This is a genomic window from Mangrovihabitans endophyticus (assembly GCF_014646155.1).
In the GTDB taxonomy this organism is placed as follows: Bacteria; Actinomycetota; Actinomycetes; order Mycobacteriales; family Micromonosporaceae; genus Actinoplanes; species Actinoplanes endophyticus.
Genome location: NZ_BMMX01000026.1, coordinates 1 through 56,774, shown reverse-complemented (window position 1 = coordinate 56,774; position 56,774 = coordinate 1). Strand labels below are relative to the sequence as shown.

Here is a 56,774-nt window from a genome sequence, read left to right as displayed (position 1 = left end):
GTCGTACAGTCCGACTTACTTCCGCTCTCGACCTTGCTCGTCGCACCCACCTCGACCAGCGCCAGGCCGACAAGCTTCCGGCCGGAGATCGAGATCAACGGGAAGACCACCTATGTCCTGACCGAACAGACCGCCGCGATCCAGCCAGAGCGCCTCGGCCGCATAGTCGGCCACCTCTCGCACAACGAGCTGACAGCGGTCGACGCCGCTCTCCGAACGGTTCTCGACCTTTAGGCGCCACGGGACGAGGCCGGAGGGGTCCGGGCCAGCGGCAGTACCGCATCGTTCGTCAGGATCGAAGAACCCGTACGGCTATTGCAACCACGGCCCGAACGGCATGACCTGCCCGGTCGGAGTGGCCACCACCGACTGACGGGCGTGCCGGGGCTTCGGTCCGTGATCGAAGGCCCGGCACGACGACGGCCGGGCAGCACACCCCGAATCTGTACAGACTTCACGCCAGATTTGGCCATACTGCGAGCATGACCACGAGCATGACCACGCTGCCGTTCACCGACGCGCGCAACCGGCTCTCGGAACTCATCGACGAGGTGTCCCGGACCCACGAGCGGGTCGAGATCACCCGGCACGGGCAGCCCGTCGCCGTCCTCGTCTCGGCCGACGACCTCGCAGCGCTGGAGGAGACCCTTGAGGTCTTGTCCAGCCCCGAGGCCATGCGGCAGTTGGCCGAGTCCCGGGCGGCGGCGAAAGCGGGTGACGTCCTCGACGCCGAAGAACTCGCGGCGTTGATGGCCAAGCGCCCGCGGTGAGCGGCCCCGACCGCTACCGGCTCCGCGTGGCCGGACCGGCAGCACGGGCTCCCGCGCGAAACCTGCCCGAAAAGATCGCCACCGCCGTCTACGAGTTCATCACCACGACGCTTCTCGACGATCCGCACCGCGTCGGGAAGAGGCTTATGCTGCCGCCCTTCGAAGGCACCTGGTCGACCCGGCGCGGGACCTACCGCGTCCTGTACGAGATCGACGAGGACGACCACACCGTTCTCGTCACGGCGGTCGAACACCGCGCGGACGCGTATCGTCCCCGCTGAGTACCTCCCGCCAACCCTGCGGCCACCTCTGCGGCCGAGCTGACGCGCGCGCCTGGCTTGCGCCACCCCAGCCGCATCCTCGCGCCCGGCTGCGGCAAGCGGACGGGCGGTCGGCACCTGTCAACACCACGCCATGATCCGTTACTCTCTGTCATTCCTCTAGGCGACAAATATAGAAAAGTAATGACATTTAACCTCACACTGAGTCGAGGGGGTGGAGGCATATCGGAGGTGAGGCGACATGCCGGGATACGTCAACGATGAAGAGCGCGCGACGTGGCTCGTGGGCGAAGCGATGCTCCGTACCGCCTGCTCGATGATGAAGCAGGCGGAGGAGGCCCAGGAAGCCTTCAAGCACGGCCAAGACCTGACCAAGGACTGGTGCGCGCGACGGGGAATCGGCAGCACCGACGCCGAGATCCGCTGGTCCGGAACCGCCCAGGCGCAGAACGCCCTGGCACAGAACAGCTTTCACGTGGGTCTGGCCACCATGTACTTCGGGGCCGCGGCTGCTCATTTCGTGCGAGCGCAGTATCTCCGCAACCGCAACAGCCGATGACGCGACAGGCGGCGGGCGGGGCGCGGGCAGGCCCGGGTCGCCGGGTCGCCGGGTCGCCGGAGACGGATGTGTCCCCGCCGTCGGCAAGGCACCATGAAGGGGTGCAGACAGCGACCGAGACCGAACGCAAGTATGACGTCCCCGATGGATTCGACCTGCCCGCACTGGACGACGCCGGCACGCCGCGCGTTCACGATCTTGACGCCATCTATTACGACACCGACGATCTGCGGCTCGCGCGCCATCGTCGCACCCTGCGGCGCCGATCCGGGGGCACCGATGCGGGCTGGCATCTGAAGACGCCCGGCGACGGCACCGGCCGCACCGAGCATCAGATGCCGCCGGACGGCGACTCGGTGCCGGGCGAGCTTCGGGCCGTGGTGCGCGCCCTGGTGCGCACCAGCGAGCTGCGCCCGGTCGCCCGTCTGCAGACGCACCGGGTGGAGACCCCGCTGCACGACGCGCGGGGCCGCACCCTGGCGCTGATCGCCCAGGACGAGGTGACCGCCACCGTGGACGACCGCGTGTGGCGGTGGCGGGAACTGGAGGTGGAACTGGTCGACGGCGACGTGGCGCTGCTGGAGCGGGTGGAGAGTCTGCTGCTGCGCGCCGGCGCCCGGCCCGCTTCCGGGCCGTCGAAGCTCGCCCGCGCCCTCGGCGACAAGCTGACGCCGGCACCCTCGGCGCGGATCAAGGACCCCGCCCTGCGGTACGCCCGGGAGCAGCGGGACGCGATCGTGGCGCACGATCCGGGCGTTCGCGCCGGTGACCCCGAGGCGGTGCACAAGATGCGCGTCGCGACTCGTCGGCTGCGGAGCGTGCTGAAGACGTACCGGAAAAGCTTTCGTGCGGAGCCGTCGGCGCACGTGCGGGCCGAGTTGAAGTGGCTGGCGGAGAAGCTGGGAACGGTGCGCGACGCGCAGGTGATGCAGCGCAAGCTGCTGTCCGTGGTCGAGCGGGAGACCGACGAGGTGGCCGCGATCGCGGAGCGGATCCGCGAGCATCTGGGCGAGGCGGAGCGGTGCGGGCGGCGGGAGCTGGGTACCGCGCTGGACGGCGAGCGCTACCTGACATTGCTGGATGCGATCGACGATCTGGTGGCCGGACCGGACCGCCCGCACGGCGACCCGCGACGGCGGGCGGACAAGGCGTTGCGCACCGCCGACCGGGAACTCGACGAGGCGCGCCTGACGCTGGACGACGCGGCGCTGCACGGCGCCCGCAAATCGTACAAACGGGCCCGGTACGCGATCGAGGTGATGGTGCCCGACCAGGGACGGCGCGCGAAACAGCTCGCCGATGCCGTGTCGCGGTTGCAGGACGTGCTGGGCGCGCACCAGGACGCGGTGGTCGCCCGGGAACTGCTGCGCGAGCTGGCCTCGCAGGCCGCGGACGGTTTCCCGTACGGCGTCGCCTACGCCCGTCAGGAGCAGGCCGGCCAGGACGCGCTGGGCCAGCTCCCGGTGACGTTGGAGGACGTTCGCCGGCGCAAGTTGCGCGACTGGTTGACCTGAGGTTCACACAAATCCGTTGTCGGCTTGCCCCTGCGATGGCTAACGTGGCGGTACACGTGAAGGGAGGTGGTCCGAAGTTGTATAGCAATGGGACTCGTGAGGTGGCTGTCCGCTAGCCGCTGTCCTTGACAGCTTCGTGGCTGCGCTCGCGCAGCTTTGCAAGTCGTCGAGACCGTGTGGCAGCGGTGCGGCGAATTCCAGATAGCCACCCGGCCCCCGGGGATCCGGCCTAGTCCGACCGGACCTTGCACGTCGGCGAACGTTGTTCGCGGGCGTGCATGGAAGTCCCCGGGGGCCGTTTCATGCCCACCCACGGGAGGCGTTCATGCGTGAGCTCACCGTTCTGGGCACGGCCAGTCAGGTGCCGACCCGGGCACGCAATCACAACGGCTACCTGCTGCGCTGGGACGACGAGGTGATCCTCTTCGACCCGGGTGAAGGCACCCAACGGCAGATGCTGCTGGCCGGCCACGCGGTGAGCCCGCTCACCCGGATCTGCGTCACGCACTTCCACGGCGATCACAGCCTCGGCCTGGCCGGGGTGATCCAGCGGCTGGCCCTGGACCGGACGCCGCACCCGGTGGCCGCGCACTTCCCGGAGGGCGGCCGGGCCTACTTCGACCGGCTCCGGTACGCCACCAGCTTCAGGGACAACGCCGACGTACGCCCCGAGCCGGTGGGCGCCGGCTTCGCCGTACCGACGCGGGCCGGCCTGCTCACCGCCCTGCCACTGCGGCATTCGATCGAGACGTACGGGTACCGCCTCACCGAACCGGACGGTCACCGCATGCTTCCCGGGCGGCTGGCCGCGTACGGCATCGGCGGACCCGCCGTGGGTGAGTTGCAGCGGTCCGGCCGGTGGGGCGGGGTGACCATCGAGCAGGTCAGCGCCCCCCGGCCGGGGCAGAAGTTCGCCTTCGTGATGGACACCGGGCTGTGCGACACCGTGTACGCGCTGGCCGACGGGGTGGACATGCTGGTGATCGAGTCGACGTTCCTGGCTACCGAGGCGGCCCTGGCGGAACAGGTCGGCCATCTCACCGCGGGACAGGCCGGTGCGGTGGCGCACGAGTGCGGCGTACGTACCCTGGTGCTGACCCATTTCTCGCAGCGCTACCCGGACGCGTCCCGGTTCGCCGCGGAGGCCGCCGAGACGTTCGCCGGCACCATCGTGCTGGCCGAGGATCTGATGCGGGTGGCGGTGCCGGCCCGCCGGGAAGGTGTCACGTCATGACCGTGGTCCGCGCCGCCCAAAGCCGGGACTGCGAGGCGATCGGGGCGTTGCACTACTGGTCGCGGGCGACGGCGTACGCCGGTTTCCTGCCGCCGGAGGCGCTCATGTTCGGTTCGCCGCAGGCGTTGGGTACGTGGTGGGAGGCGCGGTTCGACGCCGAGCGCGACACCCACCGGCTCGCCGTGGCCTGCCAGGGCGCGGACGTGGTCGGCTTCACCTACGTAGGACCGGCCGGTGCCGAGTCCGACCCGGAACGCGACGCCGAGCTGTACGCGATCCACGTCGCACCGGAACACGTCGGCTCCGGCATCGGCCGCCTGCTGATGGACGATGCGCTGGGCGCGTTGCGCATCATCGCGTCGTCGGCGGTGCTGTGGGTGCTGGCCGCCAACGCGGCGGCGCGGCGCTTCTACGAGCGGTGCGGCTGGGCCGCGGACGGCACCCGGCGCGACGGGCAGATCGGGAACGTGCTCACCCCGCAGGTGCGGTACCGGCGGGCGCTGATCTGACCCCGGATGCGCCCTCCGGCGCTGCCTGGCCGACGGGAACGCGTGACCGCATCAAGCGGGGGAACCGTGGTCACGCGTTCCCGTCGGCCTCGCCCGCCCGAACCCGGGGAGTGCGCCTGGCCGGAGGCGCTTACCGGCGGAGGCGTGCCGGTCGTTCGGATTCGTGGGCGGGCCGAGTGCGGGATGCCGATGTGCTGGCGGGGCACAGCGGCGTCACCGCGGTCAGACGACGTCCGAGCCGAAGGTTCGGGCCTGCCGGGGGACGGTCAGCTCCCGGACGCCGTCGAAGTCATCGGTCGAAAGACCCCCGGTTGGCGCTGGCGTGCCGACGACCGCCCGGGGCGATCGGCCGGTGGCCGCGATCGTTGTCGGCTTCGCGGAGTCCGGGCGTCGACCGGATGCTGTTCAGGTCGTGCCGCAACGTCCACGCTTCCCGCCACGGGCGGCGAGCAGCGGCCGCGGCCCGTTCGGCGAGCCTGCGCGGCGCGCACGGCCAACGCCACCCGCACCAGACACATTTCTGGTCGTCCGGTCCCGGTCCACAGTGGCGGCCGAGCATCTGCTGCGCGTCCCGCCACAGCAGGCGATCGACGACATCCGCCGGTGGGGCGTCACCGTTCGTACGGTCGAGCCCGGTCCGGTCAACGGCGACCATCCCTGTCTGCCCTCCTCTGTCCGGTGCGGCGATTTCCGTCTCATCACATACAACCCGATCCACCACGATCCGGATCGGACTTTCTGTGCGACCCATCCCCACGTTCCGTAGCACTGCGACGGGACGACCACGCCGCCGGTGTTCGCCCTGGGCGGACGGCCCGGTGACATCGCCACCGAACCGCCCGGCGTTGCGATAGGCATGGATACCGAGCACACCGACGACGCGGGTGTCTCATCGGAGGCACTCGACGCCTACGCCTGATGTTGGGGCCGGCCATCGGCACCGACCTGCCGATCACCGTGCTGCGTCGGAACGCCTTCGTCGATGTGGTGACGGTTCCGGCCGAACTCTCCTGAGCCCGAGCCGGAACCCGTCGAGCGACGCGGCTCAGGCGAGATGCGTCAGCAGGTCCTGCCGGGTGAGCACGCCCGCCGGCTTGCCGTCGACCAGCACCATCGCGGCGTCCGCGTGCTCCAGCAGCGCCACCGCCTCGGAGACCGGCTGACCGCCGCCGACCATGGGCAGTGCCTCGGCCATGTGCCGCTCGATGGTGTCGTGCAGGTGGGCGCGTCCGGTGAAGAGGGCGTCCAGCAGCGCCTTCTCTGCGATCGAGCCGGCCACCTCGCCGGTGACCACGGGTGGTTCGGCCTTGAGAACGGGAAGCTGGCTGATGCCGTACTCGCGCATGTAGTCGATGGCGTCCCGGACCGTCTCGGTCGGATGGACGTGCACCAGGGGCGGCATGCGGCCGTCCTTCGCGCCCAGCGCGTGGGCGACCGTGGGCTCGCCGTCGACCGAGGAGAGGAAGCCGTACCGGGCCATCCAGCCGTCGTTGAAGATCTTGGACAGATAGCCCCGGCCGCCGTCCGGGAGCAGCACCACCACCACGTCGTCCGGCCCGGCGCGCCGGGCCACGTCGAGGGCGGCCACCACCGCCATCCCGCACGAGCCGCCGACCAGCAGACCCTCCTCGCGGGCCAGGCGGCGGGTCATCTGGAACGAGTCGCTGTCGGACACCTCCACGACCTCGTCGCAGATGGTCCGGTCATAGGTCTGCGGCCAGAAGTCCTCGCCGACACCCTCCACCAGGTAGGGCCGTCCGCTGCCGCCGGAGTAGACCGATCCTTCCGGGTCGGCGCCGATGATCCGTACCGATCCCTGCTCCTTGAGATAGCGCCCGGCGCCGCTGATCGTGCCTCCGGTGCCGACACCCGCGACGAAGTGGGTGATCCGCCCGTCGGTCTGCTTCCAGATCTCCGGGCCGGTCTCCTCGTAGTGCGAGCGCGGGTTGGCCGGGTTGCTGTACTGGTCCGGCTTCCACGCGCCGGGAATCTCCCGGGTGAGCCGGTCGGAGACGCTGTAGTAGGAGCGCGGATCCTCCGGCGCGACGGCGGTCGGACACACCACCACCTCGGCGCCGTACGCACGAAGCACGTTCTGTTTGTCCTCGCTCACCTTGTCGGGGCAGACGAAGACGCACCGATAGTCGCGCAGTTGCGCGACAAGGGCCAGGCCCACGCCGGTGTTGCCGCTGGTCGGCTCGACGATGGTGCCGCCGGGCTTGAGCAGTCCCGCCTCCTCGGCGTCCTGCACCATTCGCAGCGCGATGCGGTCCTTGACGGATCCGCCGGGATTGAAGTATTCGACCTTGGCCAGCACGGTGGCGGATATGCCACGGGTGACCTGGTTGAGCCGGACGAGGGGGGTGTCCCCGATGAGGTCGACGACGTTGTCGTAGTAGCGCACGCCTTAGCCTACGACGACGCGCCCGCGTTCCTTTTCCCACGCCAGGAAGCGTTCGGTCTCGCCGAGCACGGCACCGGCCAGCCAGGTCACCATGAGTGCGTCGTCGGCCAACCCGAAGATCAGGAAGAACGCCTCGGGAATGGCGTCCACCGGGGACACCACATACGCCGTCGCCCCGGCCATCAGCGCGAGCCGCATGCCGCCGTCGTAGTCGCCCTTGGCCGTCGCCTTGATCATCCGGGGCAGCGCGCCGAGCCGTTTGCCGATCGACGGTCCGCCGCGCGCGCCGGACATCAGCGCCTTGGCAAGCGCGGAGAACGCCGCCGTCCGTTTCAGCGTCCTGGCCATCGCGCTTCTCCCCTCTCCGAGTGTCCGCCACCGTCCGGGCGTGCGGATGTCGTATTCCAGCATGACGTGCCCTCGCCATGACCGCTCGGCACGCGGAGAAGAAACCACCGGTGTCCCGGCTGTCCGCACGATGAATCGCTGCCGCAATCGCTGTCCGGCGGATGAACAGTCGTCGTCGGATGCGGAGAAATGTCGCCATGAAGAGTTAGCCTCGAAATCTCACGGTTTTCCGATCTTCCCGACCGGGACGGCCCCCGATCGGACGACAGCGAGGGAGACATGCGACACCTGAGCAGGACGATGACGGGCGACATCCGGATGGCATCCGGGCACGGTGGAGCCCTCGGGCTCACCCACGACGATTGGCGGCGGCTCAGGATGGCCGGGCGCGTCGCGGGCGCGGTGACCGGGACGGCCGCGGGAGTGGGCGGGCTTTCCGTCGCGCTGCTGATGCGTCAGGCGGCCGATGCGCGACGGATCATCCCGATGGCCGAGGCGCCCCCGCCACGCGGCGACGGCGTCTACGGCGCCAAGTTCGGTGGCAAGCCGCTCAGCATGGTCATCCTCGGCGACTCGTCCGCGGCCGGGTACGGCGTGCACCGGCCCCGGGAGACTCCCGGGGCACTGCTCGCCACCGGCGTCTCCCGGCGCCTGCGCCGACCGGTGCGCCTGCACCGCCTGGCGGTGGTCGGCTCGATGTCCTCTGGCCTGCCCTATCAAGTCGACGCCGCCTTGGAGTACGCGCCCGACGTGGCCGTCATCCTGGTCGGCGCCAACGACGTCACCCACGTCTCGGCGCGGGCAGCGGCGGTGCGCCACCTCGGCGACGCGGTGCGGAGCCTGCGCGCGGCCGGGTGCACGGTGGTGGTCGGCACCTGTCCGGACATCGGCGCGATCAAGCCGATCAAGCCGCCGCTGCGCTGGCTGGCCCGCTCCTGGAGCCGCCAGTTGGCGGCGGCGCAGACCGTGGCGGTGATCGAAGCGGGCGGCCGGACCGTCTCCATCGGCAACCTGCTGGGTCCGTTGTTCGAGGCCGACCCGGTCCGGATGTTCAGCTCGGACCGCTTCCACCCCTCCGCCGAGGGATACGCCCGCGCCGCCGCGGTGATGATGCCGACGCTGATGGCGGCACTCGGCACCGACGAGCGCGCGCCGGCTCCGGGCCCCGAGGGCCTGCGCAGCCTGCCGCGGGCGGCGCACGAGGCGGTGCGCACCGCCGGCACCGAGGTGACCGGCGCGAAGGTGGGCGGACGCGACCGGGGTCCGGGCGGGCGCTGGGCCAGGCTGCGGCGGCATCCGTGGTTCGGTGAGCAGCGGTTCGGCTTCGGGCACCGTCCCGCCGCGCCGGACTCTCCGCGGCGCGCTGTGCCCACCGGCCGGTCGGCAGCCAGCGCCGTAGGGTGGACTCCGGAGGATCATTGACGGAGCTGCGCGACGACGGATGAGCAGACCGGACCGACGGAGTCCGGGCGCGGACAGGCAGGGAGGCGAGATGACGGGGTTGACGGGGCGGATCGGCCGGGTGACGGCGGCCGGTGTGATGGCCAGCGCCATGGGCGGCATCGCCGTACTGGTCGGCGAGGCGATCGCGGCCAAGGCCCGGCGGTACGCCAAGCCGACCATGGGCTTGGCGTTGCGCACGTCCATGGGTCCCACCGACGCGCCGCGGCTGCGCCTTGTCCTGCTCGGCGACTCAGCCGCGGTCGGCGTCGGCGTGGAATGGCTGTCCGAGACCGTCGGCGGCCAGCTCGCCCGGCTGCTCTCCGAGGGCACCCAGGCCAGCGGCGCCCGCCACGTGCTGCTGTCCAGCGTCGGCGTCGCCGGTTCCCGCTGCACCGATCTGGCCACCCAGGTGGCGCGCGCCCTGCTGGGTGACAAACCGGACGTCGCGGTGGTGCTGATCGGCGCGCACGACGCTGCCAGCCTGCGTCCTCCGGAGGAGGCGGCCGAGCACCTCGGCGCCGCGGTGCGTCGCCTGCGCGGTGCGGGGGTGGAGGTGGTGGTCGGGACCTGCCCGGATTTGGGTGCGCTGCGCGCCGTGGCCCCGCCGCTGCGCCAGATCGCCGGGTTGCTCGGTCGGCGGATGGCCAGGGCGCAGGCGCACGCCGTCGAGGCGGCCGGCGGCGTGGTGGTCGACCTCGGGGCGGAGACCGGCGCGGTGTTCCGGGCGGATGCCGGCACGCTGTGCTACGACGGCTTCCATCCGTCGGCGGACGGTTACCGCGTGTGGGCGCACGCACTGTTCCCCGCGGTCGAGGAAGCCGCGCTGACCGGCGTCTGACTTTGGTCGGGACGGCACGTGCGAGCGTGTGACAACAAGTTACTCGCGAGTTAACGTATTTCCATGCCGGAAGCTGTCATCGTCGCCACCGCCCGCTCCCCGATCGGCCGGGCCGTCAAAGGTTCCCTGCGGGAGGTCCGCCCGGACGACCTCGCCGCCACCATCGTGGACGCCGCGCTGCAGAAGGTCCCGCAGCTCGACCGCACCCTCATCGAAGATCTCTACCTGGGCTGCGGGCTGCCTGGCGGCGAGCAGGGCTTCAACATGGCCCGCGTGGTCGCCACGCTGCTCGGCCTGGACGGTCTGCCGGGCGCCACGGTGACCCGATACTGCTCCAGTTCGCTCCAGACGACCCGGATGGCGTTCCACGCGATCAAGGCAGGCGAGGGTGACATCTTCGTCAGCGCGGGCGTCGAGACGGTCTCCCGGTTCGCCCGTGGCAGCTCGGACGGGCTGCCACCGGAGGCGCAGGCCATGGTCGGCGGTAGCTGGCACAACCCGGTGTTCGCGGAGGCGACGGCCCGCACCCAGCGGGCCGCGCAGGGCGGCACGACGTGGCACGACCCGCGCGCGGACGACCAGGTCCCGGACGTCTACATCGCGATGGGCCAGACCGCGGAGAATCTCGCCCAGGACCGCGGGATCAGCCGCGAGGACATGGACGAGTTCGGCGTACGCAGTCAGAACCTCGCCGAGAAAGCCATCGCCGACGGCTTCTGGCAGCGGGAGATCACTCCCGTGACACTGCCCGACGGCACCGTGGTGTCGGCCGACGACGGCCCCCGGCCCGGCGTCACCCTGGAGGGCGTCGCCGGGCTGAAGCCGGTGTTCCGCCCGGACGGCCGGGTCACCGCGGGCAACTGCTGCCCGCTCAACGACGGTGCCGCCGCCGTGGTGATCATGTCCGACACGAAGGCCCGCGAGCTCGGCATCACACCGCTGGCCCGCATCGTGTCCACCGGTGTCACCGCGCTCTCCCCCGAGATCATGGGGCTCGGCCCGGTGGAGGCGTCCCGGCAGGCGCTGGGGCGGGCCGGCATGACCATGGCCGACGTCGACCTGGTCGAGATCAACGAGGCGTTCGCGGCGCAGGTCATCCCGTCCTACCGCGACTTGGACATCCCGATCGACAAGCTGAACGTGAATGGCGGCGCGATCGCGGTCGGCCATCCCTTCGGCATGACCGGCGCCCGCATCACCGGCACCCTGCTCAATTCGCTGGACTGGCACGACAAGACGATCGGGCTGGAGACCATGTGCGTGGGCGGCGGCCAGGGCATGGCCATGGTGCTGGAACGCCTCAGCTAATCGCCGCCACGCGGCGGCTCACGACAACGCCTGGCGCGCGGCGGCGATCTCGTCGGTGGCGCGCGCCAGCGTGTCCTCCGGTGCGCCGGCCGCGACCAGGTCGTCGGCCATCACCCGGATCTGATCCGGCAGCAGGAGGTCACCCAGTCGGGGCACCGGCCGCCGCTCCCGGCGCTCGGCCTCGGCGCCGAGGTCCGCGAGGCGCTGCACCAGCGCATGCACCACGTCCGACCGCCGGGGCGGCGAACCGGCCGGGGCGCCCCCGGTGGCGCCTGATGGCCGCGCCGCGGCCGACCAACGTCCCTGCTCCCAGTGCCCGACCTGGTTGATCAGGCGGTCCACCGCCGTGGCGAATGCGTCCGCGCTCACGCGCCGACCCTATGCGCGCTCGCGAAGACGACGGCGCCCGGCCCGCACGATGGCGGACCGGGCGCCGGTGCGCGCGATGGCGGCGTCAATGAACCTTTTCAACCTGGCATCGAGCCCGTCGGTTGCGCGCCGTCGACCAGCGGCGGCATTTGCCGGCCTCGCCACGGTGAAACGGTTCAATCGTCGCCTTGCAGATAGCTCAACAGGCGCAGCACCTCAAGGTAGAGCCAGATGAGGCTGACCAGGATGCCGAACGCCGCCGTCCAGGAGTAGCGCTGCGGCAGTCCCATCCGCACGCCCTGCTCCACCTCGTTGAAGCTGAGGATGAAGCTGAGCGAGGCGACCACGATGCAGACGAGGCTGAAGATGATGCCGAGGGCACCGTTGTCCCGCAGGCCGGTGTTGACGCCGAACAGCGCCAGCACGAAGTTGATCAGCATGGCGGCGAACAGGCCGGCCATGATGGCGATCATGCCGCGGACGAACTTCGGCGTGGCCCGGATGACGCGCGCTCGATAGAGCATCGCCATCAGGAAGAACACCCCGAAGGTGGCGACCACCGCCTCCAGCACGATGCTCTGCAGCCCGGCGATCTCCTGGTAGAACTTGCTGACCAGGCCGACGAACGCGCCCTCCACGACGGCGTACGCCACCACCAGGGCGGGGTTCGCCATCCGCGAGAAGGAAATGATCAGACCGAGCACGAGACCGACCACGGCCGCGCCGATCCATGCCGCCGACAGCAGCGCGTCCGGAATCAGGTTCCAGGCGGCCACCGCCGAGACACCGGTGACGCCCAGCAGCGTCACCGTCTTGACCACCACGTCGTCGATGGTCATCGGCTGCACCGCGGGCGGCGCCGCCGGGTAGTCACCGGCGGTGGACGGGTACGGCTGACCGTAACCCGGCTGACCGGCAGCCGGTCCGTACGGCCCGGCCGAGGCGTACCCCGCCGACCGCTCCCGCTCGGCCGCCTGGCCGAGGCGCGAGAGCACCGGGTTCGTTGTCTTCACTGTGTCCAGCCTCCTTGAGGTTGAGGCACGAGTTTGTGCGCTCTTCCAGGGTAGGCGCTCCATGCCGCCCCAGGTGAGCATGGGAGCTGTGAGCAGGCTGAGAGCCAGTCACGGCGTCGCGTCGCCGCCCGCATCGCGCTTGGGGCGGCCGGGTCGCCGCATCTTCCCGGCGTCGTCGGGCAGCCGCCCCGCGGCGCGCAGCGCCTCCCGCAGGAGATATTCGATCTGGGCGTTGGTGCTGCGCAACTCCGCGCCGGCCCACCGGGTCAGCGCGTCGTGCACGGCGGGGTCCAGACGCAGGAGGATGCTCTTGCGGTCAGCCATGGGCGAATCAGTGGTAGAGCGTACCGGTGTTGACGACGGGCTGGGTGTCCCGGTCGGCGCAGAGCACGACCAGCAGGTTGGACACCATGGCCGCCTTGCGCTCCTCGTCGAGATCCACGATCTCCTGGTCGGAGAGGCGGGTCAGGGCCATGTCGACCATGCCGACCGCGCCCTCGACGATCCGCTGCCGCGCCGCCACCACGGCGTTCGCCTGCTGGCGGCGGAGCATCGCCTGGGCGATCTCCGGCGCGTACGCGAGGTGGGACAGCCGGGCCTCGATGATCGCGACGCCCGCCGGCGCGACCCGGGCGCCGATCTCCTCGGCGAGCTTCGCCGTGATCTCGTCGGCGCTGTCGCGCAACGATGTCTGCCCGTCGCGGTGTGCGTCGTACGGGTAAGAGTTCGCGATGTGCCGCACGGCGGTCTCAGCCTGGATCGCCACGAATTGCTCGAAGTCGTCGACCTCGAAGACCGCCTTGGCCGTGTCGCACACCTGCCAGACGACGACCGCGGCGATCTCGATGGGGCTGCCGTCGGCGTCGTTGACCTTGGTGACCTCGGTCTGGTGGTTGCGGATCCGGGTGGAGATGCGGTGCCGTGTGGTGAACGGGTTGACCCAGCGCAGCCCGCTGGTGCGAACGCTGCCCGTGTACCGCCCGAGTAGCTGAACGACCCGCGCCTGGCCGGGAGCAACCACGGTCAGGCCGCGCAGCACGACGGCGTCGACGAGGAGGAGCACGACCCCGGCGGCCACGGTGGCGCCGGTTGCGAAGCAGATCAGAACAATGCCGGCCACGCCGACCACGATCGCTCCGAAGAGGATCGGCAGGCCGGCGGCCCCGTCGGTGCGGCGCTCACCATGAGTGCTCATGCTTGTCACTTCCTTCTTGCCGGTGTTTCTATCATAGTGATATCACATTTATGGCAGACATCCGGCTCGCAGGGGGCGCCGTGGCACGGCAATTGGAAATCGATCGGCTCAGCAAGCGGTTCGGGGAGATCACCGCCCTGGAGGACATCACCTTCCAGGTGAGCGCCGGTGAGATCTTCGGTCTCGTCGGCAGCAACGGCGCCGGCAAGACCACCGCCATGCGCATCGTGCTGGGCGTCATCGCCGCCGACGCGGGCGAGGTGCGATGGGAGGGCACGCCCGTCCGTCTCGACACCCGCCGGCGAATCGGCTACATGCCGGAGGAACGCGGTCTCTACCCGCGGATGCGGGTTGCCGAACAGCTCGAATATCTGGCCTGCCTGCACGGCATGACGGCTTCCGCGGCGCATGCCTCGGTAGATGCATGGACCGAGCGGCTCGGCGTCGCCGACCGCCGGGACGACGACGTGATCAAGCTGTCGCTCGGCAACCAGCAGCGGGTGCAGCTTGCCGCCGCACTGGTCCACGACCCCGAGATCCTCGTCCTCGACGAGCCGTTCTCGGGCCTCGACCCGGTCGCGGTCGACGTGATGAGCGCGGTGCTGCGGGACAAGGCCGGCACGGGCGTGCCGGTCGTGTTCTCCAGCCATCAACTCGACCTGGTCGAGCGCCTCTGCGATCGGGTGGGCATCGTCCGCCACGGCCGCATGATCACCGCCGGCACCGTGGACGACCTGCGGGCCGGCGGCCGGGAAGAACTGATCGTCCACGCGCCGCAGGCCGCGCCCGGCTGGGCCGACCGGTTGCCCGGCGTCACCGTCCACGACCACTCCGACGGGCGCACCCGCCTGACGCTCGGCGAGGACGCGGACGACCAGCTCATCCTGCGAGCCGCGCTCGCCACCGGACCGGTGCACGAGTTCGCTCGCCGTCGGCCCTCGCTGACCGAGCTGTTCCGCCACATCGTCGGCCCGAGAGAGGAAATCTCATGAGCGCCGAGACCTCGAACGACCGGGCCATCATGTTGATCGCCAGACGCGAAATCAGCACCCGGCTCCGCTCCAAGGCGTTCCGCGTGGCGACCCTGATCAGCATCCTCATCCTGGTGGGCATCGCCCTGGTCTCGAAGATCTCCAGCGGCGGACCGTCCTATCAGGATGTCGGCGTCACCCCCGCCGCGGCGTCGACGACGGACCGGCTCACCGCCGTCGCCCGGGCTCTTCACATCGACCTGCGCGTCCATGACGTCGGCGAGGCCGCCGGACGGGCCCGGGTGCGGGACGGTGAGCTGGACGGCCTGCTGGTCGGTGACGACCCCGCCGCGATCGACGTGGTCGTGCAGACCGGCCTCGACGACGACCTGCGCTCGGTGCTGCAACTGGTGGCCCAACGCGCCGCCCTCGACCGACAGGTCAGCGCACTGGGCGGCGACCCGGCCACGGTTTCGGCCGCGGTCGCCGGGGCGAGAGTCCGGGTCACGCCGCTGGAACGGCCCACGGAGACCGACGGCCAGCAACTGGCCCTCGGCATCATCACCAGCGTCCTGATCTATATGTCCCTGCTGATCAACGGGCAGGCCGTGGCCCAGGGCGTCGTGGAGGAGAAGACCAGCCGGGTGGTCGAGATCCTGCTCGCCACCGTGCGGCCACGCCAGTTGCTCATCGGCAAGGTCCTCGGCCTCGGCACGGTCGGCCTCATCCAGATGGCCGCCATCGCGCTCTGCGGCATCGTCGCCGGCACCGCCACCGGGGCGCTGCACATGCACGCCTCCGCAACGGCCGGCACCGTCGTCTGGTTGATCATCTGGTTCCTGCTCGGCTACACCGCCTACTCGCTTGCCTTCGCCGGTGTCGCCTCGCTCGTGTCGCGCCAGGAAGACGTGGCAGCCGTCGTGACCCCGGTGCTGATGCTGCTCATCGTCGGCTACGTCATCGGCGTGTCGATCCTGCCGTCCACCCCGGATTCCGGATTCGTGGCGGCACTCTCCCTGATACCGATCTTCGCGCCCACGCTGATGCCCGTGCGGCTCGCGCTGGGGGTCGTCCCGGCGTGGCAGGCAGTCGTCTCGCTCGGCGGCATCGTCGTGGCCATCCCGCTGCTGCTCTGGCTTTCCGCGCGGATCTACCAGAACGCGGTGCTGCACAGCGGCGCCCGCGTGCGGCTGCGCGACGCCTGGCGAACGGGCTGAACGCGCCACTCCGCCGGCGGGTCGGTGACATCTCACCGATCCCCCGGCTCGCGGCGAGGGACCACCCTCAGACCGGCGAATACGTTCGCGTCTCCCCGCCCGCGATGCCTTCCGTCTGCGATTCGGTCGGCGGCACGGCCGCTGTCGGCGCGACGGGGAAGGCGAGATGGAAGGTGGTTCCGACGCCGGGTTGCGATTCGCACCAGACGCGCCCGCCGTGGCGTTCCATGGTCCGCCGGACGACGGCCAGACCGATGCCGCTGCCCTCGTACTCCCCGATTCCGTGCAGACGGCGGAACATCAGGAAGATCTGTTCGCTGTAGTCCTGGTCGAAGCCCTTGCCGTTGTCCGCTATCGAGATCACCCATTCCCCTGCCTCCGCACGGGAAGAGATGTGGATGCTCGGCGCCGCCGTCCCGCGGAACTTGATGGCGTTGGAGATGAGATTCTGCAACACCTGTCTGAGCTGCGTCGCATCGGCCGCCACCACGGGAAGCGCGCCGACCTCGATCTCGGTGCCGGTCTCGGAGATCGACGACTGCAGGTCGCACAGCACGTTCGAGACCACCTGCGACAGGTCGATCGGCCGCATGTTCAGGCCGCATGAGCCGGCGCGGGAGTACACCAGCAGACCCTTGATCAACTGACGCATCCGGTGGCCGCCCTCGATGATGAATCCGATGTACCTGTCTGCCCGTTCGTCCAGGTTGCCCTGGTATCGCGAGGCCAGCAGCTCGGTGTAGTTGACCACCATCCGTAGCGGCTCCTGGAGGTCATGTGAGGCTACGTGGGCGAAGTCCTGCAGCTCACGGTTCGACCGCTCCAAATCGGCGTTCTTATCCTCCAACAGGCGCTGCGTGCGAACGCGGTCGCTGAGGTTGATCACCGAGGCGACCACGGATACGCCGGAGCTGAGGTGGACCGGGCTCAGCCCGATCTCGACGGGAAATTCGGTGCCGTCGCGGCGTACGGCGGTGAGGTCCCGTCCGCGGCCCATGACCCGGGCCTGCGGATCGGCCAGGAACTGCCGCTGGTGGTCGGCGTGTGATCCCCGGCTCGCGGTGGGAACCAGGTGATCGACCGTGCGGCCGATGAATTCCTCACGCGGATATCCGAACATCTGCAGAGCCTCGCGATTGGCGGATTCGACGCGTCCCGCGCCGTCCACGATCAGGAGCGCGGTGCTGCTGGCCTCGAACACCGACCGGAACCGTTGTTCCTGCTCGTGCACGTGGGTCACGTCGCGAGCGATGGCGGCCGCGCCGACGACCTCCCCGGTGGGCGCCCGCAGCGGAGTCACGGTGAGCTGGACGTCGATGCGCCGGCCCGATTTGGTGATGCGAACCGTTTCCAGGGCCTCCGTCGGTTCCCCCCGCCGCACCCGGTCGAGGATGTCGCGAAACTCGTCCTGCCGGTCGGGCGGGACGACCATTTGCACGGATTGCCCGAGGGCCTCGTTCTCCGGGTATCCGTAGAGCCGTTCGGCTCCGCTGTTCCAGGCCAGAATCTCTCCGTTGAGCGATTTGCTGATGATGGCGTCCAGAGAGGACTCGACGACGGCACCGTATCGAAGGAGCCGCATCTCCTGGCTGCTGAGCCGATCCTTCAGCGCCGCGTGTGCGGCGGCGAGTCTCTCCTGCGCGTGGGCCTGATCAGTGATGTTCTGCAGGACGTAGAGCCAGTGGCCGGTAGCCTGCAGCGGCCGCCCGTTGACCATGACGATGCGTTCGCGCCCGTCGGCACGGGTCAATCGGATCTCCGTCGCGGCTTGATGGTCAGCGCGGCGGCGGAGGCGGTGGATTGCCGTGTACAGGTCGGTCAACGGTCCGGCGAAGGCCTCATCGACGCTACGGCCGACGAGGTCCGCGCTCGACACTCCCAGAATCTCGCCGACGGCCGGGTTCACGGAGACGACGTGGTTGTTGCGCACATGGATGGTGCCGTTCGGCAACGCCTCGACCAGGTCGAGGTTGTCCCGGTCGGTGTCGGTGATCGCGCGCGCGGTGACCCACACCTGGACCGCAAGGACAACGATGCCGACGGCGGCGACCAGCGAACCGAGCGTGGCCGACGCCGGTGTGGCATGAATGGTGCCCCAGGCGATCGCGGTGACCAGAGGCACCAGGATCACCGCGGGCAACAGCCTGGTCATCGTGACGCGCGCTCGCGCGGATGCCGTGAAGGTCGTCAGGTGCGGGTACGCCACGACCATCTGCGCGGCCGCGATCAGGATCATTCCGACGCTGGTGGGGTACGCCAGACCGCTGGCGCCGACCGCAGCCGAGGAGTACAGGCTCGTGGAGTTGACGACCTGCCCGAGGGCGCCCAGAACGCCGATCACACCCGCGGCGAGGCCGGCGACCGCGGCGAATCGACGGGACCGGCCGTTTCCGGCGGTGACGGCGATCGCGCCGGCGGCCAGGATCAACATCCCCAACGTCGTCTGCACCGACGGGCGCCCCGGGTGCTCCGCTCCGGCCAGGGTGGCGGTGTCCACCCAGAACCAGGACTCGATTCCGGAGCTCATTGCCAACAGGTGTTCCATGAGGACGGCCGTGCACAGCACCGCCGCGACGCCGGCCAACAGCGTGGCGACGGCGCGGCTGCGCGTGTCGCCCGGCCGATGACCGACCGCCGTGGACAGTCCCAGGATCAGGATCAGGATCGCCGACAGCGGTGTGGTGTACGCGTAGGCGCCGCCGTAGGAGTACAGCACGGGCGCGTCGAGCCCCCATCCGAGCAGGCAGAGGACGGCGAGGACCCCGGCCGCGACGCCGGCGCCGACGACGACAACCCGATAGCGTCGCTCGCGGTCGATGTCATGAGGCAGCGCCATCGGACTCCCCTGCACTGCAGAATGCCTTAAAATGGTACATTTGTTGTGAATAGTACATATGATACCGATAGATCGGCAAAGCCGTGGTCCTCGAACCACGCGTGTTGGCAGCGCGTCACTGTCGTCGAGCACGCCGCGAATGTCGATGGAGACCCGCTCCTCGATGCGCGACTGTCTTGGAGTCCGGTGTCGCCGAGGTCGTTCGTTCCGATTCCCACGCGGTGGCTTTCACCGCGGGCGCCGACATTGCCAGCTCCGCGGTGGTCAGACTGGTGATCTCGCCGATATTCGGCCCCGTGCCAGAGCCGTTGTCGACGGCATAGAGGACCCGGCGGATAGCCGCCGTCAGAGCCGGGCCGGGCCCGACGAACTCCAGCCGGAGATTGCCATCAGGCTCTGTGCGCCCCGCGACGAGCACCCGCGCCGTCGTGGAGAACGCCTGCCCGTCAATCACCAGTTCCAGGTCGGCCAGGCTTCCCGGCTGGATCGCGGGCTCGCTCACCGCGCACCTGGCACCGCCTTCACTGAGGTCGACAGTCCGGCCTTCGACGATCCGGTCCGGAAATCGCAGCCGCGCGACCGTCCGGAACGGAACCCGCCGGTGGTGCCTGCGCTCGGCTCTCGTCGGTAGCGTGAAACGCACGACGCATCCCCCACCGGCATTCTCGTCGACGTCGATGTCGCCGCCGTGTGCGCGGATGATCTTGCGGCACAGGGCCAGACTGACCCGGTTGCCGGCGTGCCGGCCGTCGGTGGTGGCTATCGGGCGGAACGCCTCGAAGACGAACGGCCGCTCCGCCGCCTCGATACCGATGCCCTGATCGCGGACGGCGATCCGCCAGTACTCGCCGCGCCAGCCCGGACCGGTCAAGTCGGCGGTCACCTCTACCCGCGGTATGCCGCCGGGTGGGACATACGTCAATGCGTTCTCCAGAAGGCGATCCATGACCAGCGCCAACAGGGCGGGATCGCCGATGACCTCGGGCATGGGGTCGACAGTGACCTGGCCCAGACTCCCCGGCCAATTCAGTTGCCGCTCGTCGAGGACGCGCTCCAGCAGACGGGCCAGGTCGACGGTCTCCGAGCGGATCGCCGCGTCGTCCATGCTGGCCATCATCAGCAGATCGCCCACCAGCCGGTGCATCGTCTCGGTCCGTCGGCGGGCGTGCTGCAGGACATCGTGGCCCCGGTCGAGCAACCCGGTGGCGAAGAAATCCCGAGCCGTGGCCAGTTCGACGCTCACCTCACTCAGCGGACGCTCCAGGCGGGTGGCGATCTGGCGGTTCGACGACTGCAGTTCGCGGCTCCGGGCGCGCAGGCGCTCCGCTTCGAGGCTGCCGCGCTCGACGTCGGCGGCCAATTCGGCCACCGCCCGGTTCACCTCGGTGAGCGTGCGGCGGCGGCTTCTGCCGAGGTGGAAGATGAAGAGACCGATGCCCAGGCTGAGCGCCGAGCCGAATGCAGCGGTCAGCGGCGCCAGCAGCCGGCCGGACATGTCGCCCCGTGAGGTGGCGCTCGTGAGAGTCACCGTCCAGTTCTGACCGAGGGACGCGAAACGACTCTCGACGGGCTCGTCGGTGGATTCTCCGGGCGCGGCGAGCGAAGCGGTGACGGCCATCGAGCCGGCCCCGAGGGTGACATCCACCGGGTCGACATTCACGTCGCCGACGGCGCCGCGGACGAGTTTCCGGGCGTCGACAAGGGTTTCCAGCCAGCCGCGGAACAGACCGGCGTCGGGGACGCCGACGGTGCCGTAAATCGGGGCGACGATCATGATGAGCGGATCGTCGGCCCCGGACGGGACCCGCGGGTCCCCGGCGGGTGGCGACGGTCCGCTCGCGCGCGCGATTCCGGAGAGGCGGGCATCCTGCCGGAGCGTCGCGGCGGCGGTGCCGGACGGGACATCGATGCCCAACGGCACGCGGACCTGGTCGGCGGAGGCGGACATCATCAGGTAGCGGTGGTCGGTGACGGAACGGTCCGGCCTGAGCTCGATCTTGCTGCTCGGCGAGTCCAGCCACGTCAGGTCCAGCCGCGCGCGCGTGGTGGCGGTCGACGGAACGATCAGACCGGTGGACATCGCGGCCGGCAGTGCCATGGCTGCCTCGGTGAGCGAGGCGAAGTCGGCGCCGCTGAGATCGGATTGGCCGCCGAGCGCGACCGCGGTGGATGACGAGACGTCCGCGTAGCGCTGCAGCGCGGCACCGAGCGCGTACGTCACCGTCTCCAGTCCGTGACGCGCCTCAATCTCCCGCTCGGCGCTGTGCGTAGCAGCCATCTCCCGGCTCAACAGCGCGGTGCCGGCCCCGCAGGCAAGGGTGACGGTGATCGCGGCGATGACATGCCAGGTGAGCCAACGAGGACGAGCGCGCGGGTGCCCCATGACTGGCTCTTCGGCGCGGCGGCCATGCTGCTTAGCCGGTCGCGCCGGGCCGGGCACCGACCGGATCCGCCGACGGGCCCAGTTCAGGCGACGGGCCCAGTTCAGGCGACGGGCCCAGTTCAGGCGACGGGCTCAGTTCAGGCGGACGGACGCCGAACGGTCGGGTGTGACGACCGCCAGCTTCGCGACCACCACCGCCGTCGCGACCGCGCCGACCGGTGGCAGGCAGCCGGGATCGTGGTGGGTCTCCGCCGGATCCGGTTCCTCCGAGGCCGCCCGCGACGCGGTTGACCTAGCGTCGCGATTCACCGGCCTGCCGGTCTGGCATGTCTCCCGCTTCCTCGGCGCCGCGGCCCAGCCGATCGCGGTCACCCGGGAGCAACCCTGGCTGCAGACCGGGGTGCCGATCCCGTGGAACGACACCATCTGCCGACGCATGGTGTCGCGGCTCGGACCGACGCTGGTTCCGGACATCGCCGCGGTCCCCAACTACGCACAGGCGCCCATCGCCCTACGACACGGGATCAGGGCGTATGCCGGTGTCCCCGTGCTGGCGGCCGGGGACCGCCTGCTCGGCGTGCTCGCAGGCTGCGATCACGAACCGCGCGGCCCGCTGCCCGAACTGACGGAACAAATGCTGTGGACGGTCGCCCGGCTGCTCGGCCCGCTCCTGGAGGCGGTCGGCGAACGTGACCTCGCCGCCTTGGCCGCCGACCGGCGGGAGGCGCAACGACGGGCCGGCGAGACATTGACCCGGCTGCCCGGGCGGCGTGGTTGGGGACTTCTGCTCGACGGCGAGGAACGGCGCGGCCGGATGAATGGGAACGCATCGTCGATCGCGGTGGTGGACCTGGGCTTCATCCACTCCGCGGTGGAGATCCAGCGCGCCGTCCGGCTCGTCGACGAGGCACTCACCGACGTGGTCACCGCACGGCTGTCGACCCGGCAGGTCGGGTTGCTGCTGGACGGCCTCGTCGCCACGCGAGTCGACGCGGTGGCTGCCACCGCACTCACCCGCCTGGCCGCAGCCGGATACCGGGCGACCGCGGCCTGGGCCTCCCGGACGGAGGCCACCAGCCTCCGCGGCACCTGGGCGCTGGCGGAGAAGCGGTTGTTCGACGCCCGACGGCGTACCAGGGCGACCACATGACCGCCGTTGTCGCCTGGACCCGCGGTGTCGGGCCGGCCCGCATCGTCGCGGCCGCCTTGATGGCCGGCATCGTCCTGGCCGGTCTGGTTTTCGACGACGCGGTTCGCCATAGCGAAGCATGTTTGTCGGCGGCGACGGTCCGCGCGTCCGGCCTCGCCGATGCGGTCTGTCTGACCGATGCCGTGACCTACCACGTGGACGGCCGGCTGGCCGGTCACGCCGTCACCTACGGTTGCTCCGCCGTGCTGCTGATGCCTCCGGTCGCCGCGGTCTGCTCGTTCCTCGCCCTGGTGCGCCGGATTCCGCTCATCCGGCCGGTCGCCGCGTTCCTGGTCGCCACGACCATGTTGGTGCTGGCCAACCAGGCCCGGATGCTGGCCATCGTGCTGGGGATGCGGAACTTCGGCGTGGAAACCGGATACGCGCTGACGCATGTGCTCATCGGCACCGCGGTCAGCGTGTTCGGCGTGCTGGCGAGCGGCTACCTGGCGATCCAGATCCTGATCACCGGCCGAGGCGCCGACGCGCCCCGGTCCGCCCTCAGCATGCGGCCGGCACGGTAACCGCCGTGGACACGGAGAACTGGGTCCTTGCCCTGATCAACAGCACCGCGTTCCTGCTGTGCGTGCTGTTCACGTCGTACATCATCGCGGTCCTGCGCCCGTTCCTGGCCCGCCGCGAAGTCGCCCTCGGCGACCGGGAGCAATTCCAGTGGCACATCATCGTGCCGTGCCTCAACGAGCAGGCCGTCGTTGCCGACTGCGTCGACCACTTGATCGAGGTCTTCCCGGAAGCGACCCTCTGGCTGGTGGACGACGCGTCCGATGACCGGACCCCCACGCTGCTCGCCTGGCTGACCCGTCGCTATCCGTCGGTGCACGTGGTCGAACGCCGTCCCCCGGATGCCCGGCAGGGAAAGGGGCCGGCCCTGAACGCGGCCTGGCGTCAGATCTCCGCGTACCTGCCACCGGACACCGACCGCGGCCGGGTGATCGTGGGGGTGGTCGACGCCGACGGCCGCCTTGAGGCGTTCTGCCCGGATGTGATCAGCGGCGACGACCTGTTCGGTGATCCGGCCGTCGGGGCGGTCCAGATTCAGGTCCGGGTCACCGCGGACCCCGACGCGCTGACCGTCACGGACATCGGCCGGCTCACCGGGGACCCGGCCCGTAGCCGGGACCAAGACCTGCTGATCCAGTTGCAGGATATGGAATTCGTCGGCCCGATCGCCGCGATGCAGTTCCTGCGCAGACGGACTGGCAGCGTCGCCATGGGCGGCAACGGCCAGTTCACCCGCATGTCGACCCTCGACACGATTGCCGCAACCTATGGCACGCCCTGGAGCGGCGCGCTGCTGGAGGATTTCGAGCTGGGTCTGCACGTCCTGCTGTCCGGCTACCGCTCCGAGTACTGCCACGACACCTTCGTCGCACAGGCCGGACTGACCCAGCCACGCGCGCTGCTGCGGCAACGCACCCGCTGGGCGCAGGGCAATCTGCAATGCCTCAAGTACCTGTGGCAGGTGGCCAACAGCCCGCACATCCGCGTCTCCGGTGTGCTGGAGATCGGCTACTACCTCGCGATCCCGTTCACCCAGATCACCGGCAGTGTGGTCTTCCCGCTCTCCGCTCTGGTCTACGTCGCCTACATGATGGCGGACCCAGCGGGATCCGATCGGTGGCTGCTCACCGGGGCGCTCGGCGTCCTCCCGCTCGCACTGGCCTTCGGCGTCCTCCCGCACGCTGCATGGGGGCTGTTCTACCGCTCGCGCTGCGCCGGCATGATCACCCGCCGCCGGGCCTGGCTGCTGGCCGTGGCGAACCTCGCCTACAGCTACTTCCTGCAAGCCGCGGCCTGGCGTGGCCTGTTCCGTTTGCTGCGCGGGCGCAGCGATTGGGCGAAGACCGCCCGCGCCGCCGACGACCGGCTACCGGCGCGGGCTCGACGCGAACAGGTGTCCGTGTGAGAGGAGCAAGCATGGCTGGCGACATCGCCTCGGCCGCCCGGCGGCGACGCCTCGCGGCCTACCTGGCCGTCCATCTCGTCGTCACGGGTATGGCCTCCACCGCCCTGCAACTGGGGTTGGCCGGCCCGGCGCGGGCGGACACCTCGGCCGCGACCGCGACGGCCGCCACGGTCACGCTCGCCGGCGGATCGGTGGTCGACAGCGGGAGCGCAACCGCGAGCAACGACGGCACGCAGGGCACCGTGGTGGACGGTCAGCAGCCGCTGCTGTCGGTGCTCGGTGCGGAGTCACCGATCACTGCGGGCGTCCTGGTCCAGAACGCCGTAGCCCTGGATGACGGAACCTCCGCCGCCTGCGCCGGCATCGTGGGATCCACCGGGTTGGTGTCCATCGGCGCCGGCGGCGTCTGTTCGGTGACCACCGGTGGCAGCCCGGCTCAGATCACCCTCGCGGCGACCACGGTGCTCAAAGCCGATGCGATCGTCGCCTCCTGTACCGCAAGTTCCGACGGGCCGACGACCAGCACGTCCGTGCAGGTTATCAACGGCAAGGTCTACACCCTCGGCATACCCGTCGCGACCATCGCCAGCAGTCCCGGGCCCAACAGCGGCCTCACCGTCCCCGGCATAGCCACGCTCGCCCTGCACAGCACCACGGTGCCGGCGGGCGCCGGCAGCATCCGGGCCCGCGCCATGGAGATCAGCTTGCTCAGCAGCACCGTGGCGGTCGTCGTCGGCGCGGCCGGTTGTGGGCCGAACGCGGTCGTCGTGCCTACTCCGGCAGCCCCCGCCGCCGGCATGGTCATCCTCGCGATGCTCGCGGCCGGCGCGGGCGGCGCGGCCCTGATCGTCGGCAGGCTACGTCGCCGCGGACGGCCCCGGTGACCGCCACACCCGCACCGCCGTCACTGAACGGCAAGATCGCCGTCGTCTTCGGCACTCGCCCGGAGATCATCAAATTGGCTCCCGTCATGGCCTCGCTCGGCGAGGACGGAGTGCCCGTGTTCACCGGACAGCACTACGACCCCGAACTGACCCGTGCGGTGCTGCTGTCCTGCGGGCTGCCCGATCTTCCACCTTCGGTGACCGGTCTGCGCGGACAGCCGCGCGGCGTGCAGATCGCGGAGATGCTCCGCCAGTTGCACGAGCGGTTCGCCGTGGACCGACCGGCTTGTGTCATCGTGCAGGGCGACACCAACTCGACCAACGCCGGTGCCCAGGCCGCCCACTACCTCGGCATCCCGGTCGTGCACGTCGAGGCGGGGTTGCGCAGCGGTGACCGCACCATGCCCGAGGAGATCAACCGCATGCTCGTCTCCTCGGTTGCCGACGTGCACTGCGCCGCCACCTCGGCAAACGTCGACAATCTGCTCCGGAGCGGCATCACCGAGGACCGGATCCATCTGACCGGCAACCCGATCGTGGAAGCGGTTCGCAACCTCCTGCCGACGGGTCGCGGGCGCGCCGCTTGCGGCCCGCGGAATCGGCCGTACGTGCTGGCGACCATCCACCGCCCGGAGAACACCGACAACCGCTCCCGGCTCGCTCAGATCATCGACCAACTGGACCGGCTCGGCCGTACCGTCCTGTTCCCCGCACATCCGCGCACCGCGCAAGCGCTGCGCGCCGCCGGCATCGAATCATCGGGCACCGCGATCCACCTGATCAGTCCGCTCGACTACCGCTCGTTTCTCGGCATGGCCCATCACGCCGACGTGATCATCTCCGATTCGGGTGGGATCCAGGAGGAGGTGACGGTGTTGCGCCGCCCGCTCGTGGTGGTGCGCACGAGCACGGAGCGCCCCGAAGCGGTGGCCGCGGGATTCGCGGTGCTCTGCGAACCGGGCGACATCGTCCGGGCGGCTGCCGCGATGGCTACCCCGGCGATACGCGCCAAGATCAATAATACCGCCAGCCCGTACGGTGACGGGTTGGCCGGCACCCGCATCGCGGCATTGGCCCGTTCAGCCGTCCACGTCTGAAGTCTCGCAAGCCCGCACCGGTTGGTCCGGGCTCCGGGACTGCACCACATCCGCACCTCTTACTCGTCTTCTCAGTGCGGCGCCGCCGCCGATGTTCGCGGTACTGCGCCCGCACTCAGCCCCCGGGAGGATGACCATGGCCGTTCGAGCCCCAGACCGGATCGAAAACACTTCTACCGAGCCTGGCCCGCCCATGGACACACGGCTGCGCAACACATCTCGACCCGCCGTGCTCATCGCCGACGACGACGATGATCTCCGCGACCTGATGAAGTTCGGACTCGAAGCATCCGGCTACCGCGTGCTGAGTGCGGCGGATGGCGTGACCGCCTTGCAAATCGTGCACCGGGAGCCTCCCGGACTCATCGTTCTCGACGTCGTCATGCCTGCCGCCGACGGGCTCAGCGTCTGCTTCCAGCTCCGCGACGACCCCCGCACGGCGCAGATCCCGGTGCTCATGCTCAGCGGCCGGAGCCGGACCTGCGATGTCGAGCTGGGATACACGATCGGCGCGGACGACTACATGGCCAAGCCGTTCGGCCTTGCCGCATTGACCCGTCGAGTCGACTGGCTGATGCAGTCGTCCGGCTATTAGGTGGTGAAGCTCGCCGGTGCCGTGGACCGCACGCTCGGCCAACCGTGAACCGAGCGCGCGGTCGACAGCCTCCGCTGCTTCTCTGTCCTATCTGCTCACCATGCCGGCGACCCGACATGTTCCCGGGCGTGCGCAGCCGCCGGCGCTCATGCCGGGAGCGTTGACTGGTCCGCCACGCTTGTCGGGAACATGGTGGCCAAGCGCTGCCGCTCATCGGCGTAGCCGTACGAGGGCGAGCCGGTGAGGATGCCGTGCACACCGGTGAAGGGCTGTCCGATCTGAATGCCCCCGCGGTCCATGGCGTACTCGCGGATGTTCTTCTCGTGCCAGGTGCCGCGCATCTTGAGCACCGTCAGACCGCGCCGCATTTCGCCGCTGAGCTCGACGTAACGCAGCAGGATGATCGTGTCGGTGATGGTGGAGATGTGTGTCTCGGTGACCGACTCCCCACCGGGGAGCATGGACGTCGTGTTGGTGAAGAGCCCGGTGATCTCCTGGTGCTTGATGTAACTGGTCATCCCGATCACGAACTCACGGAACGACTTCGGGGTGGAGACACGTTCGAAGGCCGACATGCTGTCCACCGCGATGCGGGCGGGCTTGAACTCCTCCATGTCCCGCTTCATCTGGATCGTGTGATCCTCCAGGCCCATGATCTCGGGGTACCGGCAGATGATCCGCAGCAGACCGCGCCGCTCGGCGTCGGCGAAGTCCACACCCCATGAGGCGGCGTTGCGACGCAACTGCTCCGCACTCTCCTCCGCACCGAACAGAATCGCCCTTTCACCGGCATTTATCGCGGCTTTGACGTATTCGGTGACCATGAGGGTTTTGCCGGTTCCGGTGGCACCGCTGATCAGGATGATGGAGTCGCGGTACATGCCGCCGCCGCACATCTTGTCCAGTTCCGGAACACCGGAGGAAACTCGTACTTCGGACGACTTCTGCACGAGTTCGATGGCCGACAGAGGAATGATGGTGATGCCGTTGCGCAGATCGATGGTGAAGGGGTATTCACCCTTCTGGTGGCTGGCACCCCGGAATTTGAGAATCTCGATCGTACGGCGCCTCTTCTCCACCTCAAGCCGGTTCCGCAGCACGATGACGTTGTCCGCGACGAACTCCTCGACGCCGAAGCGCCCCACGCCGCCTTCTTCATCGGTGCGTTCCATCGTCACGACGGTCGTGACGCCCAGCAAGCGCAAGCCGGATTGCACCCTACGCAGCTCACGCCGCACCATGTTCGCATCGGAGAATTGTGGGAACAATGCGCCGATCGCATCAAGAATGACGCGCTTCGCGCCGACCCGTCGTACGGCATTCTCGATCCTGGCCAGCAAGGCGGAAAGGTCGAAGTGTCCGACCTCGATGACGTTATCGCTGACATGCTGCGTGGCGTCGACCACGGCGATCTTGTTGTCCTCGATCATCTGGTTGAGATTCCAGCCGAACGAAGACACGTTGGCCACCAGGTCGGCCGGATCCTCTTCGAAAGTGCAGAACACTCCCGACTCACCGTAACGCCGGATGCCGTCGACCAGGAACTGCAGGGCGAGGACGGTCTTCCCGCTTCCCGCGGTGCCCGCGATGACGGTGCTGCGTCCGGCAGGAAGCCCACCCTCAGCGATTTGGTCGAGGCCGTCGATGCCGGTTTCCAGTAGTTGCATCTTGGTGACTGGTATTAGCGCTGTCATGACGAGTTCCCTTGGGTTTTGAGCGTTACGAGCGGTTCCCCGGCGATGTCGAGTCCGATGAGGACGCGTTCGCGGTCGCTGAGATCACCCACGATGCGGCGCACCGGTTCGGGTAGCCGCTTGATCAACGTCGGGGTGGCAAGGATGCGTTCATCGTCGGCAAGGGCCGGATTCTCCAGGACGTCGATCACGTCGACCTCGATGTCGCCGTACAGTTCCTTGGCGCAGATATCCCGCAGGTTGTCGATCGCCCGGATCGATGACGGCGTACGCCCGGTGACGTAGAGGCGAAGCTGATAGGTCACGCCGTACTCCACGCCATATGACGTCGCTGACCCACTCGGTAGAACTCGACCAGCATTCCCATCATCTCCAATGCCATCAGGCGGCCCTCGACCGCAATGGCCCGCGCGCGTTCACCCTCGTGCGCCGCGGTCACCCGGTCCAATGCCGCAACATGCACGTCGAGCAGGTCACGCGGCCCGCCACTGCGATCACCGATCAGGGTGACGATCTCCTCCATCTGAACGCGCGGTTTCGCTTGTTTGACAAAAAGACAATCCACGTACGTGACCACTAACTCTTGGTAGATTCCGACGATCTCATCGAAGCCGTCCGGATACCGCATCCGCAGCGCGCCAGTACCCGCCATGGACGCAGTAACCATGGTGGTACTGTTCTGGGAACTCATTTCCCGGTACTGCGCGAAAACCTGCGCCAGGCTACGCCGGTCCTCACCGGTCTTGCGGTAGATCGCATAACCGACGGCACGCCGCAACGCCACCGGACGAATCTCGAACTTCAGCAGATAATCCTGCGCACCCGCGTCCAGACACGACGCCGCCAGACCGTCTTCCTCCGCCCCGGTCAACACGACGATAGGCACATCACCGGCCGTATCCCGAATCGATTCCAAAGTCCGCAGACCCCGCGCATCCGGCAACGTCAGATCCAACAGGATGACATCGACCCGTTCCCGCTGCAGAACCGCCGCAGCATCGTCCCGACGCGACACGTGAATCACCCGGATACCAGAATCATCATCATCGGACTGAGCCAGATACTCCTTGACCAGCTCCGCGTCGGCGCGATTGTCCTCCACCAGCAGCAGGACACGAGTACCTCCGTCCTCTGCCATGGGCTATCCCTCTCTCCTCGGCCGACCACCGCCGACCCCCGGCAACGCCACCAGGTGAAGCCAGAACGCCTCGATATGCCGCACCACCGACATATACATCTTCAAATCAATCGGCTTAGTCAGATAACAATTCGCTCCCCGGTCATAACAAGCATCGATATCCTCGGCAGCATCCGACGACGTCAACACCACGACGCGAAGAGAATCGGCACGCGACACATCGGATACCGACGACAAACCGGCGCCGCGAGAGCCGCCCTCGGAGGACGGAGACACGTTCGCCCGTTGAGCAGACAGTCAGGTTGTCGCGACGGTCATCGCCGGCGCTGGTCCGCCAACGGCTCGAACCCGCCGGGACTCAAGACGCCGGGGACGCAACGCATCGCGCCGAACCGGGGCCCCAAAACTCGCACAACCGGCTCACCGCCGGCGGCCACCGCAAATCGGGAATCGTGCTCTGCACCCACGACAGCCACGTGTCGTGACCCGACTACCGACAGCACCTATCTCACCACCGTCCCGATCGCCACACCCGCGCCAGCCGGGGAGAGGCGACACGCCCGGTCGCCCCAGACCCCGATCCTGAGTGCATGATCCTGTTCCTGCCTATATGTCCGTTTTAGTCTATTTAAGGAGTACGCCCTTTAGAGGGCTTTTGCAACATACGTGGCTGAAAAGTACACTTACGAGTGCGAGCGTCGATCTAGAACAGCACCCGGCAGGGTGACAGACCCCCGACAGCCGCCACTTCGGGCCTCCGACCTGCTATAACGCCACCCTCGGCACGACGGCCGCGGTGACACAGGGCATGCGGGAGACGGTGGCACCTCATCGATGGTGTTCTGCCCCGGCCGCATACACGAAGCCCTCACCGAAGCCGGCCTGGACGCGTGAACGGCACAACGGTGCCGTGATCATCGCTCCGGCTGGGGCCATGATTGCCGAACGCGACCCAAGAGCGCCCTCTGTTGGAAGGGCTTCGGAAGGATTGCGGCTTCGGCATTGGCCCCGACGCGGTCGTCCGCCTCGACGGGATTGGCCGTCATGAACACGACTGCGATGCGGGGATGGATCTCCCGTATGAGATCAGCACACTCGAAGCCATTCATCTTCGGCATGTTGATGTCGGTCAGGAGCATCTCGAATCGGCGCGTCTCGGCCAACGCGACCGCCTCGGCGCCCGAGCACGCCACACCGACGTCGTAGCCGGCGGCCCCGAGCATGTCGGCGACGACGTCGCGCAGGTCCGCCTCATCATCCACCACGAGGACACTGCCGCTCCTGGGAAGCGGAGCGGTCTCGCCATCCACCTGGGAATGGACGGGTGGCGACGGCCGAACCACAGGCAGGTGGACCGTGAAGGTCGTACCGACACCGGCTCGGCTGTCGACCGCGATGGAGCCGCCCGCCTGCGCCACAATTCCGAAGGTTGTGGCAAGCCCGAGACCGGTTCCCTTGCCGGGCTCTTTGGTAGTGAAGAACGGCTCAAAAATCTTGCTGCGGATTTCCTCGGGCATCCCCGTCCCGTTGTCCTCGACCGAGACGCGGGTATATTCACCCGGCTGCAGATCGGGCGACCTAAAGGGGTCGTCCGGGCCGAGGACGACGGCGGCCGTGGTGATCCGGATTCGACCACCTTCGGGCATGGCATCGCGGGCGTTGATGACCAGATTCATCAGGATCTGTTCGAGCTGGGTGGCATCGGCGCAGATGGTGCCGATGTTCGGATCGAGCTGCGCCACCACGTCGATATTCTTTCCGAGGAGGCGGCACAGCATGTCCACGCATCCCTGGACCAAATTGTTCAGGTCCAGGGGCTCGGGGTTTGTCGACGAATCGCGGCCGAACGCCAGCAACTGGTTGGCTATCGCCGAGGCACGAGTGCTCGCCCGCTGCACCTGGCCGATCAGCTTGATCGCCTGCTGGTTGCCAGCGACCATGTCCTCCAGGACGTCCGCGGCGCTGAGCACGATCGCCAGCATGTTGTTGAAGTCGTGCGCGACACCGCCGGCGAGCCTGCCGAGCGCATCAAGCTTCTGGGCCTCGTGCAATTGTCGCAGAACCATGCGCTGCTCGGTGACGTCGCGGATGGCCGCCAACCACATCTGGCAGCCCATCCACTCCACCCGGACCGTCCGCATCTCTCCGACGCGGTGCATGGATCCCGCCATGATGTCGATTTCGGTCGTTCCTCCACTGGCGAAGGAGAAGCCGAACTCCGCACCGACGAAGCGTTCCGCGGGTCGTCCGAAGATCCGTGTCGCCGCATCGTTGACGAAACGGACCACGCCATCGTCGTCATACACGATGATGGCGTCCGGGTCCGCGCGCACGAGCGCGGAAACGCTCTGCGCCTGTAAGGTCGCTTCCTGGCGGGACACGGCATACATCACGCTGCGTGCCAGCACACATGGCCGGGAGTCGTCCTTGTCGATGACGTCCGAGGCTCCCTCGCTGACGAGCAGGCTCCGGAAATCGTCCGGAAGGCTGCCGGCCACCACGGTGATGGGGAGTCCGCGATGGCGTTCCCGGAGCCTGCGCAAGGTGTCGATTCCCCACGAGTCGGGCAGATTCAAATCCAGGACGACCGCATCGACGGCTTCGCGAGCGATGCTGTCCCACGCCTCGGACAATCGATCGGCTTCCCTCACCTCGAAGCGCACACCGGGCAGCCCGGTCAGTTGTTCACGAGCGAGCTCGGCGTCGCCCGGGTTGTCCTCGACCAAGAGCACACGCAGCAGGGCCGCTTCCGGCGGCCCCTTCGCCGTGGCCGTCACACCGGTGCCGCGGAGTCGTCTTCGAGGCCGGCGATGCCGGTTTCCAGTGAACCTTTTTCCACCTGGCGAGGCCGGCCGATGCCGCCGCTGGTCGACGGCGCACAACCGACGGGCTCGATGCCAGGTTGGAAAAGGTTCAGTAGTTGCATCTTGGTGACTGGTATTAGCGCTGTCATGACGAGTTCCCTTGGGTTTTGAGCGTTACGAGCGGTTCCCCGGCGATGTCGAGTCCGATGAGGACGCGTTCGCGGTCGCTGAGATCACCCACGATGCGGCGCACCGGTTCGGGTAGCCGCTTGATCAACGTCGGGGTGGCAAGGATGCGTTCATCGTCGGCAAGGGCCGGATTCTCCAGGACGTCGATCACGTCGACCTCGATGTCGCCGTACAGTTCCTTGGCGCAGATATCCCGCAGGTTGTCGATCGCCCGGATCGATGACGGCGTACGCCCGGTGACGTAGAGGCGAAGCTGATAGGTCACGCCGTACTCCACGCCATATGACGTCGCTGACCCACTCGGTAGAACTCGACCAGCATTCCCATCATCTCCAATGCCATCAGGCGGCCCTCGACCGCAATGGCCCGCGCGCGTTCACCCTCGTGCGCCGCGGTCACCCGGTCCAATGCCGCAACATGCACGTCGAGCAGGTCACGCGGCCCGCCACTGCGATCACCGATCAGGGTGACGATCTCCTCCATCTGAACGCGCGGTTTCGCTTGTTTGACAAAAAGACAATCCACGTACGTGACCACTAACTCTTGGTAGATTCCGACGATCTCATCGAAGCCGTCCGGATACCGCATCCGCAGCGCGCCAGTACCCGCCATGGACGCAGTAACCATGGTGGTACTGTTCTGGGAACTCATTTCCCGGTACTGCGCGAAAACCTGCGCCAGGCTACGCCGGTCCTCACCGGTCTTGCGGTAGATCGCATAACCGACGGCACGCCGCAACGCCACCGGACGAATCTCGAACTTCAGCAGATAATCCTGCGCACCCGCGTCCAGACACGACGCCGCCAGACCGTCTTCCTCCGCCCCGGTCAACACGACGATAGGCACATCACCGGCCGTATCCCGAATCGATTCCAAAGTCCGCAGACCCCGCGCATCCGGCAACGTCAGATCCAACAGGATGACATCGACCCGTTCCCGCTGCAGAACCGCCGCAGCATCGTCCCGACGCGACACGTGAATCACCCGGATACCAGAATCATCATCATCGGACTGAGCCAGATACTCCTTGACCAGCTCCGCGTCGGCGCGATTGTCCTCCACCAGCAGCAGGACACGAGTACCTCCGTCCTCTGCCATGGGCTATCCCTCTCTCCTCGGCCGACCACCGCCGACCCCCGGCAACGCCACCAGGTGAAGCCAGAACGCCTCGATATGCCGCACCACCGACATATACATCTTCAAATCAATCGGCTTAGTCAGATAACAATTCGCTCCCCGGTCATAACAAGCATCGATATCCTCGGCAGCATCCGACGACGTCAACACCACGACCGGAACGCGAAAAAATTCTGAGTCCCGCCGGATTTCCTCCAGAACTTGCCATCCGTTTCGGCGAGGGAGATTGAGATCGAGAATTATCAGACTAGGTATCTCCGGAGGTTCAGCTCCTCGACGCAGACCAAGCCAGGAGAGAGCTTCAACGCCATCGCGCGCGACGGCGAGCTCGACAGGAAGTGGACTTTCTTCCAAGCCTTCGGCGACAAGATCCACATCACCGGGATTGTCCTCGACCAGCAGAACGCGCATCATCGCTCCCAAAACCCATGGGGGAAATTGCGGATCGCGGGCGAGGACAACTCGACCGCCACGCTCATCGCGGCCGCGCCACCAATACCCGCGCGTACACCGCGAGCATCTGCCGCGGTCCCGGCAACCCACACCGAGACCGACGGCAGCACCTCCTGCACCCGCACACCCCACGTCGTCAGGACCACCGCGGAAGCACCGGGGCGGCGGGTCGACCCGGACCGAACCAGCCGAGCACGAGGCCAGGGCGCCCGCACCCGCCGGGCGAGCCGATTCGGCCGACCGCCACTCGGCTCCAGACGCACGGTCACGGCGACCTCCCGGCGAAAGGTGCACAAGTTATAAAAAGGTCTTACTATGTGTAAGCTCCTGTAAGTAGTAATACAGACAATACCCCATGTCGCGGAGTTGGGATGGCGACCTACCGACCTTCAGCGCGCCGGAGCTGACGCCGCCAAGCCAGCCGGAAACCTCACGCGGGTCACGCTCGGCCCACCCGGTAGTCGGGCTACAAATCGCCGACAGGATCCGTCATCCCGGTACCGCCTCTGTCGGAGGGTCCGCAAGATGCCCACGGCACGCTGCCGACCCTGCGTATCGACCTCCGGCTCGGGACGCCAGCCAATGACGGCGTTCTCGTCGTTCTCGTCGAGGACCGTGACGATCTGTTCCGGCACGGGGTGCGTGGTCGTGCGGAGTGACACCAACTCCACCAACGCCGGCGCTCGGGCCGCCTATTCACCTCGGCATCCCGGTCATGCGGTCGCCTCCATGACCACCCCGGCGGTTCGCGACAAGCTCAGCAACACCGCCAGCCCGTACGGTGAAGGGCTGGCGGGCACCCGGATCGCGGACCTGGCCCGCTCATCCGTCCGCCGCCAACCGCTCCACCTCGACGAACGCGCCCGAAGCCCGGAGCCGGTCGCCGCCGCCGATCCGTTCGGCCATGTCGTCGCCGAGCACCGTCAGCCAGCCGTAGTTGCGCAACGTCTCGGCCGGGCTGCGCACATAGCTAGCGCCGGTCAGGCTGATGCCTCCTCCAGCGGCATCAGACGCTGCTGTCCCTGCGGGATACCGGGCCGACCTCGGCGAGACCACCCTCGCCACCCAGCAGTTCCGGCAGGTCCTCACCCATGTCCGCGCCCGCGAAGGAGATGTCTCCGAGGAAGCAGTGGACCTGCGACGCAACATCGCGATGCTGCTACTCGCCGAAGGTAATCGTGAGCAAGCGGAGGCCGAGCTGATCTCGCTATACGAAAACTTGGAGCTGCTGTACGGGCCTGACCACGAGGCGGCCAGAGAGATCGCCGAACGGCTCTGGTTACCACTCAGCCTGTCGCGTCGAAGAGGCTCGGCTGCGTCGCAGTGGGGGGTGTCGCCGGCCTGTCGGTGGGGATGCCGGCTGCTTTGAGGAGGGTTTCGGTCTCGGGCTGCTCGCCGAGTACTCGTGTAGCGAGCGTCGTGAGGAGCAGGGCGGAACCGGCGGTGTCCCAGAGGGCCTGGTGTGGGTTGCCGCCTGGTGCAAGACGGTGTACCTCGCTGGTGAGTTCGTACCGTTCGAGCAGGGCAGTAAGTCCGTGCTGGGCTTTCGGGTCGATCGTGCGGGCCAGGCGGAGGGTGTCGATGAGGCCGGTTGGGGTGATGGTCGGGCAACGGCGGTGCAGGAGGCGCCAGTCGACGCCGACGTTGTGGCCGACGAGGTATTTCCCGTTGATCCGGTGGGCGAGTTCGGGTTCAACGGTCGCGGTCGTGGGCGCTGTCCGGAGACTGTCGTCGGTGAGTCCGGGAGAGATCCACGGTCTGCGCGGGATTGGGCGTTGGGGGTTGATCAGGGTGCAGTAGGCCCTTGTCATGTCGGGTTGCCAGTCGACGATGGGGACGAGGGCGATTTCGAGAATGGCTTCGTGGTCGCGGTCCTGGGCGCCGCTGCCTTCGAGGTCGATCGCGACGAGTTCCACCTGTCTGCACCTCCGTGCCGAGTCTTCCACGACGGTTGCCGGCTGCGACGCGTCCGGGACCGTGTCGGTGGGTCAGTCATCCTCGTAGCGGGCGGTGTTCTCGAAGTGTTCGCGGATTTCGGCGATGGCGCTGACCTGGTCGGGGTCGGTGGTGTGGCCGTTGAGGGAGCGGCCGTGGGCGTGCAGGTAGTGGGGTTGGTCGAGTTCCCAGATCTGGTGGCGCAGGGTGTGCTGGATGGCGTAGCGGTGTTGTTCGCCGAGGCCCCGGGTCCAGATGTGGCCTTCTTCGATGAGGTAGTCGGTGGTGTAGCCGAGGTGGGCGAGGACGGCGTCGAGGTCTGCGGAGGTGGGTTCGTGGTGGTCGTCGGCGCAGCGCTGGCGCTGGGCCGTGGGGCAGATGTCGCAAAGTTCGCGGACGCCCCAGTGGCCGTTGTAGTCGGGGGCGGCGTGGGCGTAGGCGACGCCGCAGGAGGTCTTGCGGAACAGCGGGGTGGTTATGCCGGAGGCGCGCCAGGCGGCGACGACACGGGCGTCGAGGTCGGCGGGCAAGACTTTGCGGCGGGCGTAGTCGTGGGCGTAGGGCACGGCGACGCCGAGGTTGCGCAGGTGGTCGGCGTTTTCGGGTTTGTGGTAGTAGCCGGTGAACACGATGGCGTCGACGTCTCGGCCGGCGTCCAGGACGTGGGCCATGGTGTCGGGGGTGTCGTTCCAGCCGGGGACGATGGGCCGCCAGTAGAGCACCACGCCGGTTCGCTGCTTGTGGCTGGCGGCGGTGCGGATCGAGGTGAGGGTGGTGTTGCTCTTGGCGATCGGTTCGATCCGGGGGTCGGTGATGCCGGAGTAGGTGAACAGCAGCGTGACCCGCAGGTGGCGCAGCTGTTCCAGGGCTGTCATCTCTGCGGTGGTGACCTTGAACCGGGTGATGACCAGGACGTGGTTGGTGAAGCCGCGCTGGTCGAGGGTCTGCAGGACCTGGAACAGGTGGGGTTTGACGCCGGGGAGGAACGGGTCGGTGGCCTTGTTGAACAGCTGGATCGGGGTCACGTGGGGTTGGAAGGCGTGGTGGGTGACGAGTTGCTCGATGGCCTGGTCGGTGGGGCAGAGCAGGTGGGGGATCTTGACGTCGTAGTTGCCCCAGAAGTGGCGGACGCAGTAGCCGCAGTCGAGAGGGCAACCGATGATGTGGTTGAGCGACAGGCCGGATTTGCGGTAGCCGACGATCAGGGCCATGTACGGGTCGAGGTTGGCTTTTGCTTGGTCGGAGAGCATGGGCAGCAGGCGCGGGCCGACGGCGATGGTCATGGTTGGCCTCCTTGGGTGGGCGGGTGCAGCAGGTGCCGGTGGGCGGGGCCGTACCAGATGCCGAATTCGCGTTCGGCGCCGACGGGGTCGTCGGAGGAGTGGATGACGTTCGCGATGAGCCGGTGCTCGGCTTGGGCCTGGCGCAGCGAGTCCTGTCCGAAGCGGCCACGGATCGTCAGCAGCCCAGCGTGGGTGGGGTCGTAGTGGCCGAGCAGGTCGCGCAGGCGGGGTGCTGCGTTGGGGGCGTAGCCGAGGGCGATGCCGACGCGGCGGCCGACGTAGGTGCGGCGTAGGTCGGCGGGGACGTCGACCCAGGTGAAGTGGGCGCGGCGGGTGGTGAGCAGGTCGTCGTAGTGGGCGAAGATTTGCTGCTCGGTGGGGGTGACCAGGCGCTGGTCGACGAGGGTGACTTCGGTGCCGACCCAGGTGAGGACGGGGTCGACGAGGTCGCGGGCGATGCAGTCGGGTTTGAGGAGTACGACGGTCCAGCGGGTCCAGTCGACGTCGATGGCGGTGGTCACGGTGTCACTCCGGCGGGCATCCGGTCGGGCCAGCGTTGTTCGACGAGCCAGCGGTGGCCGGGACGCAGCAAGGCGAGGGCTTCGAGGGCGACAGTTGTCTCGGGGTGGTGGGTGAGTTGCCGGTGGACTTCGAACAGGGCGATCACCTGCGACCAGTAGGGGTCCGGGTCGGCCGAATCGGCGGTGTAGGTGGTCTGGTCGCGCCGGAGCTTCTCTTCCCAGGCCAGGACGGTTCGCAGGTCGTCCCAGCCGGTTGTGGAGGGCATGGTCGCGTGGCCGAGGTCGGGGCGGGCCGGCTCGGCGAGGATGCGTTCGACCCTGGCGAGGTCGAGGGTGTTGATGTGCATGGAACCGACGTGGTGGGTGTAGCTGCCGACCTCGACGCCGAGCAGGCAGGCGGCGAATTCCTGGATGAGGGTGAAGGCGAAGGTGTCGCCGTACAGGCCGATCACGGCGTCGTTGCCGCGCATGTAGGCGATGGCGTGCAGCCGTCCGGCGCGGAGCAGGAACTGCAGGCCGAGGGTGCAGGCGACGTCCGGGTTGGCGGGATCGGCCAGTTCGTCCGGCCGCATGATCAGCACGGTGGCGCGTTTGGTGTCCGGGTCGTCCCGCAGCAACGCCACGACACGGGCGAACTGTGACCGGCCGTCGGGGCCGGTGGGGGCGAACAGGCGAGGACCATACGCGGTGCCGGTCAACGTGGTGCCGTTCTCGGACAGGCCGCGCAGCCGAGGGGCGTAGTGGGCGATCATGTCGAGGTCGTCGCGGCCGGACAGGTACCACAGCGCCTCGGCGTGGTTGAAGACGATGTTCGCCCGGCGAGCGGCAAGGTACGGGGTGCGGGCGATCGGATCTTCGATGGTGAAGCTGACGTTCGGGGTTTCGAGTGCGGTCTTGCCCCTGGCGACCGTGGAGTAGCGGGGTTGGTCGTGGATCTCGCGCAGGACGGCGAGGTAGGCGTCGGTGAAGGTGCCGAAGACCGGGCCGGTGATCATGACAGTCCCTCCAGGACGGTGAGCGCGGCGGCGACCTGGGTAGAGCAGCGGAACGGCTCCAGCAGGGGAAGGCAGCCAGCGATCAGGTCGGCGTGCTCGGCGCTGCCGGCGATCGACTGAATCCAGGTGATCTTGTCGATCACGTCCTCGCTAGTGGTGACTTGCAGGTTGCGGGGTGCGTAGGCGTCGGCGAAGCGGATCTCGGCCGGGGTCAGGGGCAGGCAGCCGGCGAGTAGCGCTTCGAACCAGCGGGAGGTCATGTGCCCGGCGTGTGCGTACCGGTCAGGCAGCAGCAACACGGTGGCCAGGGCATGACGGTGCAGCGTCTCGACCTGCGTGAAGCCGCACCGGCCGGTGAACCGCACGTGGGGCCATCGCTGGGTTCGGGTCCATTTCCCGGCGACCTGGTGGGGCACGCGGGCCGCGGCGGGGGCGAAGTAGCGGTCGAATGCCTCGTCGCGGTCGTACTGGTTCCCGACATAGACCAGCGGAAGCGGTCGGGAGAGGCTGGCGAGCAGTTTCGGGTCGGCTGTGTCCAGCAACGCGTCGGGCACCGGGCAGGGCAGCGACACCGCGCCGGGCGTCGGCGTGAGGGCGAACTCGCCGACCATGACATTGGTCAGCAGCCGCCGAGGGTCGTCACCGGGCAGTTGCCGGTCGAGGTCCCAGATCAGCGTCGGTGTGCCGGCTTCGGTGTAGTGGTCGAACAGGTCGATCTGCCGGTGCAGGTCACAGGTGTGCCCGATGGCGTCACAGTCGGTGGTGTTGCGGCCGGGCAGCGGCCACCGCCACTCGTAGATGACCGCGTCGAGGTCGGGAAAGCCCGGATCCCATCGGTAGCGACCCCACGGTGTCTGCCTGGCCTCGGTCAGATCCCGGTCGGGTTGGAGAAATACGACCGCATGACCGGCCGCGATGAGCCCGTCGATGAACGACCGCCGGTAGGCGCGGGAACCGTCCGGGGTGTCCACGATGCCGTGACCGAGGAAACCCCACATGCTGTAGCCGATACGCATGCATCGAGCAGACCTAACCGGTCCGGGTTCGGGCAGGGGGCGGATGCGGACAACCGGCCTGTCCCCATCGCGGGCGAGGGCGTTGTCGCACGTCCGCGATTTCATCGACAATAGACGTTCCGTTCGGTCCCGATGGTGGTGGCGATGGGCCAGACCCCCAAGCAGTTGCAGCCGGCCCGGTCCGTGCTGCACTTCTTCGGGGCCGAGGTCCGGCGCCTCCGCCTCGCTCGGGGCATGTCGCAGGCTGATCTCGGCGCCGCGTTGTTCGTGCACAAGGACCTGGTCCGCAAGATCGAGTCGGCGGAGCGGATGCCCATCGACGACCTGGTCGACGCCTGCGACCGAGTCCTGGGCGCCGGCGGCGGGCTCTGCCGGCTCATACCGATCCTGCACCGGGAGCGGGTGCTCCGGCTGACCCGAGACACCGTCGGGACGACGGCTGGATTCCGGTCCGAGGCGACCGACCGGCCCGTGCTGGACTGGCTGCTGTCGACGACTCGCGACGCCCGGCGTGCTCGGGACGGCGACGACCGGTCCACCGCGGACCGGCTCCGTGACCTTCGTGGCGCTGACCATCAGCACGGCGCCGGATCCACCTATCCCGACCTCGCCGACGTGCTCACCGATCTCGACGACCTGAGCATCCGGGCGCCGCAGCTCGCGACGGGATGTCTCGAACTCGCCGGCTACGACGCGGTCGACCTCGGCGATGACGGACTCGCCCAACAGCACTATCTGCGGGCGTTGGAGATCGCGACGAGGTCCGCCGATCGTCTCTACGGCGGCTATCTCATCGCGGTCAGCCTCGCCCACCTCGCCCTGCATTGCGGCGACCCGGACCAAGCCGCCCGGCTTGCCGCTGCCGCGCTACGCGGCACCGAACACGCCAGCACACCGGCGGTGCGGGCCGCCTGCCGCACGGTGCTGGCCCGCGCCCACGCCCGGCGCGGCGACGAACCCGCCTGCGCCACCGCCCTGTTACAAGCCGAAGCCGACCTGGCCCGCAGCCGGCCCGGCGACGAGCCTGCCTGGATCGGCTATTTCGGGGAGGCGGACCTGGCCGACGAGAAAGCCCATTGCTTCTTCGACCTCGGACTGCACGAACTCGCCCAACGCGAGGCCACACGAGCGGTCGACCTGCTCGAACCCCACCGGGTTCGCAGGTTGGCCATCGACGCCGCGCTGCACGCCACCTCCCTGGCGCGCAGCCGACAGATCGAGCACGCCTGTGTGGTGGCTCGCCAGGCGATCGACCACGCCGCGACCGTCGCGTCGTTCCGCGCCGCCCACCGCATCGTGCTCATGCTGGCCGAACTACAACCGGACCTCGATCAGCCCGAGGTGCAGGCGGTCACCGAGTACGCACGACTCCGACTGCCGGTGTTGTTCAGCCCGGCACCGCCAGGCCGGCGTCCTTGAGCACGCTCCGGTAGGCGTCGAGCTCCGCCTCCAGCGCCGCCACCAACCCGGTCCCGGACACATAGTGCCCGACGTTCTCCAGCGTCAGCATCTCGACGAGCAGGCCGCGCCCGCGCAGCCCGTCTGCCAGGGCCGTCGTGTCGCCGATGGGCACGATCTGATCCCGTACGCCGTGGATCAGCAGCACTGGCCGGCGCACTTGGTCGGCTCGGACCGCCGAGTCGGGCGAGGCCAGGACCGCGGCGTGCGGGCGCTGGAACCTCGGCGCCGTCGTCGTCCACCGCTGCGGGTCGACGATCGCCGACCGGGCCACCGCCATCGCGAACGGTCCCTCCTCGCAGGCTGCGCGCAACGCCGTGTAGCCGCCAGCGCTGGCCCCGGAGATGAACACCGCCCCCGGTATCGCCCGACCGGCCTCGATCAGATGCTCGGCGACAGCACGACAATCCGCCACGTCGAACCGGCCCCACTGCCCGTCGAGAGCCTTCCGGAACGTACGCCCGTAGCCGGTGCTGCCCCGATAGTCGACATCGACGACCGCGAACCCCCGGCTGGTGAAGAACTGCACCTCACCATCCAGCCGAAGATCGCTGTGGTAGGTCGGCCCAGCGTGCGGGCGCACGATCATCGGCGCGGGACCGGTTTCACCGGACGGCGGGTAGAGGACTGCCGTCACCTGGGCACCGCCGGACTCGACCTGAAGTAGCTGCGGCACCGACACGTCAGCGAACCGGTGATCCGCGCCCGGCCGGACCACTTCCACCCGGCCCGAGCCATCCGCACTGACCAGGGCGATCTCCTGCGTACGGGTCGGCGACGAGCCAATCACCGCGACCCGGTCACCCATCACCGCCAGGAACGGCTTGATCGACGTGTACGGCACAGGCAGCCGCACCATCGCGCCGGAGGACACCACCGCCAACTCGTGCACCGGGCCTCGCTGGACGGTCATCACGATCCGCCCGTCCGGCAGCATCGCGTAGTTGGCGTAGCCGGACTCCCATGGCGCGGTCGCGCACTCGGCCTCAACCAGGGCGACCGGCTCGGTCCGCCCGTCACGCCACCGGTAAAGATTCCACCACCCGGACCGGTCCGACATGAAGTACAGCCACCCATCGACGCCCCACTGCGGCTGGAACGCCGACTCGTCTGGCCCGCCGGCTACGCGTACGGGGCCCACGAGCTGCTCGTCCGGCATGTAGCCCGCCGCCCACACCTCGCTGGAATCCCACGGCATCACACCCCGGTCCCAGCGCACCCAGGCCAGCCGTTCCCCGGACACCCGTGGTGAAGCGAGAAACCCGTCCGTCGCCTCCAGAACCCGCAGCCGTCCAGACGACATCTCGACACCAACCAGGTCATCCCCACTGGCGTCTTCCCGGACGCCCAGCAGCTCAACGCCCGACCAGGTCAGATCCCCGTAGTCATGCGCGGTGGCAGACACCGTGACCGCGCCGGTGAGCTGCCCCGACTCGTCGCACACCCGCACGACCTCACCAGAGGGCAGGACCGCGAACGGCATCCCCCCGTAGGCGTGTAAGCCGCTGCCCACTCCGTCACCAGGCAGAACGGCAACCGACCCGGCCGACCAGGTCACCACCGCATCACGCCCGGCGTCCGGAGACGACTCCACCCAGTACAGCCTGCCGCCGATGCTGGCCAGCCAGTCGTACGAGACACCCGCGCGGGCCACGTCGACAGCCGCCGGCGCTGACCGCCACCTCTCGTCGCTCACCAACGCCTCCACTCCACCCCGCATGCCGGCGACCGATGCGGACACCGCCAGTGTCCGCGCCCCACCGCTGGCGACAACCCCGACCCACCGGATGAATGGAACCCATCGCCTCACCGCTGTACCCGCCGCCCAGGCTGCGGCGGTGAGCGACCACCGCAGACACCGCGACCATGCTCAGCGCCACCGTGCACGAGATCCTCGCCGCGGAAGGCGTTGCGGAACCCATACGTGCCCCCAGTGGGGCACGCAACAGACCCCAATCAACAGCCGATGCTCTGTGCGGATGCTCAGGGTGCCCGGGGCGGGTCTCGAACCCGCACGCCTTGTTAGGGCAGCCGCTTTTAAGGCGGCCGTGTCTGCCGTTCCACCACCCGGGCCAGGTGCAATGCTCACCGTAGCCGCTGCCGCCCGCCCGGCAAGGCACCGGACGGGCGGAATGTGCCCCGAAACGGCGGTTGCGGATCTCAGCGCATTCCTGCACCCACCGGCGCCTCTGCCAGTGGCGGCGTGACCTCGGTGAATTCCTCGCGCGGCTGGTGCAACTGACCGAGCGAAATGGTCTCCCGACGCAACAGGAACGCCAAGGTCCAGTCGACAACAACTCGGACTTTCCGGTTGAACGACGGAATTCGGCTCATGTGATAAGTGCGGTGCATAAACCAGGCGGGCAAGCCCTTCAGCTTCACTCCATAAACCTGCGCGACGCCCTTGTACAGCCCGAGGCTGGCGACGCTTCCGGCGTACTTGTGCCGGTATTCCTTCGGGGCGCCGCCCAGGATCACCTGGCGGATGTTGTCGGCCAGCACGGCAGCCTGCCGCACGGCGTGCTGGGCGCTGGGCGAGCAGTAGGCGCCGGGTTTGGTCAGGTCGGGCACCTGCGCGCAGTCACCGGCGGTCCAGGCGCCGTCGAGCACCCGGTCGCCGTCCACCACCTGCAACGTGGGCAGGGCCGTGATGTGCCCACGAGGTCCGCGGGGCAGGTCGGTGCGGTCCAGCATCGGCGACGGTTTGACGCCCGCCGTCCAGACCAGCGTCTCGGCCCCGAACCGGTCGCCGTCGGACAGCACGATCTCCCCGTCGACGCAGGACTCCAGCCGGGTGCCGAGGCGCAGGTCGATGCCGCGGGCGTCGAGCTGGCGAGCCGCGTACGCGCCCATGTCCGGCCCGACCTCGGGCAGGATCCGGTTGGTCGCCTCCACCAGGACGAACCGGACCTCCTCCGGGTCCAGCTCGGGGTAGTACTTGAGCGCGTCCTTGACCACGTCCTCCATCTCGGCCAACGCCTCGATGCCGGCGTACCCGCCGCCGACGAAGACAAAGGTCAGCGACGCCTTGCGTACGTCGGAATCCGGGGTGACGGCGGCGACGTCGAGCCGGTCGAGGATGTGGTTGCGCAGATAGATGGCCTCGCCGATGGTCTTGAACCCGATGCCCCGCTCACGCAGGCCGGGGATCGGCAGGGTGCGCGACACCGAACCGGGCGCCACGATGATGTGGTCGTACAACATTTCGGTGGTCGGCCCGTCGATGGGCTGGATGGTGACCGTCTTGGTCGCGTGCTCGATCCGGGTGACCTCACCGGAGACGATGCGGCACCGCTGGAGCTCACGGCGCAGCGGCACCACGGAGTGCCGCGGCGAGATGTTGCCGGCCGCCGCCTCCGGGAGGAACGGCTGATAGGTCATGTGCGGCTGCGGGTCGATGACGACGACCTCGGCGCGGCGGGCAGAGAGCTTCTTGGACAGTCGCAGTGCGGCGTACAGCCCCACGTGACCGGCCCCGACGACGACGATACGCTGCGGAATCACGCCTCTATTGTCCGCGCCCGAGGCTCCGGATGCTCGTCGCTGTGACGCAGGACAACCTCATCTGTCAAGTGCCGTGCAGCACATATTTCGCGCAGATTTCAGGCTCGTCGCAGGAGACGCGTGAGCAATAGCGTGGCACCCACCGCGCCGCACAGACCGACCATCGTGGCCACCAGGAACGCGCCACCAGCGAGGGCCGACGCCAGTCCCAGCGCGATCACCGTCAGCACGGCCGAGATCAGCACGACGACCAGCGCGCGCACCCCCCAGGAGCCGACCACGTCCAGGTTCACCACCGCGTCGTACGGCAACACGGCCGCCAGCGCGGTCAACGAATGTCCGAGGTAGAGCAGCGTGGCCACGGACAGCACCCGCCACAGCGCCACCTCGGCGCCGTAGCCGGTGGTGTCGACGATCCAGCCCGCCACCACGACCAGCGCGGACAGCGTGGCGCCGCGACCACGCGGCACCACCGCCGGATAGACCGCCACGATCAGCAGCAGTGCAGCGTACCGGCTGGCCATCAGCGCGGCGGGCCAGGCGACAAGCATGGCGATCGCGCCGCAGACGGCGATGCCGCACCGGAGCAGAAAGGGCGTGAGCGTCGCCCGGTCGACGACCCGGCGCATCCGGGCCAGCCGCGACGTCAGACGGTCGATCATCAGCGGCCTCCTGCGCGCGGCGCCGAGGCCATCCGGGCCACGTCCCGCAGCACCAGGTCCAGGCTTCCGGCGCCCGCCCAGGTCACCACCGGCACGCTGTGTTCCCGCAGACGGCCGAGGACGTTCTCCCGCTCCAGCCGCCACAGCCGGGTGGCCACCGGGGTCCACTGATTACCCTGCGGCGGCTGCACCCCGGCGGGCAGCGTGTCCACCGCCACGGTGTAGCGCCCGGACTGGGTCAGCGAGGCGAGCATGTCGGCGGCGCGTGGGTCGACAAGCGGGGTGAGCACCACGACCAAGGCGTCCGACGAGACGTGGTGCGCCCCGAAGACGTGCTCGTCGGGCACCTGGTCGGTGTTGTCCGCGCGCACGTCCAGCAGCCATTCCAGCACGGTGAGGTATTGCCGGCGGCCGGTCGCGGCGCGCAACCGCCGCGCCGAAGCGCCGTACTCCATCAGCGACACCCGGTCACCGCGCTGCAGATAATGCTCGGCGATCGCGGCGGCGGCCCGCACCGTCGTGTCCAGCACCGAGGCGGCGCCGCCGACACCGCCGGACGCGCCGGCTTCGCCGAGCACATCCAGCAACAACAAGACCTCCGCGTCGCGGTCCGACAGGGTGGCCGCGACGTGCAGGTCACGCGTACGCAGGGAGACCCGCCAGTCGATGCGGCGCAACCGGTCGCCGGGCGCGAACGGACGCACCCCGGCCAGTTCGCCGCCCTCGCCGTGACGGCGTGACCGGTGGTTGCCGACCAGGCCCGCCGCGGCGGGCATCGCCTCGGTGGCGGCGAACGGATCGGTCACCGGGTAGACCCGCACCCGGTGCGGCGGGGTGACCACCGGCCGGCACGCGAGCAGCCCGCCACACGCGGCCACGCGGGCGGCCGCCGGACCGACGTCCTGCCGGCCCCAGCGCAACGCCTCGCCGGACAGGTCCACCGCGGCCCAGCCGTCCCGCGGCACCACGATGCCGAACGGGCGGTCGGCATGATCCAGCCGCAACCACGGCGAGGTCCGGGTGCGCAGCACCACCAGGTCGTACGCGATCACATCGGGGTTTGCCACCACCAAGGAGGCGTCCACCGACCCGCCCTCGACCAGATGCTCGGTGTCCGCGGTGATGGTGACCTCGGGCGCCGACCCCGGCATCCGGCGCAGACCGATCGCCGCGCCGATCGCGAACGGCGCCCCGATCAACACCAGATCCACCCGGCCGAAGGCCACTCCGAGGACCAGCAGCAGACCGGTGAGCAGCACGGTCCGGCCGAGGGCACGCGTCGGCACCCACGCCGGGGCGGGCCAGCCCTCGGCGGTCGGTTCCGCGACGGCACCCGCCTGCGGCTGATCACTCACGCCGGGGCCCACTCCGTGCGGCCGACGGGCTCGATGCCGGGTTGGCAAAGGTTCATTCCGCGTACCCGCCCGCGTACGTCGGCATCGCGCCGCTGGCCGGCGCCGGGACCGCCTGCAGCACCTCGTCGACCACGAACGACGGGTCGACGCGGCGCAGCCACATCTCCGGACGCAGCGTGATGCGGTGCGCCAGCGCGGGCCCCGCGACGTCCTTCACGTCCTCGGGCACCACGAAGTCGCGGCCTGCCATCGCCGCCCGCGCCCGGGCCAGCAGCAGCAACGCGAGCGAACCACGCGGCGACGAGCCGACCAGCGCCGAGGCGTGCTCGCGGGTGGCCCCGGTCAGCGCCACGATGTAGCGCCCGATCGAGTCCTCGACGGCCACCGACTCCAGCGCGGCCTGCATGCGGCGCAACGTCCGCGCGTCCACCACCGGGCTGAGCTGAGCCTCCTCCCGCTGGCGGGCCATCCGGCGGCGCAGCACCTCCCACTCCTCATCGGCGCTGGGGTAGCCGAACGAGACGCGCAGCAGGAACCGGTCGAGCTGAGCCTCGGGCAGCGGATAGGTGCCCTCGTATTCGATCGGGTTCGCGGTGGCCAGCACGTGGAACGGCGGGTCCAGGCGATAGGTCACGCCCTCCACCGACACCTGCTTCTCCTGCATCGCCTCCAGCAGCGCGGCCTGCGTCTTCGGCGGCGTGCGGTTGATCTCGTCGGCGAGCAGCATGTTGGTGAACACCGGCCCGGCACGGAACGCGAAGTCGCCCTTGCGCTGGTCGTACAGGAAGGAACCGGTGACGTCCGCGGGCAGCAGGTCCGGGGTGAACTGGAGGCGGCGGAAATCCAGTCCGAGCGCCTGCGCGAAGGACCGGGCGGTCAGCGTCTTGCCCAGGCCGGGCAGATCTTCCAGCAGCACGTGCCCGCCGGCCAGGATGCCGGCCAACACCAGTTCGAGCGGGGCGCGCTTGCCCACCACCACGCTGCCGACGGAGTCCAGCACCGCGCCGGCCAGCCGTCCCACCTCGTACGGCGGCAGCGGCTCAACGCCTGCGTCCGTCACAGATCCACTCCTCACAGTTGTTCCATCGTTTCCACGTAACCGGCCAGGTCCCGCGGTTTGGGCGGCTTCCCGCTCGGGTCGCCGAGCGTCCGCCACAGCGGGTCGCCCAGAAGCTCCCGTGCCCGCCGGGGATCGGTGGACCGGGTGATGCCGTGCCGCAGGCGCAGCCGCTCGTCGGCCAGCTCGGCCAGTACGGGCAGCACGTTACGCGAGAATCGTTTCGGATCCGATTGCGCCCATTCCAGGCTGCGTTCCCAGCGGCGCACCGCGGCGCGCAGCGAGTCGGCCCCGTCCCAGCGGTAGTCGCCGCTCTCCTCGCCGCGGCGGTCGGACCGGCGCTTGGGCGTGGGCGGCGGCGCCACCTCGCTCACCGCGAACATCAGCAGCCGCAGGGCAACGAACGCGGACACGATCAGCAGCAACGGCACCTTGATGCCGCTCGCGTGCAGCCCGGCCACCGTGACCACGGTGGCGATCGCGATCAGCGCGACGTTGCGCAGCACCCACAGGGCCGGCGAGCGGCGCTTCGGCGCCGGCTCGGGCGCCTCCTCCGCAGCGGGCGGCTCCGGCTCGAAGGCGAAGAGCTCCTCCAGGCCGCCCGGCTCGTCCCGGCCGCTCATCCGGTCACCGCCGTGGCCCCGAGGTCGGCGCGCAGGCGTGCCAGCGCGTCCCGCGCCTGTGCGCGCATCTGATCGTCCACCGAGCGTGTCGCGTACCGGGCCTGCCGGTAGACCTCGGCCATCGCGGCGAGCAGGCGGGCGTCCACCTGCTGCTCGGCCAGCAGGCGCCCGACCAGGTCGGCCGGGGTGTCACCGGGGTGACGCGTGGTGCCCGCCGCAGCCGCCGCCTGCTCCAGGCGTACCCAGCAGGCGATCACCGCGCGGCGCGGATCGCGGTCGGTGTCGGACAACTCCTCCAGGCCGGCGTCGAGGGCCGCGACCACTTCCTCCGCGGTCCGGTTGGGTTCACGCCGCGGCGCACGCCGGCCGCTGCGCCGCATCGCCCGCCGCATCTGGTCACGCACGATCGCCGTGACGGCCACGACCACGACGGCGAACGCGAGCACCACGAGCACGACGAGGGCGGCGGTGCCGACCCAGTCGGGAAGCCCGTCGGCGGCTTCCGGAGTCGGAGCCGAAGTCGGCGCGGCCGCCGTCGCGTCCGGCGCGGGCGGGAGCAGCGGGGGCGGTGTGGCCGTCGGCGGCGGGTTCGGGTCGAACCGGTCCAACTGCGGAGCCGAGCGGGTGGCCGCCAGCGAGGTGAGAAAGAGCAGCCCGAGCACGGCGGCCAGCGGCCACCAACGACGGACTACAGCGAGATCCACTCGACTTCCTCACACGACCGGTTGCGCACGCATCATGCCAGGCCCGCACGGTGTCGCGCATTCGCCAGCACGTCGTCAATCATGGCGGGGGTCAGGCGGCCGGTAAAAGTATTCTGCTGGCTGACGTGGAAACACCCCAGCAGATCCGGCGCGCCGGGCACGCTGACCAGGGTGCCATGCCCGAACTTCGGCCGCGGCACGGGCGGGGATAGGGAATAGACGGCGCGCGCCACGGGCCACCACGCCGCCCACGCGAACGCGCCGAGCGCCACCACCACCTTCAGCGTGGGACGGATCAACGCCACCTCCCGGTGCAGCCACGGCGCGCACGCATCGCGCTCGGCAGGTGACGGCTTGTTGCCCGGCGGGGCGCAACGGACGGCGGCGAAGATCCGGGTGTGCCGCAGGGTCAGCCCGTCGTCGGCAGCAACGCTGGTGGGTTGATTGGCCAGGCCGGCCCGGTGCAGGGCGGCGAACAGCACGTCACCGGAGCGGTCACCGGTGAACACGCGCCCGGTACGGTTGCCACCGTGCGCGGCGGGCGCGAGGCCGAGAATGGCGATCTCCGCGTCCGGCGGCCCGAACCCGGGCACCGGGCGCCCCCAGTAGTCCTGATCCCGGAAGGCGGCACGCTTGACGGCGGCGACCTCTTCACGCCAGCCGACCAGGCGGGGACAGGCGAAGCAGTCGGCGACGGCGGCGTCGAGCCGGGACAGGTCATCGATGGCCGCGGCGGCGGTGACGACGTCGGCGGGCGTGCGGCTGACCACGCCCTCAGCAGATCACACCGGTACGCGCAGCCGGGAGCCACCCCGCCCCGTGACGTCCCGCCCCGCAACCGCCCGCCGCCCCGCAGCCCCGCAACCGCCCCGCAGCCCCGCAACCGCCCCGCAGTCGCCCCGCCGCCCCGCAGTCGCCCCGCCGCCCCGCAACCTCCCCGTCGATCTTGAACTAACGGTGCCTGATAACCACCCCTAAAGGCCGTTATGTCGCCACACAAACTCCAAGATCGTTCCGCGCCACGCCTCTCGGCTCATCGATCTTGGACTTTGCGTGGCGACATAAGGGGTGGCAGCACCTCAAAACCGGCACAGGAAGTCCAAGATCGACGGTGCAGCCGCGGGGCGACGGTGGGGCGGCGGCGCGGCCTGGGGGCGACGGCGCGGCCCGGGGGGGGGGCGACGGCGCGGCCGGGGGGACCGCGGGGCGACGGCGCGGCCGGGGGCGACAGGGTGCGGGTGGCTATACGGCCAAGCCCCACGCGATGCCGTCGAGGATGTCGTGCTCGCTCGCCACCACCGAGGCGTGGCCCGAGCAGTCCATGATCGTACGCAGAATCAGCGCGCCCGCCCCGATCACGTCCGCACGCCCCGGGTGCATCACCGGCAACGCCCGGCGTTCCGCCACCGTGCCCGCCAGCAGGTCCGCCGTCACCCTCGCGACCGCGTCCCGGCTCACCCGGGCATGGTGGATGGCCGACGCCTCGTACGTCGGCAGGCCGAGGGCCAGCCCCGTCACAGTGGTGACCGAGCCGGCCAGTCCGACCAGGGTGTGCGCCGCGCGGCCGGAGACCGCCGCAAGCGCCCCGGTCACCGCCTCCACGATGTCCTTCTCCGCGGCCGCGATCTCCGACGCCGACGGCGGATCCGAGCGCAGGTGCCGTTCGGTCATCCGGACGCAACCGACATCCACGCTCATCGCGTGGTCAACGGTGGAACGCCCGGTCACGAACTCGGTGGAACCCCCGCCGATGTCGACCACCAGGTACGGCGGGTCGGCGGGCAGGCCGTGCACGGCCCCGGCGAACGACAGCCGCGCCTCCTCGTCCCCGCTGATCACCTCCGGGTCGACGTCGAGCACGCTGCGGACCATCCGCCGGAAGTCGGCGGCGTTGGACGCGTCCCGGGAGGCGCTGGTGGCGCACATGCGCACCCGCCGCACGCCCGCTTCCGCGATCTCCGCGGCGTACCGCACCAGCGCCTGCCGCGTCCGCTCGATCGCCTCCGGCGCGAGCATGCCGGTGCGGTCCACGCCCTCGCCCAGCCGGACGATCTCCATCCGGCGGGCGACGTCGGTCAGCGCCCCGTCGGCCACGTCGGCGATGAGCAGGCGCACGGAGTTGGTGCCGCAGTCGATCGACGCGACCCTCACAGGTGCAGCAGCATTCTCGTGTTTCCCAACGTGTTGGGTTTGACCCGTTCCAGATCGAGGAATTCGGCCACGCCTTCGTCGTACGAGCGCAGCAACTGCTCGTAGACCGCATGCGGCACGGGCGCGCCGTCGATCTCGGCGAAGCCGAAGGCGCCGAAGAACCCGGTCTCGAAGGTCAGGCAGAACACCCGTGCGACGCCCAGCCGACGGGCCATGGTCAGCAGTTCGGCGACGACCCGATGGCCGATCCGCTGACCCCGGCACTGCGGCGCGACCGCCACCGTGCGGATTTCGGCGAGATCTTCCCACATCACGTGCAGGGCGCCGCACCCGACCACCCGGTCCTCCGCGTCGCAGGCCACCCAGAATTCCGGGACCTGCTCGTACAGCGTGACGGTGGCCTTGCTGAGCAGCCGCCGGTCGGCGGTGTAGGTGTCGACCAGGTCGCGGATGCCGCGTACGTCGGAGGTGCGGGCCTGCCGGATGGTGATGGTCATCCTGGTGTCTCGCGGGGCACGCACGGGCCGCCCTCCCACCACGGCCCGATCGCCTCAAGCACCTCGTCGCCGAACGGGTTCACGCCGGGACCGGCGGCCAGCGCGTGACCGAGGTGCACGTGCAGGCATTTGACCCGGGTGGGCATGCCACCAGCGGACACCCCGTCGATCTCCGGCACCTCGGCGATGGCCGCCCGCCGGGTCAGATAATCCTCGTGCGCCGTTCGGTACGCCTGAGCCAGCTCCGGGTCGGTGGACAGCCGGTCCTGCATGGCGCGCATCAGGCCGGCCGATTCCAGACGGCTGCACGCGGCGGTGGCGTGCGGACAGGTCAGGTAATACAGCGTCGGGAACGGGGTGCCGTCGCTCAGACGCGGCGCGGTCTCCACCACGTCCGGGTTCCCGCAGGGGCATCGGTGCGCGACCGCGCGGGTGGCGCGCGGACGCCGGCCCAGTTGACGGTGCACGACGTCGAGATCCCGGTTCACCGGATCCTGGTTCACTGGCGGGGCTCCGCATTGGCTGCTTCGACGCTCGACCAGAGCGTGTCGTACCAGCGGTCGTCGCTGACCGCCGGCGGTGTGGCGCCCGCGTCACGGGCGGCGCCGGCCTCGTCCCGGTAGACGAGCAGCGGCACCTCGCCGGGCTCCACATAGAACAATCGTTCCCGGGCTTGGATCCGCACATACTCCGGGTCCTGCCACTTGTCGACCTCTTCGGCCTTCTCGGCGATCACCGCGCGCTGGTCTGCCTGGTCACGTTCCATCTGGGCGATCCGTGACTCCTGCGCCAGATAGACCCGGACCGGGTAGGTGTAGCCGAGCGCGAGCGCGACAAGCACGATCACCAGTACCGTGGCCCGCCCGGTGAATGCTCGCGGGCGGGTGGCCACGGTTCGCTTGGTCGCGCCGGTGGCCCCGGTGCGCCGGGCCGCGGCCGGACGCACCCGGGAGGCCGGGAGGCGCGTGACGCCGGCCCGAGGCTCTATCCGGGTGCGGACCGTCTCACGGGTACGCGTCCGGGTGGTCGTCGGACGCGCGGTGGCGCCCGGACGACGGGACGGCCCCTGCCCGCTCGGCGTACGGCGCTGCGTCATCCCTGCCCCTCCCACTCACCGGAATTGCGGCATCCGACGCAGAGAAACTATTCCCTGCCTTGCGGATGCCACAACTCCATGATCCGGCGTAAGGGGCTTATGCGGTGCGGTAACGGGGGAACGCGCCCACACCGGCGTAACGCGCGGCGTCGCCCAGCTCCTCCTCGATGCGCAGGAGCTGGTTGTACTTGGCGACGCGGTCCGACCGGGCCGGGGCGCCGGTCTTGATCTGGCCGCTGCCGACCGCGACGGCCAGGTCGGCGATGGTGGTGTCCTCGGTCTCACCGGAACGGTGGCTGATCATCGTCTTGAAGCCGGCCCGGTGCGACATGTCCACGGCGTCCAGCGTCTCGGTCAGCGAGCCGATCTGGTTCACCTTCACCAGCACCGCGTTGGCCGCGCTCTCGGTGATGCCCCGGCCGATGCGGGTCGGGTTGGTGACGAACAGGTCGTCGCCGACGATCTGCAGCCGCTCGCCGAGCTGGGCGGTCATCGCCGACCAGCCGGCCCAGTCCTCCTCCGCCAGCGGGTCCTCGATCGACACGATCGGGTACGAGTCGGCCAGCTTGGCGTAGTAGGTGACCATCTCGTCGGCCGACTTCGGCGCGCCCTCGAACACGTACGCGCCGTCTTTGTAGAACTCGGTCGCGGCGACGTCCATCGCCAGCACGATGTCGGTGCCCAGGGTGAAGCCGGCCGCGCCGACCGCCTCGGCGATCAGGTCCAGGGCGGAAGCGTTGGACGGCAGGCTCGGCGCGAAGCCGCCCTCGTCGCCCAGGCCGGTGGCGAGGCCCTTCTTCTTCAGCACGGACTTCAGCGCGTGGTAGACCTCGGCGCCGGCGCGCAGCGCCTCGCGGAAGGTCGGCGCGCCGACCGGGGCGATCATGAACTCCTGGACGTCGACGTTCGAGTCGGCGTGCGCGCCGCCGTTCAGGATGTTCATCATCGGCACCGGCAGCAGGTGCGCGTTCGGCCCGCCGATGTAGCGGAACAACGGCAGCTCGGCGCTCAGCGCGGCGGCCTTGGCCACCGCGAGGGACACCCCGAGGATGGCGTTCGCACCCAGCTCGGACTTCTCCGCGGTGCCGTCGATGTCGAGCATCTTCTCGTCGATCAGGCGCTGCTCGCTGGCCTCGAACCCGATCAGCTCCTCGGCGATCCGGTCCTCGACGTTGCTGACCGCCTTCTCCACGCCCTTACCCAGGTAACGGCCCTTGTCGCCGTCACGGAGTTCGAGCGCCTCGAAGGCGCCGGTGGACGCGCCGGACGGAACCGCCGCGCGGCCGATCGTGCCGTCGTCGAGACCGACCTCGACCTCGATGGTCGGGTTGCCCCGGGAGTCGAGAATCTCTCGGGCGACGATCGCTTCGATGGTGGCCATGTCGTGTCGCTCCTCGTTTCGTGTGTGCGGATTTCTCAGATCACCGCGGTTGCGCGGATTCTCCGTCCGCTGCGTGTGGGCGGATTCTCAGACCGCGACCCTGCGGCCGACCACGCGCTAGAGCGTATCGGGCCGCCCGAGCGCGGGCCGCGCATACCCTCAGGACCGCCGCCGACCTGCCGATCGGCAAGGTCACCATGACCAGTTCACCGCTTCCGCAGCCCGGTTCGCTCATCGAGCTCAGCACGCCGCCGCCGGCCCACGCGGAGGATGCGCCGTTTTCCGGACCGTACGCCGGTACGCGCGTGATCCGCGCCGACGGCAGCGTCCTGACCCTGTCGCTGCCGCTGGCCCACGTGCCCGGGACCGGGACGCCGGTCACGCTGCGCTGGCCGGCCGGTCCACGTGGACGGTACGTGGTGCCGGGCTCGGTCACCCGGGTGGACGAGAACCGCTTCGACGTGACCCTGACCGGCGCCGTCGAGGTGGAGCAGCAACGTCACTTCGTGCGGGGCGGCGGCGGCGAGCCGGTGCTGCTGCACCGACCCGACCTGCCGGACGCCACGGGGTTCATCCGGGACATCAGCGAACGCTCCGTACGTGCGCACTTCCGTGGCGTCGACGTGCACGAGGGCGACGAGGTCTGCCTGCGGGTGGCGCTGGATCTGGACCTGGTCGACCTGCACGCGGTCGTCACCAAGGTCGCCGGGCTGCCGCAGAAGGTGCCCGAGCGCGGACCGGCGTCGGTGGAACTGGTCGCGGTGTTTACCGAGAGCGAACCGCACGCGCAAACCATCCGCCGGTACGTGCTTCGCCTGCAGATGCTGGCACGGGCACGCACCGGGTGACGCATCGACGGATTCTGGTTTGCGCGGGCTTGCGCGCATCGGCTTAGGTGTGCATCGTGCGCCTTCCCTCCGCGTTGACCGCCGCCGCCGGCATGCTCGCCGCGGCGGTGACCGTGGCCGGCTGCGGCGATCTCGGGGAGTCCGCGGCGGCGCAGGGCATCGCCCGCAATGACTTGATCTCCGAAGTGGCCACTCAGCTCGGCACCGCGCAGACGCTCACCTATTCGGCGACCTACCGGCTGGCCGACGGCCAAACAGCGTCGATCGCGCAGGCACAACGGCCACGCCGCACCGCACTGGTGCATCCCGGTGGCCGCTGGATCGTCACCGACGACGCGGTGACCACCTGCGTGCAGCAGGATCGCGACCTCGACTGCACGATCACCACCCGGTCGGAGCAATCCCCCACGGATCCGGCAGCATCGGCCGCCGCCGCACCATCGGCCACCGCCGGACCGGCGAGCGGCGAGCCGTCGGCTCCCGGACCGTCCAGTGCCGGGCCGTCGGCTCCCGGACCCTCCAGTGCCGGGCCGTCCGCTCCCGGACCGTCCAGCGGGCCCTCGGCTCCCGGGCCGTCAAGCGGGCCCTCGGCTCCCGGGCCGTCCAGCGGGCCCTCGGCTCCTGGGCCGTCCAGCGGGCCGTCGGCTTCGGCGGCGGGTGCGCCGCCCTCGTCCGGCACCGGCGGCGTCGACGCGGAGGCCGTCGCGGAGGCCGCCCGGACCGGCATGATCATGCCGGCCACGGTCCTCGCCCTGCTGAACGCCGCAGCACTCGATTCCGACGTGGACGTCGAGCAGCACGACACCACGATCGCCGGTCACCACGCGACGTGCATCACCCTCGATCGGGTGGTCGGCGGCCCGATCGCCCGGTTCGGCGCATGCGTCACCACCGAGGGCGCCCTCGGCAGTTTCACCGGGGTTCTCGACGGCAAGACGGTGGACGTCGCCATGACCCACTACTCCGACCGGACGGACAGCGACGCCTTCGTCCCACCCCGCTACGCCCGCACCGTCGACCACCGCAACTCGGAGCGCTGACCCCCCCGGGCCCGTCCTGCCGTGCCCGCCCGCCCCGCCCCGCCCGCCTCCGCCGCGCCGTGCCGTGCCGCGCCCGCCGCGCCGCGCCCCGCCCGGACCGCCGCGCCCGCCCCGTCGATCTTGGACTTAAGGTGCCCATTCCGGCACGCCATTACCGACTTGTCCGACCACGAAGTCCAAGATCGATGGGGCGTCCAGGGCGCGGCGGAGTGATCTTGAACTTTGTGTGCCCGATCTGGTGCACCATAACCGACCTGTCCGACCCGCAACTCCAAGATCTGTGAGTGTTGGTGTCAAGTGGTGGCTTGGAGGGTGCGCCAGATTTGGCGGGCTATGTAGCGTTTGAGGC

At 69.3% G+C, this 56,774-nt stretch carries 57 protein-coding genes, 1 tRNA gene and 1 pseudogene (1 of these 59 running past the window's edge); 22 read left to right on the top strand and 37 right to left on the bottom strand.

The window, feature by feature from the left end:
* The 8 genes and pseudogenes from IEY73_RS23310 to IEY73_RS23280 all read left to right on the top strand — a co-directional run.
* On the top strand, window positions 1-234 hold the 3' portion of the coding sequence (locus IEY73_RS23310) for a type II toxin-antitoxin system PemK/MazF family toxin (protein ID WP_189081429.1). The gene continues 78 nt to the left of window position 1, outside the view; the window shows 234 of its 312 coding nt (coding positions 79-312); its start codon lies beyond the left edge, outside the window; the stop codon is at window positions 232-234.
* A 61-nt stretch (window positions 235-295) separates the two neighbouring features.
* A pseudogene (locus IEY73_RS33725) lies at window positions 296-373 on the top strand (peptide-methionine (S)-S-oxide reductase MsrA); the annotation flags it as partial.
* 109 nt (window positions 374-482) lie between these two features.
* A complete protein-coding gene (locus IEY73_RS23305) occupies window positions 483-770 on the top strand; it encodes a type II toxin-antitoxin system Phd/YefM family antitoxin (RefSeq protein ID WP_229716072.1) in 288 nt (95 codons plus the stop codon).
* Window positions 767-1,051, top strand: coding sequence for a type II toxin-antitoxin system RelE family toxin (locus IEY73_RS23300; RefSeq protein ID WP_189081428.1), 285 nt, complete (start codon window positions 767-769; stop codon window positions 1,049-1,051). The genes IEY73_RS23305 and IEY73_RS23300 overlap by 4 nt, the downstream gene beginning before the upstream one ends.
* Before the next feature lie 241 nt (window positions 1,052-1,292).
* Complete coding sequence (locus tag IEY73_RS23295) at window positions 1,293-1,610, top strand: hypothetical protein (protein ID WP_189081427.1); 318 nt, start codon at window positions 1,293-1,295, stop codon at window positions 1,608-1,610.
* A 101-nt stretch (window positions 1,611-1,711) separates the two neighbouring features.
* Window positions 1,712-3,124: a CYTH and CHAD domain-containing protein gene (locus IEY73_RS23290; RefSeq protein ID WP_189081426.1), complete on the top strand. Its 1,413-nt coding sequence runs from the start codon at window positions 1,712-1,714 to the stop codon at window positions 3,122-3,124.
* 325 nt (window positions 3,125-3,449) lie between these two features.
* The gene (locus IEY73_RS23285) at window positions 3,450-4,358 is read left to right on the top strand and encodes a ribonuclease Z (RefSeq protein WP_189081425.1); all 909 of its coding nucleotides are present in this window, start codon (window positions 3,450-3,452) and stop codon (window positions 4,356-4,358) included.
* Window positions 4,355-4,867: a GNAT family N-acetyltransferase gene (locus tag IEY73_RS23280; protein ID WP_189081424.1), complete on the top strand. Its 513-nt coding sequence runs from the start codon at window positions 4,355-4,357 to the stop codon at window positions 4,865-4,867. Before IEY73_RS23285 ends, IEY73_RS23280 begins: the two co-directional genes overlap by 4 nt.
* A 289-nt stretch (window positions 4,868-5,156) precedes the next feature.
* On the opposite strand, the gene IEY73_RS23275 is transcribed toward IEY73_RS23280, so the two are convergent.
* From IEY73_RS23275 to IEY73_RS23260, 3 genes are all read right to left on the bottom strand, one after another.
* Window positions 5,157-5,522 (bottom strand): hypothetical protein, encoded by a 366-nt coding sequence (locus IEY73_RS23275; RefSeq protein ID WP_229716071.1) that lies wholly within the window; start codon window positions 5,520-5,522, stop codon window positions 5,157-5,159.
* Window positions 5,523-5,912: 390 nt separating this feature from the next.
* Window positions 5,913-7,271, bottom strand: coding sequence for a cystathionine beta-synthase (locus IEY73_RS23265; protein ID WP_189081423.1), 1,359 nt, complete (start codon window positions 7,269-7,271; stop codon window positions 5,913-5,915).
* Window positions 7,272-7,274: 3 nt separating this feature from the next.
* Window positions 7,275-7,619, bottom strand: a complete 345-nt coding sequence (locus IEY73_RS23260; protein WP_189081422.1) for a YkvA family protein — start codon at window positions 7,617-7,619, stop codon at window positions 7,275-7,277.
* A gap of 318 nt (window positions 7,620-7,937) precedes the next feature.
* Between IEY73_RS23260 and IEY73_RS23255 the strand changes: the two genes are divergently transcribed.
* From IEY73_RS23255 to IEY73_RS23245, 3 genes are all read left to right on the top strand, one after another.
* Entirely contained in the window at window positions 7,938-9,041 is a 1,104-nt protein-coding gene (locus IEY73_RS23255) for an SGNH/GDSL hydrolase family protein (RefSeq protein ID WP_189081446.1), read from the top strand.
* A gap of 70 nt (window positions 9,042-9,111) precedes the next feature.
* The gene (locus IEY73_RS23250) at window positions 9,112-9,900 is read left to right on the top strand and encodes an SGNH/GDSL hydrolase family protein (RefSeq protein WP_189081421.1); all 789 of its coding nucleotides are present in this window, start codon (window positions 9,112-9,114) and stop codon (window positions 9,898-9,900) included.
* A gap of 63 nt (window positions 9,901-9,963) precedes the next feature.
* Window positions 9,964-11,208, top strand: coding sequence for an acetyl-CoA C-acetyltransferase (locus IEY73_RS23245; protein ID WP_189081420.1), 1,245 nt, complete (start codon window positions 9,964-9,966; stop codon window positions 11,206-11,208).
* 18 nt (window positions 11,209-11,226) lie between these two features.
* Here the strand turns inward: IEY73_RS23245 and IEY73_RS23240 are convergent, their stop codons facing one another.
* The 4 genes from IEY73_RS23240 to IEY73_RS23225 form a co-directional block, all read right to left on the bottom strand.
* Window positions 11,227-11,577, bottom strand: coding sequence for a hypothetical protein (locus tag IEY73_RS23240; protein ID WP_189081419.1), 351 nt, complete (start codon window positions 11,575-11,577; stop codon window positions 11,227-11,229).
* 176 nt (window positions 11,578-11,753) lie between these two features.
* Window positions 11,754-12,590: a Bax inhibitor-1/YccA family protein gene (locus IEY73_RS23235; RefSeq protein WP_189081418.1), complete on the bottom strand. Its 837-nt coding sequence runs from the start codon at window positions 12,588-12,590 to the stop codon at window positions 11,754-11,756.
* A gap of 108 nt (window positions 12,591-12,698) precedes the next feature.
* Window positions 12,699-12,914 (bottom strand): type II toxin-antitoxin system antitoxin, encoded by a 216-nt coding sequence (locus tag IEY73_RS23230; RefSeq protein WP_189081417.1) that lies wholly within the window; start codon window positions 12,912-12,914, stop codon window positions 12,699-12,701.
* Window positions 12,915-12,921: 7 nt separating this feature from the next.
* Entirely contained in the window at window positions 12,922-13,785 is an 864-nt protein-coding gene (locus tag IEY73_RS23225) for an SPFH domain-containing protein (RefSeq protein ID WP_189081416.1), read from the bottom strand.
* A gap of 80 nt (window positions 13,786-13,865) precedes the next feature.
* Here IEY73_RS23225 and IEY73_RS23220 point away from each other — a divergent pair, with 80 nt between their 5' ends.
* Together IEY73_RS23220 and IEY73_RS23215 are read left to right on the top strand one after the other, a co-directional pair.
* Window positions 13,866-14,777 (top strand): ABC transporter ATP-binding protein, encoded by a 912-nt coding sequence (locus tag IEY73_RS23220; protein WP_229716069.1) that lies wholly within the window; start codon window positions 13,866-13,868, stop codon window positions 14,775-14,777.
* Complete coding sequence (locus tag IEY73_RS23215; RefSeq protein WP_189081414.1) at window positions 14,774-15,973, top strand: ABC transporter permease; 1,200 nt, start codon at window positions 14,774-14,776, stop codon at window positions 15,971-15,973. Before IEY73_RS23220 ends, IEY73_RS23215 begins: the two co-directional genes overlap by 4 nt.
* Before the next feature lie 67 nt (window positions 15,974-16,040).
* Here IEY73_RS23215 and IEY73_RS23210 read toward each other — a convergent pair whose 3' ends face one another.
* Together IEY73_RS23210 and IEY73_RS23205 are read right to left on the bottom strand one after the other, a co-directional pair.
* Complete coding sequence (locus IEY73_RS23210; RefSeq protein ID WP_189081413.1) at window positions 16,041-18,941, bottom strand: PAS domain S-box protein; 2,901 nt, start codon at window positions 18,939-18,941, stop codon at window positions 16,041-16,043.
* Window positions 18,925-21,249, bottom strand: a complete 2,325-nt coding sequence (locus IEY73_RS23205) for an ATP-binding protein (protein ID WP_194505940.1) — start codon at window positions 21,247-21,249, stop codon at window positions 18,925-18,927. Before IEY73_RS23205 ends, IEY73_RS23210 begins: the two co-directional genes overlap by 17 nt.
* A 109-nt stretch (window positions 21,250-21,358) precedes the next feature.
* On the opposite strand from IEY73_RS23205, the gene IEY73_RS23195 reads away from it, so the two are divergent.
* The 6 genes from IEY73_RS23195 (at window position 21,359) to IEY73_RS23170 (ending at window position 26,884) form a co-directional block, all read left to right on the top strand.
* Window positions 21,359-22,342, top strand: a complete 984-nt coding sequence (locus tag IEY73_RS23195) for a GAF domain-containing protein (protein WP_189081410.1) — start codon at window positions 21,359-21,361, stop codon at window positions 22,340-22,342.
* On the top strand, window positions 22,339-22,905 hold the full coding sequence (locus IEY73_RS23190) for a hypothetical protein (protein ID WP_189081409.1): 567 nt from the start codon (window positions 22,339-22,341) through the stop codon (window positions 22,903-22,905). The genes IEY73_RS23195 and IEY73_RS23190 overlap by 4 nt, the downstream gene beginning before the upstream one ends.
* Window positions 22,906-22,910: 5 nt before the next feature.
* Complete coding sequence (locus IEY73_RS23185) at window positions 22,911-24,308, top strand: glycosyltransferase family 2 protein (protein ID WP_189081408.1); 1,398 nt, start codon at window positions 22,911-22,913, stop codon at window positions 24,306-24,308.
* A gap of 11 nt (window positions 24,309-24,319) precedes the next feature.
* On the top strand, window positions 24,320-25,192 hold the full coding sequence (locus IEY73_RS23180; protein WP_189081407.1) for a hypothetical protein: 873 nt from the start codon (window positions 24,320-24,322) through the stop codon (window positions 25,190-25,192).
* Window positions 25,189-26,289 (top strand): non-hydrolyzing UDP-N-acetylglucosamine 2-epimerase, encoded by a 1,101-nt coding sequence (gene wecB / locus IEY73_RS23175; protein ID WP_229716068.1) that lies wholly within the window; start codon window positions 25,189-25,191, stop codon window positions 26,287-26,289. The genes IEY73_RS23180 and wecB overlap by 4 nt, the downstream gene beginning before the upstream one ends.
* A 193-nt stretch (window positions 26,290-26,482) precedes the next feature.
* Window positions 26,483-26,884: a response regulator gene (locus IEY73_RS23170; protein ID WP_189081406.1), complete on the top strand. Its 402-nt coding sequence runs from the start codon at window positions 26,483-26,485 to the stop codon at window positions 26,882-26,884.
* 146 nt (window positions 26,885-27,030) lie between these two features.
* On the opposite strand, the gene kaiC is transcribed toward IEY73_RS23170, so the two are convergent.
* From kaiC to IEY73_RS23100, 14 genes are all read right to left on the bottom strand, one after another.
* Window positions 27,031-28,551, bottom strand: coding sequence for a circadian clock protein KaiC (gene kaiC / locus IEY73_RS23165; protein ID WP_229716067.1), 1,521 nt, complete (start codon window positions 28,549-28,551; stop codon window positions 27,031-27,033).
* A gap of 23 nt (window positions 28,552-28,574) precedes the next feature.
* Window positions 28,575-28,883, bottom strand: a complete 309-nt coding sequence (kaiB, locus tag IEY73_RS23160) for a circadian clock protein KaiB (protein WP_189081402.1) — start codon at window positions 28,881-28,883, stop codon at window positions 28,575-28,577.
* On the bottom strand, window positions 28,880-29,716 hold the full coding sequence (locus tag IEY73_RS23155) for a response regulator (protein WP_189081401.1): 837 nt from the start codon (window positions 29,714-29,716) through the stop codon (window positions 28,880-28,882). Before IEY73_RS23155 ends, kaiB (IEY73_RS23160) begins: the two co-directional genes overlap by 4 nt.
* Window positions 29,717-30,630: 914 nt before the next feature.
* Window positions 30,631-32,493, bottom strand: a complete 1,863-nt coding sequence (locus IEY73_RS23150) for an ATP-binding response regulator (protein WP_189081404.1) — start codon at window positions 32,491-32,493, stop codon at window positions 30,631-30,633.
* Complete coding sequence (locus IEY73_RS23145) at window positions 32,490-32,642, bottom strand: hypothetical protein (RefSeq protein ID WP_189081403.1); 153 nt, start codon at window positions 32,640-32,642, stop codon at window positions 32,490-32,492. The genes IEY73_RS23150 and IEY73_RS23145 overlap by 4 nt, the downstream gene beginning before the upstream one ends.
* Window positions 32,643-32,665: 23 nt before the next feature.
* The gene (gene kaiB / locus IEY73_RS23140) at window positions 32,666-32,974 is read right to left on the bottom strand and encodes a circadian clock protein KaiB (protein WP_189081402.1); all 309 of its coding nucleotides are present in this window, start codon (window positions 32,972-32,974) and stop codon (window positions 32,666-32,668) included.
* Window positions 32,971-33,807 carry a response regulator gene (locus IEY73_RS23135; protein ID WP_189081401.1) on the bottom strand — a complete coding sequence of 279 codons (837 nt, stop codon included), beginning with the start codon at window positions 33,805-33,807 and terminating at the stop codon, window positions 32,971-32,973. The genes kaiB (IEY73_RS23140) and IEY73_RS23135 overlap by 4 nt, the downstream gene beginning before the upstream one ends.
* 3 nt (window positions 33,808-33,810) lie before the next feature.
* The gene (locus tag IEY73_RS23130; RefSeq protein ID WP_189081400.1) at window positions 33,811-34,257 is read right to left on the bottom strand and encodes a response regulator; all 447 of its coding nucleotides are present in this window, start codon (window positions 34,255-34,257) and stop codon (window positions 33,811-33,813) included.
* Window positions 34,258-35,121: 864 nt separating this feature from the next.
* Window positions 35,122-35,265 carry a hypothetical protein gene (locus tag IEY73_RS23125; RefSeq protein ID WP_189081399.1) on the bottom strand — a complete coding sequence of 48 codons (144 nt, stop codon included), beginning with the start codon at window positions 35,263-35,265 and terminating at the stop codon, window positions 35,122-35,124.
* A gap of 320 nt (window positions 35,266-35,585) precedes the next feature.
* On the bottom strand, window positions 35,586-36,215 hold the full coding sequence (locus IEY73_RS23120) for a 3'-5' exonuclease (RefSeq protein ID WP_229716066.1): 630 nt from the start codon (window positions 36,213-36,215) through the stop codon (window positions 35,586-35,588).
* Window positions 36,216-36,287: 72 nt separating this feature from the next.
* A complete protein-coding gene (locus IEY73_RS23115; RefSeq protein ID WP_189081397.1) occupies window positions 36,288-37,517 on the bottom strand; it encodes a hypothetical protein in 1,230 nt (409 codons plus the stop codon).
* On the bottom strand, window positions 37,514-38,038 hold the full coding sequence (locus IEY73_RS23110) for a nucleoside-diphosphate kinase (RefSeq protein ID WP_229716065.1): 525 nt from the start codon (window positions 38,036-38,038) through the stop codon (window positions 37,514-37,516). The genes IEY73_RS23115 and IEY73_RS23110 overlap by 4 nt, the downstream gene beginning before the upstream one ends.
* Complete coding sequence (locus IEY73_RS23105) at window positions 38,035-39,033, bottom strand: thymidylate synthase (RefSeq protein WP_189081396.1); 999 nt, start codon at window positions 39,031-39,033, stop codon at window positions 38,035-38,037. Before IEY73_RS23105 ends, IEY73_RS23110 begins: the two co-directional genes overlap by 4 nt.
* On the bottom strand, window positions 39,030-40,049 hold the full coding sequence (locus IEY73_RS23100; RefSeq protein WP_189081395.1) for a hypothetical protein: 1,020 nt from the start codon (window positions 40,047-40,049) through the stop codon (window positions 39,030-39,032). The genes IEY73_RS23105 and IEY73_RS23100 overlap by 4 nt, the downstream gene beginning before the upstream one ends.
* 144 nt (window positions 40,050-40,193) lie before the next feature.
* Here IEY73_RS23100 and IEY73_RS23095 point away from each other — a divergent pair, with 144 nt between their 5' ends.
* Window positions 40,194-41,468 carry a helix-turn-helix domain-containing protein gene (locus tag IEY73_RS23095; RefSeq protein WP_189081394.1) on the top strand — a complete coding sequence of 425 codons (1,275 nt, stop codon included), beginning with the start codon at window positions 40,194-40,196 and terminating at the stop codon, window positions 41,466-41,468.
* Here IEY73_RS23095 and IEY73_RS33720 read toward each other — a convergent pair.
* The 14 genes from IEY73_RS33720 to eno all read right to left on the bottom strand — a co-directional run bounded on the left by IEY73_RS33720 (window position 41,437) and on the right by eno (window position 54,537).
* Complete coding sequence (locus IEY73_RS33720; RefSeq protein WP_229716064.1) at window positions 41,437-43,203, bottom strand: S9 family peptidase; 1,767 nt, start codon at window positions 43,201-43,203, stop codon at window positions 41,437-41,439. The two genes, IEY73_RS23095 and IEY73_RS33720, sit on opposite strands and share 32 nt — an antisense overlap.
* 293 nt (window positions 43,204-43,496) lie before the next feature.
* Window positions 43,497-43,580, bottom strand: a tRNA-Leu gene (locus IEY73_RS23085).
* An 87-nt stretch (window positions 43,581-43,667) separates the two neighbouring features.
* The gene (locus tag IEY73_RS23080) at window positions 43,668-45,011 is read right to left on the bottom strand and encodes an NAD(P)/FAD-dependent oxidoreductase (protein WP_189081393.1); all 1,344 of its coding nucleotides are present in this window, start codon (window positions 45,009-45,011) and stop codon (window positions 43,668-43,670) included.
* 98 nt (window positions 45,012-45,109) lie between these two features.
* Window positions 45,110-45,673, bottom strand: coding sequence for a hypothetical protein (locus IEY73_RS23075; protein WP_189081392.1), 564 nt, complete (start codon window positions 45,671-45,673; stop codon window positions 45,110-45,112).
* Window positions 45,673-47,028 (bottom strand): DUF58 domain-containing protein, encoded by a 1,356-nt coding sequence (locus tag IEY73_RS23070; protein ID WP_189081391.1) that lies wholly within the window; start codon window positions 47,026-47,028, stop codon window positions 45,673-45,675. The genes IEY73_RS23075 and IEY73_RS23070 overlap by 1 nt, the downstream gene beginning before the upstream one ends.
* Before the next feature lie 52 nt (window positions 47,029-47,080).
* The gene (locus IEY73_RS23065; protein WP_189081390.1) at window positions 47,081-48,088 is read right to left on the bottom strand and encodes an AAA family ATPase; all 1,008 of its coding nucleotides are present in this window, start codon (window positions 48,086-48,088) and stop codon (window positions 47,081-47,083) included.
* Between the two features lie 11 nt (window positions 48,089-48,099).
* Entirely contained in the window at window positions 48,100-48,708 is a 609-nt protein-coding gene (locus tag IEY73_RS23060) for a hypothetical protein (RefSeq protein WP_189081389.1), read from the bottom strand.
* The gene (locus IEY73_RS23055; protein ID WP_189081388.1) at window positions 48,705-49,412 is read right to left on the bottom strand and encodes a DUF4129 domain-containing protein; all 708 of its coding nucleotides are present in this window, start codon (window positions 49,410-49,412) and stop codon (window positions 48,705-48,707) included. The genes IEY73_RS23060 and IEY73_RS23055 overlap by 4 nt, the downstream gene beginning before the upstream one ends.
* 32 nt (window positions 49,413-49,444) lie before the next feature.
* Window positions 49,445-50,182 (bottom strand): uracil-DNA glycosylase, encoded by a 738-nt coding sequence (locus IEY73_RS23050; RefSeq protein ID WP_189081387.1) that lies wholly within the window; start codon window positions 50,180-50,182, stop codon window positions 49,445-49,447.
* 472 nt (window positions 50,183-50,654) lie between these two features.
* Window positions 50,655-51,563 carry a Ppx/GppA phosphatase family protein gene (locus IEY73_RS23045; RefSeq protein ID WP_189081386.1) on the bottom strand — a complete coding sequence of 303 codons (909 nt, stop codon included), beginning with the start codon at window positions 51,561-51,563 and terminating at the stop codon, window positions 50,655-50,657.
* A complete protein-coding gene (locus IEY73_RS23040) occupies window positions 51,560-52,060 on the bottom strand; it encodes an amino-acid N-acetyltransferase (RefSeq protein WP_189081385.1) in 501 nt (166 codons plus the stop codon). The genes IEY73_RS23045 and IEY73_RS23040 overlap by 4 nt, the downstream gene beginning before the upstream one ends.
* The gene (locus IEY73_RS23035) at window positions 52,057-52,563 is read right to left on the bottom strand and encodes a DUF501 domain-containing protein (RefSeq protein WP_189081384.1); all 507 of its coding nucleotides are present in this window, start codon (window positions 52,561-52,563) and stop codon (window positions 52,057-52,059) included. The genes IEY73_RS23040 and IEY73_RS23035 overlap by 4 nt, the downstream gene beginning before the upstream one ends.
* Window positions 52,560-53,156, bottom strand: a complete 597-nt coding sequence (locus IEY73_RS23030; RefSeq protein ID WP_189081383.1) for an FtsB family cell division protein — start codon at window positions 53,154-53,156, stop codon at window positions 52,560-52,562. Before IEY73_RS23030 ends, IEY73_RS23035 begins: the two co-directional genes overlap by 4 nt.
* Window positions 53,157-53,253: 97 nt before the next feature.
* Window positions 53,254-54,537 (bottom strand): phosphopyruvate hydratase, encoded by a 1,284-nt coding sequence (eno, locus tag IEY73_RS23025; protein ID WP_189081382.1) that lies wholly within the window; start codon window positions 54,535-54,537, stop codon window positions 53,254-53,256.
* Window positions 54,538-54,734: 197 nt separating this feature from the next.
* On the opposite strand from eno, the gene IEY73_RS23020 reads away from it, so the two are divergent.
* Window positions 54,735-55,385 (top strand): hypothetical protein, encoded by a 651-nt coding sequence (locus tag IEY73_RS23020; RefSeq protein ID WP_189081381.1) that lies wholly within the window; start codon window positions 54,735-54,737, stop codon window positions 55,383-55,385.
* A 56-nt stretch (window positions 55,386-55,441) separates the two neighbouring features.
* Window positions 55,442-56,425: a hypothetical protein gene (locus IEY73_RS23015; protein WP_189081380.1), complete on the top strand. Its 984-nt coding sequence runs from the start codon at window positions 55,442-55,444 to the stop codon at window positions 56,423-56,425.
* Window positions 56,426-56,774 lie beyond the last annotated feature (349 nt).

Bases quoted from the DNA above. Each gene is read 5' to 3' on its own strand.
- IEY73_RS23305 (WP_229716072.1), top strand. From the start codon at position 483: ATGACCACGAGCATGACCACGCTGCCGTTCACCGACGCGCGCAACCGG.
- IEY73_RS23295 (WP_189081427.1), top strand. From the start codon at position 1,293: ATGCCGGGATACGTCAACGATGAAGAGCGCGCGACGTGGCTCGTGGGC.
- IEY73_RS23285 (WP_189081425.1), top strand. From the start codon at position 3,450: ATGCGTGAGCTCACCGTTCTGGGCACGGCCAGTCAGGTGCCGACCCGG.
- IEY73_RS23280 (WP_189081424.1), top strand. From the start codon at position 4,355: ATGACCGTGGTCCGCGCCGCCCAAAGCCGGGACTGCGAGGCGATCGGG.
- IEY73_RS23275 (WP_229716071.1), bottom strand. From the start codon at position 5,522: ATGGTCGCCGTTGACCGGACCGGGCTCGACCGTACGAACGGTGACGCC.
- IEY73_RS23260 (WP_189081422.1), bottom strand. From the start codon at position 7,619: ATGGCCAGGACGCTGAAACGGACGGCGGCGTTCTCCGCGCTTGCCAAG.
- IEY73_RS23255 (WP_189081446.1), top strand. From the start codon at position 7,938: ATGGCATCCGGGCACGGTGGAGCCCTCGGGCTCACCCACGACGATTGG.
- IEY73_RS23250 (WP_189081421.1), top strand. From the start codon at position 9,112: ATGACGGGGTTGACGGGGCGGATCGGCCGGGTGACGGCGGCCGGTGTG.
- IEY73_RS23245 (WP_189081420.1), top strand. From the start codon at position 9,964: ATGCCGGAAGCTGTCATCGTCGCCACCGCCCGCTCCCCGATCGGCCGG.
- IEY73_RS23230 (WP_189081417.1), bottom strand. From the start codon at position 12,914: ATGGCTGACCGCAAGAGCATCCTCCTGCGTCTGGACCCCGCCGTGCAC.
- IEY73_RS23225 (WP_189081416.1), bottom strand. From the start codon at position 13,785: ATGAGCACTCATGGTGAGCGCCGCACCGACGGGGCCGCCGGCCTGCCG.
- IEY73_RS23215 (WP_189081414.1), top strand. From the start codon at position 14,774: ATGAGCGCCGAGACCTCGAACGACCGGGCCATCATGTTGATCGCCAGA.
- IEY73_RS23190 (WP_189081409.1), top strand. From the start codon at position 22,339: ATGACCGCCGTTGTCGCCTGGACCCGCGGTGTCGGGCCGGCCCGCATC.
- IEY73_RS23180 (WP_189081407.1), top strand. From the start codon at position 24,320: ATGGCTGGCGACATCGCCTCGGCCGCCCGGCGGCGACGCCTCGCGGCC.
- IEY73_RS23170 (WP_189081406.1), top strand. From the start codon at position 26,483: ATGGACACACGGCTGCGCAACACATCTCGACCCGCCGTGCTCATCGCC.
- kaiC (WP_229716067.1), bottom strand. From the start codon at position 28,551: ATGCAACTACTGGAAACCGGCATCGACGGCCTCGACCAAATCGCTGAG.
- IEY73_RS23155 (WP_189081401.1), bottom strand. From the start codon at position 29,716: ATGGCAGAGGACGGAGGTACTCGTGTCCTGCTGCTGGTGGAGGACAAT.
- IEY73_RS23145 (WP_189081403.1), bottom strand. From the start codon at position 32,642: ATGCAACTACTGAACCTTTTCCAACCTGGCATCGAGCCCGTCGGTTGT.
- IEY73_RS23135 (WP_189081401.1), bottom strand. From the start codon at position 33,807: ATGGCAGAGGACGGAGGTACTCGTGTCCTGCTGCTGGTGGAGGACAAT.
- IEY73_RS23130 (WP_189081400.1), bottom strand. From the start codon at position 34,257: ATGCGCGTTCTGCTGGTCGAGGACAATCCCGGTGATGTGGATCTTGTC.
- IEY73_RS23115 (WP_189081397.1), bottom strand. From the start codon at position 37,517: ATGACCATCGCCGTCGGCCCGCGCCTGCTGCCCATGCTCTCCGACCAA.
- IEY73_RS23105 (WP_189081396.1), bottom strand. From the start codon at position 39,033: ATGATCACCGGCCCGGTCTTCGGCACCTTCACCGACGCCTACCTCGCC.
- IEY73_RS23100 (WP_189081395.1), bottom strand. From the start codon at position 40,049: ATGCGTATCGGCTACAGCATGTGGGGTTTCCTCGGTCACGGCATCGTG.
- IEY73_RS23095 (WP_189081394.1), top strand. From the start codon at position 40,194: ATGGGCCAGACCCCCAAGCAGTTGCAGCCGGCCCGGTCCGTGCTGCAC.
- IEY73_RS23075 (WP_189081392.1), bottom strand. From the start codon at position 45,673: ATGATCGACCGTCTGACGTCGCGGCTGGCCCGGATGCGCCGGGTCGTC.
- IEY73_RS23060 (WP_189081389.1), bottom strand. From the start codon at position 48,708: ATGAGCGGCCGGGACGAGCCGGGCGGCCTGGAGGAGCTCTTCGCCTTC.
- IEY73_RS23040 (WP_189081385.1), bottom strand. From the start codon at position 52,060: ATGACCATCACCATCCGGCAGGCCCGCACCTCCGACGTACGCGGCATC.
- IEY73_RS23030 (WP_189081383.1), bottom strand. From the start codon at position 53,156: ATGACGCAGCGCCGTACGCCGAGCGGGCAGGGGCCGTCCCGTCGTCCG.
- eno (WP_189081382.1), bottom strand. From the start codon at position 54,537: ATGGCCACCATCGAAGCGATCGTCGCCCGAGAGATTCTCGACTCCCGG.
- IEY73_RS23020 (WP_189081381.1), top strand. From the start codon at position 54,735: ATGACCAGTTCACCGCTTCCGCAGCCCGGTTCGCTCATCGAGCTCAGC.